This is a genomic window from Klebsiella sp. K4 (genome assembly GCF_014596785.2).
GTDB classification, from domain to species: Bacteria; Pseudomonadota; Gammaproteobacteria; order Enterobacterales; family Enterobacteriaceae; genus Klebsiella; species Klebsiella pneumoniae.
Genome location: NZ_CP115021.1, coordinates 5,029,046 through 5,086,716 on the forward strand (window position 1 = coordinate 5,029,046; position 57,671 = coordinate 5,086,716).

The 57,671-nt window shown below is 55.9% G+C and carries 46 protein-coding genes, 6 tRNA genes, 3 rRNA genes and 1 riboswitch (1 of these 56 cut by a window edge); of the genes, 17 read left to right on the forward strand and 38 right to left on the reverse strand.

Annotated features, from left to right (window positions below; translation table 11 throughout):
- The first annotated feature begins 447 nt into the window (after nt 1-447).
- On the forward strand, nt 448-2,037 hold the full coding sequence (gene purH / locus IB144_RS24755) for a bifunctional phosphoribosylaminoimidazolecarboxamide formyltransferase/IMP cyclohydrolase (RefSeq protein ID WP_004178254.1): 1,590 nt from the start codon (nt 448-450) through the stop codon (nt 2,035-2,037).
- 15 nt (nt 2,038-2,052) lie between these two features.
- On the forward strand, nt 2,053-3,348 hold the full coding sequence (purD, locus tag IB144_RS24760; protein ID WP_002884357.1) for a phosphoribosylamine--glycine ligase: 1,296 nt from the start codon (nt 2,053-2,055) through the stop codon (nt 3,346-3,348).
- On the opposite strand, the gene zraR is transcribed toward purD, so the two are convergent.
- Both zraR and zraS read right to left on the reverse strand, forming a co-directional pair.
- Nucleotides 3,338-4,669 carry a sigma-54-dependent response regulator transcription factor ZraR gene (gene zraR, locus IB144_RS24765; protein WP_004895015.1) on the reverse strand — a complete coding sequence of 444 codons (1,332 nt, stop codon included), beginning with the start codon at nt 4,667-4,669 and terminating at the stop codon, nt 3,338-3,340. The genes purD and zraR overlap by 11 nt on opposite strands.
- On the reverse strand, nt 4,656-6,050 hold the full coding sequence (zraS, locus tag IB144_RS24770; protein ID WP_004873300.1) for a two-component system sensor histidine kinase ZraS: 1,395 nt from the start codon (nt 6,048-6,050) through the stop codon (nt 4,656-4,658). Before zraS ends, zraR begins: the two co-directional genes overlap by 14 nt.
- Before the next feature lie 259 nt (nt 6,051-6,309).
- Between zraS and zraP the strand changes: the two genes are divergently transcribed.
- Nucleotides 6,310-6,747: a zinc resistance sensor/chaperone ZraP gene (zraP, locus tag IB144_RS24775; RefSeq protein ID WP_002884346.1), complete on the forward strand. Its 438-nt coding sequence runs from the start codon at nt 6,310-6,312 to the stop codon at nt 6,745-6,747.
- Between the two features lie 3 nt (nt 6,748-6,750).
- On the opposite strand, the gene IB144_RS24780 is transcribed toward zraP, so the two are convergent.
- The 6 genes from IB144_RS24780 to nudC form a co-directional block, all read right to left on the reverse strand.
- Nucleotides 6,751-7,446, reverse strand: coding sequence for a DUF1481 domain-containing protein (locus tag IB144_RS24780; RefSeq protein ID WP_004895020.1), 696 nt, complete (start codon nt 7,444-7,446; stop codon nt 6,751-6,753).
- Nucleotides 7,447-7,458: 12 nt separating this feature from the next.
- Complete coding sequence (hupA, locus tag IB144_RS24785) at nt 7,459-7,731, reverse strand: nucleoid-associated protein HU-alpha (protein ID WP_002884342.1); 273 nt, start codon at nt 7,729-7,731, stop codon at nt 7,459-7,461.
- Between the two features lie 186 nt (nt 7,732-7,917).
- Nucleotides 7,918-8,508, reverse strand: coding sequence for a YjaG family protein (locus IB144_RS24790; protein ID WP_002884331.1), 591 nt, complete (start codon nt 8,506-8,508; stop codon nt 7,918-7,920).
- Nucleotides 8,509-8,550: 42 nt separating this feature from the next.
- The gene (nfi, locus tag IB144_RS24795) at nt 8,551-9,222 is read right to left on the reverse strand and encodes a deoxyribonuclease V (protein ID WP_004152311.1); all 672 of its coding nucleotides are present in this window, start codon (nt 9,220-9,222) and stop codon (nt 8,551-8,553) included.
- Between the two features lie 12 nt (nt 9,223-9,234).
- The gene (gene hemE, locus IB144_RS24800) at nt 9,235-10,299 is read right to left on the reverse strand and encodes a uroporphyrinogen decarboxylase (protein WP_002884329.1); all 1,065 of its coding nucleotides are present in this window, start codon (nt 10,297-10,299) and stop codon (nt 9,235-9,237) included.
- Between the two features lie 40 nt (nt 10,300-10,339).
- Nucleotides 10,340-11,113: an NAD(+) diphosphatase gene (nudC, locus tag IB144_RS24805; protein WP_002884327.1), complete on the reverse strand. Its 774-nt coding sequence runs from the start codon at nt 11,111-11,113 to the stop codon at nt 10,340-10,342.
- Nucleotides 11,114-11,206: 93 nt separating this feature from the next.
- Here nudC and IB144_RS24810 point away from each other — a divergent pair, with 93 nt between their 5' ends.
- From IB144_RS24810 to IB144_RS24855, 10 genes are all read left to right on the forward strand, one after another.
- Entirely contained in the window at nt 11,207-11,704 is a 498-nt protein-coding gene (locus IB144_RS24810) for an Rsd/AlgQ family anti-sigma factor (RefSeq protein WP_002884324.1), read from the forward strand.
- A 52-nt stretch (nt 11,705-11,756) separates the two neighbouring features.
- Nucleotides 11,757-11,881, forward strand: a riboswitch (TPP riboswitch).
- Between the two features lie 85 nt (nt 11,882-11,966).
- Nucleotides 11,967-13,862 (forward strand): phosphomethylpyrimidine synthase ThiC, encoded by a 1,896-nt coding sequence (gene thiC, locus IB144_RS24815; protein ID WP_040214951.1) that lies wholly within the window; start codon nt 11,967-11,969, stop codon nt 13,860-13,862.
- Entirely contained in the window at nt 13,862-14,497 is a 636-nt protein-coding gene (gene thiE / locus IB144_RS24820) for a thiamine phosphate synthase (RefSeq protein WP_004152310.1), read from the forward strand. Before thiC ends, thiE begins: the two co-directional genes overlap by 1 nt.
- Complete coding sequence (gene thiF / locus IB144_RS24825) at nt 14,490-15,245, forward strand: thiazole biosynthesis adenylyltransferase ThiF (RefSeq protein WP_004177871.1); 756 nt, start codon at nt 14,490-14,492, stop codon at nt 15,243-15,245. The genes thiE and thiF overlap by 8 nt, the downstream gene beginning before the upstream one ends.
- A complete protein-coding gene (gene thiS / locus IB144_RS24830; protein WP_002884183.1) occupies nt 15,229-15,429 on the forward strand; it encodes a sulfur carrier protein ThiS in 201 nt (66 codons plus the stop codon). The genes thiF and thiS overlap by 17 nt, the downstream gene beginning before the upstream one ends.
- 1 nt (nt 15,430) lies before the next feature.
- A complete protein-coding gene (gene thiG / locus IB144_RS24835; RefSeq protein ID WP_004146302.1) occupies nt 15,431-16,201 on the forward strand; it encodes a thiazole synthase in 771 nt (256 codons plus the stop codon).
- The gene (thiH, locus tag IB144_RS24840; RefSeq protein ID WP_004212852.1) at nt 16,198-17,331 is read left to right on the forward strand and encodes a 2-iminoacetate synthase ThiH; all 1,134 of its coding nucleotides are present in this window, start codon (nt 16,198-16,200) and stop codon (nt 17,329-17,331) included. Before thiG ends, thiH begins: the two co-directional genes overlap by 4 nt.
- 316 nt (nt 17,332-17,647) lie before the next feature.
- Nucleotides 17,648-19,180, forward strand: coding sequence for a sensor domain-containing diguanylate cyclase (locus tag IB144_RS24845; RefSeq protein ID WP_004186411.1), 1,533 nt, complete (start codon nt 17,648-17,650; stop codon nt 19,178-19,180).
- A 172-nt stretch (nt 19,181-19,352) separates the two neighbouring features.
- Nucleotides 19,353-19,658 (forward strand): PTS sugar transporter subunit IIB, encoded by a 306-nt coding sequence (locus IB144_RS24850; RefSeq protein WP_002884150.1) that lies wholly within the window; start codon nt 19,353-19,355, stop codon nt 19,656-19,658.
- 3 nt (nt 19,659-19,661) lie between these two features.
- Nucleotides 19,662-19,979, forward strand: coding sequence for a PTS lactose/cellobiose transporter subunit IIA (locus tag IB144_RS24855; protein ID WP_008808002.1), 318 nt, complete (start codon nt 19,662-19,664; stop codon nt 19,977-19,979).
- 42 nt (nt 19,980-20,021) lie between these two features.
- Here the strand turns inward: IB144_RS24855 and dcuB are convergent, their stop codons facing one another.
- The 14 genes from dcuB to IB144_RS24925 form a co-directional block, all read right to left on the reverse strand.
- Nucleotides 20,022-21,362 (reverse strand): anaerobic C4-dicarboxylate transporter DcuB, encoded by a 1,341-nt coding sequence (dcuB, locus tag IB144_RS24860; protein ID WP_040214955.1) that lies wholly within the window; start codon nt 21,360-21,362, stop codon nt 20,022-20,024.
- A gap of 401 nt (nt 21,363-21,763) precedes the next feature.
- The gene (gene rpoC / locus IB144_RS24865; RefSeq protein WP_002884146.1) at nt 21,764-25,987 is read right to left on the reverse strand and encodes a DNA-directed RNA polymerase subunit beta'; all 4,224 of its coding nucleotides are present in this window, start codon (nt 25,985-25,987) and stop codon (nt 21,764-21,766) included.
- A gap of 76 nt (nt 25,988-26,063) precedes the next feature.
- Nucleotides 26,064-30,092 (reverse strand): DNA-directed RNA polymerase subunit beta, encoded by a 4,029-nt coding sequence (gene rpoB, locus IB144_RS24870; RefSeq protein ID WP_004152306.1) that lies wholly within the window; start codon nt 30,090-30,092, stop codon nt 26,064-26,066.
- A gap of 324 nt (nt 30,093-30,416) precedes the next feature.
- Nucleotides 30,417-30,782, reverse strand: coding sequence for a 50S ribosomal protein L7/L12 (rplL, locus tag IB144_RS24875; protein ID WP_002884142.1), 366 nt, complete (start codon nt 30,780-30,782; stop codon nt 30,417-30,419).
- Nucleotides 30,783-30,848: 66 nt separating this feature from the next.
- Nucleotides 30,849-31,346, reverse strand: coding sequence for a 50S ribosomal protein L10 (gene rplJ / locus IB144_RS24880; protein WP_001207203.1), 498 nt, complete (start codon nt 31,344-31,346; stop codon nt 30,849-30,851).
- A 347-nt stretch (nt 31,347-31,693) separates the two neighbouring features.
- Nucleotides 31,694-32,398 (reverse strand): 50S ribosomal protein L1, encoded by a 705-nt coding sequence (gene rplA / locus IB144_RS24885; protein ID WP_002884036.1) that lies wholly within the window; start codon nt 32,396-32,398, stop codon nt 31,694-31,696.
- Nucleotides 32,399-32,401: 3 nt separating this feature from the next.
- Nucleotides 32,402-32,830: a 50S ribosomal protein L11 gene (gene rplK, locus IB144_RS24890; RefSeq protein WP_002884034.1), complete on the reverse strand. Its 429-nt coding sequence runs from the start codon at nt 32,828-32,830 to the stop codon at nt 32,402-32,404.
- Between the two features lie 156 nt (nt 32,831-32,986).
- The gene (gene nusG, locus IB144_RS24895) at nt 32,987-33,532 is read right to left on the reverse strand and encodes a transcription termination/antitermination protein NusG (protein WP_001287521.1); all 546 of its coding nucleotides are present in this window, start codon (nt 33,530-33,532) and stop codon (nt 32,987-32,989) included.
- Nucleotide 33,533: 1 nt separating this feature from the next.
- On the reverse strand, nt 33,534-33,917 hold the full coding sequence (gene secE, locus IB144_RS24900) for a preprotein translocase subunit SecE (protein ID WP_002883772.1): 384 nt from the start codon (nt 33,915-33,917) through the stop codon (nt 33,534-33,536).
- Nucleotides 33,918-34,253: 336 nt separating this feature from the next.
- Nucleotides 34,254-35,438, reverse strand: coding sequence for an elongation factor Tu (gene tuf, locus IB144_RS24905; protein ID WP_004174069.1), 1,185 nt, complete (start codon nt 35,436-35,438; stop codon nt 34,254-34,256).
- A 115-nt stretch (nt 35,439-35,553) separates the two neighbouring features.
- Nucleotides 35,554-35,629 (reverse strand) — tRNA-Thr (locus IB144_RS24910).
- A gap of 5 nt (nt 35,630-35,634) precedes the next feature.
- A tRNA-Gly gene (locus IB144_RS24915) sits at nt 35,635-35,709 on the reverse strand.
- A gap of 115 nt (nt 35,710-35,824) precedes the next feature.
- A tRNA-Tyr gene (locus IB144_RS24920) sits at nt 35,825-35,909 on the reverse strand.
- Nucleotides 35,910-35,919: 10 nt separating this feature from the next.
- Nucleotides 35,920-35,995, reverse strand: a tRNA-Thr gene (locus tag IB144_RS24925).
- A 428-nt stretch (nt 35,996-36,423) separates the two neighbouring features.
- On the opposite strand from IB144_RS24925, the gene coaA reads away from it, so the two are divergent.
- On the forward strand, nt 36,424-37,374 hold the full coding sequence (coaA, locus tag IB144_RS24930) for a type I pantothenate kinase (protein ID WP_002883524.1): 951 nt from the start codon (nt 36,424-36,426) through the stop codon (nt 37,372-37,374).
- A gap of 25 nt (nt 37,375-37,399) precedes the next feature.
- Here coaA and birA read toward each other — a convergent pair whose 3' ends face one another.
- From birA to pepQ, 11 genes are all read right to left on the reverse strand, one after another.
- On the reverse strand, nt 37,400-38,362 hold the full coding sequence (birA, locus tag IB144_RS24935; RefSeq protein WP_002883521.1) for a bifunctional biotin--[acetyl-CoA-carboxylase] ligase/biotin operon repressor BirA: 963 nt from the start codon (nt 38,360-38,362) through the stop codon (nt 37,400-37,402).
- Complete coding sequence (gene murB / locus IB144_RS24940; RefSeq protein ID WP_032418214.1) at nt 38,359-39,387, reverse strand: UDP-N-acetylmuramate dehydrogenase; 1,029 nt, start codon at nt 39,385-39,387, stop codon at nt 38,359-38,361. Before murB ends, birA begins: the two co-directional genes overlap by 4 nt.
- Nucleotides 39,388-39,636: 249 nt before the next feature.
- A 5S ribosomal RNA gene (gene rrf, locus IB144_RS24945) occupies nt 39,637-39,752 on the reverse strand.
- Nucleotides 39,753-39,947: 195 nt separating this feature from the next.
- Nucleotides 39,948-42,849 (reverse strand): 23S ribosomal RNA (locus IB144_RS24950).
- Between the two features lie 169 nt (nt 42,850-43,018).
- A tRNA-Ala gene (locus tag IB144_RS24955) sits at nt 43,019-43,094 on the reverse strand.
- A 36-nt stretch (nt 43,095-43,130) separates the two neighbouring features.
- Nucleotides 43,131-43,207: transfer RNA gene (locus tag IB144_RS24960), tRNA-Ile, on the reverse strand.
- A gap of 69 nt (nt 43,208-43,276) precedes the next feature.
- Nucleotides 43,277-44,816, reverse strand: a 16S ribosomal RNA gene (locus tag IB144_RS24965).
- The 16S, 23S and 5S rRNA genes sit together here with 2 tRNA genes alongside, the layout of an rRNA operon.
- A gap of 387 nt (nt 44,817-45,203) precedes the next feature.
- The gene (gene hemG, locus IB144_RS24970) at nt 45,204-45,737 is read right to left on the reverse strand and encodes a menaquinone-dependent protoporphyrinogen IX dehydrogenase (protein WP_002883453.1); all 534 of its coding nucleotides are present in this window, start codon (nt 45,735-45,737) and stop codon (nt 45,204-45,206) included.
- Between the two features lie 11 nt (nt 45,738-45,748).
- A complete protein-coding gene (gene trkH / locus IB144_RS24975) occupies nt 45,749-47,200 on the reverse strand; it encodes a Trk system potassium transporter TrkH (RefSeq protein ID WP_002883450.1) in 1,452 nt (483 codons plus the stop codon).
- Between the two features lie 38 nt (nt 47,201-47,238).
- Nucleotides 47,239-47,853, reverse strand: a complete 615-nt coding sequence (locus IB144_RS24980) for an IMPACT family protein (RefSeq protein ID WP_032418215.1) — start codon at nt 47,851-47,853, stop codon at nt 47,239-47,241.
- Nucleotides 47,853-49,184, reverse strand: a complete 1,332-nt coding sequence (gene pepQ, locus IB144_RS24985) for a Xaa-Pro dipeptidase (RefSeq protein ID WP_004152060.1) — start codon at nt 49,182-49,184, stop codon at nt 47,853-47,855. The genes IB144_RS24980 and pepQ overlap by 1 nt, the downstream gene beginning before the upstream one ends.
- 191 nt (nt 49,185-49,375) lie before the next feature.
- Between pepQ and fadB the strand changes: the two genes are divergently transcribed.
- Both fadB and fadA read left to right on the forward strand, forming a co-directional pair.
- Nucleotides 49,376-51,565 (forward strand): fatty acid oxidation complex subunit alpha FadB, encoded by a 2,190-nt coding sequence (fadB, locus tag IB144_RS24990; protein WP_032418217.1) that lies wholly within the window; start codon nt 49,376-49,378, stop codon nt 51,563-51,565.
- 9 nt (nt 51,566-51,574) lie between these two features.
- Complete coding sequence (gene fadA, locus IB144_RS24995; RefSeq protein WP_004150456.1) at nt 51,575-52,738, forward strand: acetyl-CoA C-acyltransferase FadA; 1,164 nt, start codon at nt 51,575-51,577, stop codon at nt 52,736-52,738.
- Nucleotides 52,739-52,844: 106 nt separating this feature from the next.
- Here the strand turns inward: fadA and fre are convergent, their stop codons facing one another.
- Together fre and ubiD are read right to left on the reverse strand one after the other, a co-directional pair.
- Nucleotides 52,845-53,546 carry an NAD(P)H-flavin reductase gene (fre, locus tag IB144_RS25000; RefSeq protein WP_002883448.1) on the reverse strand — a complete coding sequence of 234 codons (702 nt, stop codon included), beginning with the start codon at nt 53,544-53,546 and terminating at the stop codon, nt 52,845-52,847.
- Between the two features lie 49 nt (nt 53,547-53,595).
- Nucleotides 53,596-55,071 carry a 4-hydroxy-3-polyprenylbenzoate decarboxylase gene (gene ubiD / locus IB144_RS25005; protein ID WP_009309755.1) on the reverse strand — a complete coding sequence of 492 codons (1,476 nt, stop codon included), beginning with the start codon at nt 55,069-55,071 and terminating at the stop codon, nt 53,596-53,598.
- A gap of 178 nt (nt 55,072-55,249) precedes the next feature.
- Between ubiD and rfaH the strand changes: the two genes are divergently transcribed.
- The gene (gene rfaH, locus IB144_RS25010; protein ID WP_002883430.1) at nt 55,250-55,738 is read left to right on the forward strand and encodes a transcription/translation regulatory transformer protein RfaH; all 489 of its coding nucleotides are present in this window, start codon (nt 55,250-55,252) and stop codon (nt 55,736-55,738) included.
- On the opposite strand, the gene tatD is transcribed toward rfaH, so the two are convergent.
- The 3 genes in view from tatD to tatB are tightly spaced (at most 32 nt apart) and all read right to left on the reverse strand, a layout consistent with a single transcriptional unit that may run on beyond the window.
- On the reverse strand, nt 55,735-56,538 hold the full coding sequence (gene tatD / locus IB144_RS25015; RefSeq protein ID WP_015959233.1) for a 3'-5' ssDNA/RNA exonuclease TatD: 804 nt from the start codon (nt 56,536-56,538) through the stop codon (nt 55,735-55,737). The genes rfaH and tatD overlap by 4 nt on opposite strands.
- Nucleotides 56,539-56,570: 32 nt before the next feature.
- Complete coding sequence (gene tatC, locus IB144_RS25020; RefSeq protein WP_002883427.1) at nt 56,571-57,350, reverse strand: Sec-independent protein translocase subunit TatC; 780 nt, start codon at nt 57,348-57,350, stop codon at nt 56,571-56,573.
- A 2-nt stretch (nt 57,351-57,352) separates the two neighbouring features.
- Nucleotides 57,353-57,671, reverse strand: the 3' portion of a protein-coding gene (tatB, locus tag IB144_RS25025) for a Sec-independent protein translocase protein TatB (RefSeq protein ID WP_040089689.1). It continues 218 nt past the right edge of the window; only the last 319 of its 537 coding nucleotides appear in the window; the start codon falls outside the window, past its right edge; the stop codon is at nt 57,353-57,355.

Here is a 57,671-nt window from a genome sequence, read left to right on the forward strand (position 1 = left end):
GTATATTACGCTTTCCTCTTTCAGAGTCAACCCGTTTTTCAGGATTTTTCTCTGCAACCGAACCGGCTGTTTGTGTGAAGTGATTCACATCCGCCGTGTCGATGGAGGCGCATTATAGGGAGTTCTCGAGCGTCCGCAATAGAAAAATGGCAGAAAAATGACTGACTGCTGCATTCCCCAGCAAAACCCCGCTTTATACCTCGTTACACACAGAATTATCCACAGGAGAGCGTAAAAACATGACCGCTAGCCCCGTGGATCGCCAGCTATATAGAAGGAGAATCACCGCCCTGGAGAGAAACATAAAAATTCGCGAGCGTTGCGCAAACGTTTTCGTTACAATGCCGCGCTATGACACGGATGCCCGGTTGGGTGCGTTAGGTGAGTTTTTAGGCAAAAACTCACCTAACGCTCTCTGTAATGTTCAAATCCTGGGGATTTAATACCATGCAACAACGTCGTCCAGTCCGCCGCGCTCTGCTCAGTGTTTCTGACAAGGCCGGTATCGTCGAATTCGCGCAGGCGCTTTCCGCTCGTGGTGTCGAGCTGCTGTCCACCGGCGGCACCGCTCGCCTGCTGGCAGATAAAGGCCTGCCGGTTACCGAAGTCTCTGACTACACCGGTTTCCCGGAAATGATGGATGGACGCGTGAAGACCCTGCATCCGAAAGTACACGGCGGCATCCTCGGTCGTCGTGGTCAGGATGACGGTATCATGCAGCAACACGGTATCGCGCCTATCGATATGGTTGTCGTGAACCTTTACCCGTTCGCCCAGACCGTCGCTCGTGAAGGGTGCTCGCTGGAAGACGCGGTGGAAAACATCGATATCGGCGGCCCGACTATGGTGCGCTCTGCGGCGAAGAACCATAAAGATGTCGCCATCGTGGTTAAGAGCAGCGACTACGACGCCATCATTAATGAGATGGACGCCAACGAAGGTTCCCTCACGCTGGCCACCCGCTTCGACCTCGCCATTAAAGCCTTCGAACACACCGCCGCTTACGACAGCATGATCGCCAACTACTTCGGCAGCATGGTTCCGGCCTATCACGGCGAAAGCAAAGAAGCCGCTGGCCGCTTCCCGCGTACCCTGAATCTGAACTTCATTAAGAAGCAGGATATGCGCTACGGCGAAAACAGCCACCAGCAGGCGGCTTTCTATATAGAAGAGAATGTAAAAGAGGCCTCCGTGGCGACCGCCACTCAGCTGCAGGGCAAAGCGCTCTCCTATAACAACATTGCCGATACCGATGCGGCGCTGGAGTGTGTAAAAGAGTTCAACGAGCCGGCCTGCGTTATCGTTAAGCACGCCAACCCGTGCGGCGTTGCCGTCAGCAACTCGATTCTTGACGCCTACGATCGCGCTTACAAAACCGACCCGACCTCCGCGTTCGGCGGCATCATTGCCTTTAACCGCGAGCTGGATGCTGAAACCGCGCAGGCGATCATCTCTCGCCAGTTCGTCGAAGTGATCATCGCGCCGTCCGCCAGCGAAGAAGCGCTGAAAATCACCGCCGCGAAGCAGAACGTCCGCGTACTGACCTGCGGCCAGTGGGATACTCGCGTTGCCGGCCTCGATTTCAAACGCGTTAACGGTGGTCTGCTGGTTCAGGACCGCGATCTCGGCATGGTCACCGCAGGTGAACTGCGCGTGGTCAGCAAACGTCAGCCAACCGAGCAGGAACTGCGCGATGCGCTGTTCTGCTGGAAAGTGGCGAAATTCGTCAAATCCAACGCCATTGTGTATGCCAAAGATAATATGACCATCGGCATAGGCGCCGGTCAGATGAGCCGCGTCTACTCGGCGAAAATCGCCGGAATTAAAGCCGGTGATGAAGGTCTGGAAGTGAAAGGTTCCGCCATGGCCTCTGACGCTTTCTTCCCGTTCCGCGACGGCATCGATGCCGCAGCCGCGGTAGGCATCACCTGCGTTATTCAGCCGGGCGGCTCTATCCGTGACGACGAAGTGATTGCCGCCGCTGACGAACACGGCATCGCCATGATCTTCACCGACATGCGCCACTTCCGCCATTAATTCATGGAGCAGCAGATGAAAGTATTAGTAATCGGCAACGGCGGGCGTGAGCACGCGCTGGCCTGGAAAGCGGCTCAGTCGCCGCTGGTTGATACCGTCTACGTCGCGCCGGGCAACGCCGGTACCGCCCTGGAGCCGTCGCTGCAAAACGTCGCCATCGGCGTCACCGATATTCCGGCGCTGCTTCGCTTCGCGCAGGATGAGAACATCGATCTGACCATCGTTGGCCCGGAAGCGCCGTTGGTCATTGGCGTGGTCGACGCGTTCCGTGCCGCCGGTCTGAACATTTTCGGGCCAACCGAAGGCGCCGCGCAGCTGGAAGGCTCAAAAGCCTTCACCAAAGATTTTCTCGCCCGTCATCATATTCCGACGGCGGAATACCAGAACTTCACCGAAGTGGAGCCTGCGCTGGCTTATCTGCGCGAGAAAGGCGCGCCGATCGTCATCAAAGCCGACGGTCTGGCGGCGGGTAAAGGCGTTATCGTGGCGATGACCCTCGAGGAAGCCGAAGCGGCGGTCAAAGATATGTTGGCCGGCAACGCCTTTGGCGACGCAGGCCACCGCATCGTGATTGAAGAGTTCCTCGATGGCGAAGAGGCTAGCTTTATTGTGATGGTCGACGGCGAGCACGTCCTGCCGATGGCCACCAGCCAGGATCACAAGCGCGTCGGCAACGGCGATACCGGCCCGAACACCGGCGGGATGGGGGCGTACTCCCCGGCGCCGGTGGTTACTGACGAAGTCCACCAGCGCACCATGGAGCGGATTATCTGGCCAACCGTGAAAGGCATGGCCGCTGAAGGCAACACCTATACCGGTTTCCTCTACGCCGGTCTGATGATCGACAAGCAGGGCAACCCGAAGGTGATTGAGTTCAACTGCCGCTTTGGCGACCCGGAAACCCAACCGATCATGCTGCGCATGAAGTCCGACCTGGTCGAGCTGTGCCTCGCCGCCTGCGCGGGCAAGCTGGACGAGAAAACCTCCGAGTGGGATGACCGCGCGTCGCTGGGCGTGGTGGTTGCCGCCGGCGGCTATCCGGGCAGCTACAATACGGGCGATGAGATCTACGGCCTGCCGCAGCAGGAAGTCGCAGACGGTAAGGTCTTCCACGCCGGCACCAAACTGTCTGACGACCAGCGCGTGGTCACCAACGGCGGGCGCGTGCTGTGCGTCACCGCGCTGGGTGACTCCGTGGCGCAGGCGCAGCAGCGCGCCTATCAGCTGCTGACCGACATTCGCTGGGACGGTAGCTTTAGCCGTAGCGATATCGGCTGGCGCGCCATCGAACGTGAAAAGGCTAACGGCTAAGTTTCGCCAGCAGCGTTTTGCGCGTAATGCCTAACTGACGGGCGGCTTCGGTTTTGTTGCCGCCCGTTTTTTCCAGCGCCGCCAGAATCACCTCTTTCTCCACTTCCACTAACGGCTGAATTCCCCCCTCCTCGCTCCCGCCTGATGGCAGCGGCGTACCGGCGATCGCCAGGGGCAGTTCTCGCTCAGAGATATAGTTTCCGGTCAGTAGCACCACCGCCCGCTCCACCGCGTTTTCCAGCTCGCGTATATTGCCCGGCCAGGGGTAGTGGATCAGCAGGTCCATCGCCTGTGGCGTGAACCCCTTTACCGTCTTACGATTGCGTTCGGTATAGCGTTTGAGAAAATGCTGCGCCAGCTGCGGAATATCTTCCCGTCGCCGGCGCAGCGGCGGTATCTCGATGGTCACGACGTTGAGTCGGTAATAGAGATCCTGGCGAAAGCGCCCGGCGCTCACCTCTTCCGCAAGGTTGCGATGGGTGGCGGCGATAAGCCGCACATCAACGGCAAGCGTCTGGTTGCTGCCGACCCGCTGCACCTCCCGCTCCTGAATCGCCCGCAGCAAGCGGACCTGCATCACTGGCGAGATATCGCCTATCTCATCAAGAAACAGCGTGCCGCCATCCGCTTCGACAAAGCGTCCTTCCCGCCGCCGATCCGCCCCGGTAAACGCCCCTTTTTCATGGCCGAAGAGTTCCGACTCCAGCAGTGACTCATTCAGCGCCGCGCAGTTGAGCGTGACCAACGGCTTGTCACGACGCTCGCTGCAGGCGTGGATGGCGTGCGCCACCAGCTCCTTACCGGTTCCCGACTCCCCATAAATCAGCACCGTCGCGTCCGAAGGGGCCACCAGCGTAATATCGTTAAGAAGCGCCTGCATCGCCGGGCTGTCGCCAATCATGCCCCACCGTGAATCCGTCGCAACGCTGGGGTCGCTCTCGCTCTGCCGGGTGTGCGCCAATGCCTGAACCAGCGTCTGCTGCAGGGTGTCAAAATCCAGCGGTTTAACCAGATAATCCAGCGCCCCGGACTTAATAGCTTCTACCGCCGTACCGACGCTGGAAAACGCCGTCATGATCAGCACCGGTATCGCCGGGTTATAGGCCTTAATCTCTTTTAACGTTGCGATACCGTCCATCTCCGCCATACGGATATCGCACAGCACCAGGTCGAAGACCTGCTGATGGATCTGCTCCAGCGCCTGCAGGCCGTTGTGAGCCAACCCCACCTGATAGCCCCAGCCGCGCAGCAGCGCCTGCAGGATCGTGCAGTGGCTGATGTCATCATCAACGACCAGAATCTGTACTTTATCGCTGCTCATCTTCCCTCCGTTGAGCATCCACCGGTAACCAAAGCGTAAATATCGCTCCAGCTCCCGGCTGACTTTCGGCGCGGATCGTCCCGCCATGTTGTTCGATAATATTCTGCACTACGGCCAGCCCCAGCCCGGTGCCGTCCGCCTTGGTGGTGAAATACGGCGTGAAGATAGCCTGTAACTCTTCATCGCTCATCCCCTTACCGCTATCCGTGACGACGATTTTCACCCGCTGACGATCGGCTTCGCTTGCTGTTACGCGAATGACGCCGTCACGGCCAATCGCCTGCATTGCATTCAGGTACAGATTCAACAGCACCTGATTCAGGCGATCGGGGTCGGCGCTGATCGTGGTTAACTCAGGTCGCGGAGTAAATTGCAGCGCGATCCCGCGGCTCTGCGCATCCTGGCTTACCAACTGCAATGAGTGGCGGATAAGCGCGTTGATATCGACTGTCTGGTAGTTTAGATGGGCGGGCCGGACCAGCTCCAGCAGCTCGCTGACCACCCGGTTCAGGCGATCAGCCTCTTTGGCCATCACCTGGGCTAACTGATGCGACTCGCCGCCAGGCGGCGTGCGCTCGGCAAAATATTTCGCCAGCCCTTTAATCGACGAGAGCGGGTTGCGGATCTCGTGCGCGACCCCCGCCGCCAGATGGCCAAGCGCCACCAGCTTTTCCTTGCGGGCCATCGCCTCCAGCAGCTGTTTCCGCGAGCGACGATAGCGGCGGAACCAGAACTGAGCGAGGATCGTCGCCGCTATCACCAGCGCGGCGGCACCCAGCATGATGGCCATATTCCGCTGCCCGCGGGCCTGCGCGGCATCCAGCTCGCGGCTATCAAAGGCGATAAAAATCACCTGCGGGACGGTGGCCTGAGCCAGGGCGCTATTGCCGCGGTTCATCATTCCCATATGGTGGCCGCGGGCCGGATTAAGCGGGCGAAAATGGCGATAGATCTCCAGCGCCGGCTGCGGTTCGCTAAGCCGGCGCCAGCGGGCCTGTTCGCCAACCGCTAACGCACGCATCTGCGCCGGGCTATACAGCGTTTTACCCACCTGCTGCGGATCGCTATGGGCGATAATTTTACCGTTTTCATCGGTCACCGCGAACCACAGGACGCCCGGTTGCCAGGCCATCTCTTCCAGCAGGGCCTGCAGCTGCGCATGATGCATACGCATCCCCATCCCGACGCGCGTGCCGGACTCCAGCGCGCGGATCAGCACGCTCCCTTTCTCTTCAATGGTTTGTCGGGCAGCGGTCGTCTCGCGACCGTAGTCGCGGACGATCATCGCGGAGAACAGCATGACCAGCAGCACAACCGTGCCGGTCAGCAGCCAGCTCAGCGCGCCAGCGGCGGCGTCCCGGGAGAGAGATTTGATCTTCATCGGCGAGTCCTTGTCATCTCTTTTTCACTATCTGCAGGCTCCTTCAGCAGAAATCATGCCATGTTTCCGCGCGGCCAATCCTGCTCTCAAACATATCGCCTGCGCTTAAGCGAGTAAAAATGACTCGCCTGACCCTGGCGGAACGGGTCATTTTTACTCGCTCTCCTCGGCAAAGGCTTCGGCAGGCCCACACAGACGGGCTTTTTCAGACTGGCATGGAAGATGCAATACCGAGGGAAACCACACAGGAGAAAATGCCATGAAACGGAACCGTACCTTACCTCTCGCCCTCGTTACCTTTGCCGCGCTGACCTTCGCCAGCAACGCGGCCTGGGCCAACCACCACTGGGGCAACAATAACGGGATGGGCAACCAGGGCTACAGTCAGCTGACCCAGGAGCAGCAGGCTACCGTGCAAAAGCTGCATAACGATTACTATGCGCAAACCAGCGCCCTGCGCCAGCAGCTGCAGTCCAAACGCTATGAGTACAATGCGCTGCTCACGGCGCAAAAGCCGGACAGCGGGAAGATTGAAGCTGTCGCTCAGGAGATGGAAGGCTTACGCCAGAAGCTGGATCAGCAGCGGGTGAAGTTTGATATCGCCCTGGCTGAGGCAGGCGTTCCCCGCGGCGCAGGAATGGGATATGGCGGCTGTCGCGGTAGCGCCGGCGGTCATATGGGCATGAACCATTGGTAAAGGTTAGAAGTTTTTTTCCGTCGGCTGCCAGGTGCAGAAGTTTTCATTGGCGACCAGCAGCAGTTGAGAGCCTTCCGGCGCCTCCAGCCAGGCAATGCTCACTGCGGCGGAAGCGTGGCTCTGGCGGCGTTCAATGTGCGCCAGGGCCCGGCTATCGAGGTCGGGCGTAACCGTCTGCCCTTCGCAGGTCAGCACGGTATGCGCGGCAGCGTTCCAGCGTCCCTGGCGCAGGACGACCCGCCCCTGGCGGAGGGCGTCGCTGGTCTGGCGGATCTGTTCGGCGCGATAACGATATAGCGCGACCTGGTCGCTGGAGAGCTGCTGCTTCTGCCCGTCCACTTCCCGTTGCATAAAGCTCAGATCGCCCTGCGCGTCGAAACGGGCGCGAATATGTTCCGGCGGTTTGCCATAGACATTGAGTTCGATAAGCGCCAGTTGATCGCCCTGCCAGCGATATTCGCTGGTCGAGGTGTCCCCGTGACGCCACGGGCTGAAGGCGGCGAGAAGATGGACTTCATCGCCAGAATCTTTACGCCAGATGCGCATCGCTCCCTGATTGTCCGCATATCCGCTGGCGGTAAACGGCGGTAGCGACGTGTCGTGGCTGCAGGCAGTCAGCAACAGGATGCCCGCCAGCGCCAGAGGCCGGCGCCAGACAGACAAAAGGGGCTTAATAGCCCCTTCGATAAAACTGTTCACTGCCACGCGGTCTTACTTAACTGCGTCTTTCAGTGCTTTGCCAGAAACAAATGCCGGCACGTTAGCTGCAGCGATTTTGATCTCTTTACCGGTCTGCGGGTTGCGGCCAGTACGCTCAGCGCGGTGGTTCACTTTGAAGGTACCGAAACCAACCAGTTGAACAGCATCACCTTCTTTCAGAGACTCAGTAATTGCAGCCAGGGTAGATTCCAGGGCAGCTTTAGCCTGTGCTTTGGACAGGTCAGCTTTGTCCGCAATTACATCAATCAGTTGAGTCTTGTTCATAAGTTATCCTTACAATGTGTTTATCGCTTGCTAAGCATCGAGTGCGACGGAAATGCCAAAAAAGCACCCTCCTGCATACACGCACCGATAGCCACTTTTTTTCGCCCTCCAAATGTAGACCAGACGGGGGGCGGAATGGAAGCCTTCAGACGCTACAATTCAGGCGGTAAATCACGTTTTCTGGTCTCACTGCTGAAAATTTATACCAATATTGCTCTCGCCAGCCTCGCGCAGGTCCGCGCGCAGGCCTTTTATCAGCTCAAGATCACGCTCTTCACAGTCGGCCAGCAGGCGGAAAATTTCCCACTGAATATCCCATTCCTGCTCTACCGCCGGATTCGCTTTCAACTCTTCGTCGGTCATTTCGCGACCTTCCTGGGTCATTTCCAGCATCGCCACGGTGGTGATGGAGGTCTTGCTCACCTCGATCGCGTGCTCGAGCGTTTCGCCGCTCAGACGAGAATGAATCAGTTCACTCAACGCCACGCAAGCGTCTATGGCCGGATAGACACCGTACATGTCGAAATCATCTGCCGCCGGGATCGCCTCTTCCAGCTTCTCCAGCTGGCTGTCGAAATTCACCTTCGCATCTTTAACCGTCAGCGTTTCCCAGATCAGGTCCAGGATACGACGATAAAGCAGGCCGTCGCCAAACTCGGTTTGCTTGCAGAACATCGCGTAGTTGGGATACATACGTTCGCACAGGCAGGCCATAAAAGTGACATGCTGCCAGCTTTCCAGCTTCTCCAGGCGCAGGTGAATCGGGTTTTGTAACATGATGAATTCTCGAAGTCAGAAATTAGGCGCAGTGTACCTGAATCAGCTGTGATTTGCTTGCCAACGCACAAACGACGGACGACGGGACGCCACCGCATCGGCCCAGCGCGTCGGCTCGGGCAGACGGTAGCCTCGCATGCAGCGCTCAACCCACATTAAAGCGCTGTCCATGCCTACCCGGTGGCCGGTGCTAATAAACAGCGGGTTGCAGCGCACTTTGCTGCGCCAGACCCAGGCCAGTTGCTCATTTTTATCCATCAGCGGGGCCAGCGCGCCAGGCTCATCACCCAGGTCGCCGATTTTGCCGCACAGGCGTTTTTTCGCCACTCCGATAGTCGGCACATCAATCATCAGGCCAAAATGGCTGGCGACGCCCAATCTCCGGGGATGAGAAATGCCGTGTCCGTCAACGAAGAGCAGGTCCGGTTTTTGCGAAAGCTGCTCCCACGCCGCCAGCAGCGCAGGCGTTTCGCGAAACGAGAGAAAGCCGGGAATATAGGGCATAGAGGTGGCGACCCGCGCCACCTGATACTCCACCAGCTCAAGCTCAGGCCAGGTCAGCAGCACCATCGCAGCCCGGGTGATCTCCCCTTCCTGCTCAAACCCGACGTCCGCGCCGCCGATCAACGCCGGCGGGTCGCGATCCAGTCGATCCGCACGCTCTACCGACGCGGCTAACTGTTGCTGTTGGGTACGTAGTGCGGCTAAATCCATAGGGCTTATCTCCTACTGGTGATAGGGTGCGGACAGACGGTGCACAGCCTCAACAAAGACGCCCGCATGCTCGGGGTCAACGTCCTGATGAATACCGTGTCCAAGGTTAAAGACGTGGCCTTCCCCCTGGCCAAAGCCGGCAAGAATGGTCGCCACTTCTTCTTCAATACGCGGGGCGGACGCATAGAGCATCGACGGATCCATATTGCCCTGCAGCGCTACTTTGTTACCCACGCGACGGCGGGCATCGGCAATATCGGTGGTCCAGTCGAGACCCAACGCATCGCAGCCGGTCTCCGCCATCGCTTCCAGCCACTGACCACCGCCTTTGGTGAACAAGGTCACCGGCACGCGACGGCCTTCGTTTTCCCGCAGCAGGCCATCGACGATCTTATGCATGTAGTAGAGGGAAAACTGCTGATAGTCGCGGCCGGTCAGCACCCCGCCCCAGGTGTCAAAAATCATCACCGACTGCGCGCCGGCTTTGATCTGCGCGTTGAGATACAGGGTAACGCTCTTCGCCAGCTTATCCAGCAGCGCATGCAGCGCCTGCGGCTCGGCGTACATCATCTTTTTAATCACGGTGAAAGCCTTGCTGCTGCCGCCCTCCACCATGTACGTAGCCAGCGTCCATGGACTACCGGAAAAACCGATCAGCGGCACTTCGCCTTTCAGTTCGCGGCGAATGGTGCGCACGGCGTTCATTACATAGCCCAGCTCCTGCTCCGGATCCGGGATCGGCAGCTTGTCGACGTCGGCTTTACTTTTTACCGGCGAGGTGAAGCGCGGACCTTCGCCAGCTTCAAAGTACAGCCCCAGCCCCATGGCGTCCGGGATGGTCAGGATGTCCGAAAAGAGGATCGCCGCGTCCAGCGGGTAACGGCGCAGCGGCTGGAGCGTCACTTCGCAGGCCAGCTCGGCATTTTTACACAGCGACATAAAGTCGCCCGCTTGCGCACGGGTGGCTTTGTACTCCGGTAAATAGCGGCCCGCCTGGCGCATCATCCACACCGGGGTGACATCAACCGGCTGACGCAGCAGCGCGCGCAGGTAACGATCGTTCTTCAGTTCGGTCATTTTTACATTCCTTTAGCGTTGATACGCCCAGTGTAACATGTCACTCGAACTCTGCCCGACACATCGCGACGGTATCTTCGATAAGCCGCCGCGCCACTGTCCCCGGCGGCGGCAGAAGCGGCAGGTCGTCATAGCGATACCAGTCCGCGGTCAGTAACTCTTTTTTGTCGACCACGATCTCGCCATCAGCGTAATCCGCCATAAAGGCGGTCATCAGCGACTGCGGGAACGGCCATGGCTGAGAGGTCACGTAACGCAGATTTTTTACCCGAATACCGCTCTCCTCCATCACCTCGCGAGCCACCGCCTGCTCAAGGGTTTCGCCGACCTCGACAAAGCCGGCCAGCACGGTGTGCACGCCGTTGCGATGGCGCGTATGTTGCGCCAGCAGGATCGCATCGTCGCGACGGATTGCCACGATAATGCAGGGGGCAATTTGCGGGTAGTAACGTTCACGGCAGTGGCTGCACAGCATCGCCCATTCGCTTTTGCTGGCATGCATCGGGTGGCCGCAGTAACCGCAAAATTTATGCGAGCGATAAAATTCGGCGAGCTGGATCCCCCGCCCAGCCAGCTGGAAGAGTCCCGGATCCTGATCCAGCACCTGGCGCAACGATCCCATGTCATGGCGACGATCCTGGCGCACCATCCACACGGACTCGCCCTGCCACTCGCCAATATGCAGCGCATGCTGGCCGACAAGATCGAAATTAACCGCTTCGCCATGTGGTAATTCTCCACCAGGCAACCATAATTTTTGTTCGTGACTGACAACCCACCAGCCGCGATCTAATTTTTCAATAATACGATCCATATCTATTGCACTACCTTTGCTTCACTGGCATGTTGTTAACATTATATTTACATTTTGGTGAGCAGATTTAAATCAAAACTAGCGGAGTCAATCATGCTAAACCAGCTGGAAAATCTGACGGAGCGCGTTGGCGGTAGTAATGAACTGGTCGATCGCTGGCTACAAGTGCGTAAGCATCTGCTCGTGGCTTACTACAACCTGGTTGGCCTGAAACCGGGCAAAGAGTCGTTTATGCGGCTAAACGAAAAGGCGCTGGATGACTTTTGCCAAAGTCTGGTGGATTACCTCTCATCCGGTCATTTTAGTATTTATGAACGCATTATTGGCGAAATGGAAGGCGATACCCCTCTTTTAGCCGCCACCCGGCTTTACCCGCAGCTGGAAGCCAATACCCAGCAGATGATGGACTACTACGATACCTGCCTCGAAAACGCCATCGATCACGATAACTATCTTGAATTTCAGCAGGCGCTGTCGGATATCGGCGAGTCGCTGGAGGCGCGTTTCGCGCTGGAAGATAAACTGATCGCCCTGGCTGTCGCCCATAACCTGAGCAATGACGTGCGCGATAATATTGCGCCGACCGCTTGAGTTGTGAACCGTTAACGCGTAATTTACGTACATTATCCCTCTGCGGAGGGATTTCATCTTGTCGGAGTGCCTATTTTCCATGCGCAGGCTAACGTGGAAAAGGCTGAGACCGTTAATTCGGGATCCGCGGAACCTGATCAGGCTAATACCTGCGAAGGGAACAAGAGTAAACTGCTGTTCGCGTCAGTCCGTCAGGGCCGATCGCATCTGTTACTCCATCCGTCGTCTGACAAGCCATGTCCTTTTTTAACTGGAATGCGCTATGTCTACTACCAAACTAACCCGTCGGGAACAACGCAAGCACGCGCAGCGATTCATTGATACGCTGGCGGGTACCGCTTTTCCTAATTCACGCCGCATCTATGTTCACGGCTCACAAGCGGATATCCGCGTCCCGATGCGTGAAATTCAGCTCAGCCCAACGCTCGTCGGCGGCGATAAAGATAACCCCCGGTACGAAACCAACGAACCGATCCCGGTGTATGACACCTCCGGGCCGTATGGCGACCCGGATATTAGCATTGATGTCCGCCAGGGGCTGGCAAAGCTGCGCCAGCCGTGGATCGACGCGCGTAACGACTGCGCGCCGCTCAGCGAACGCAGCTCGGCCTATACCAAAGCGCGGCTGGCCGACGACGGTCTCGATGAGCTGCGCTTCAGCGGCCTGCTGACGCCCAAACGCGCCGTCGCTGGCAAATGCGTTACCCAGCTGCACTACGCCCGCCAGGGGATAGTCACCCCGGAGATGGAGTTCATCGCCATTCGCGAAAACATGGGTCGCGAACGTATCCGCAGCGAGGTTCTGCGCCAGCAGCACGCAGGTGAAGGCTTCGGCGCCCACCTACCGGAAAACATTACCCCCGAGTTTGTTCGCGATGAAGTGGCCGCCGGACGCGCCATCATCCCCGCCAACATCAACCACCCGGAGTCTGAACCGATGATTATCGGCCGCAACTTCCTGGTGAAAGTGAATGCCAATATCGGCAACTCGGCGGTGACCTCTTCCATCGAAGAAGAGGTCGAGAAACTGGTCTGGTCAACCCGCTGGGGCGCCGACACGGTGATGGACCTCTCCACCGGCCGCTATATCCACGAAACCCGCGAGTGGATCCTGCGCAACAGCCCGGTGCCGATTGGTACCGTGCCGATTTACCAGGCGCTGGAGAAGGTCAACGGCATCGCCGAGAATCTCACCTGGCAAGTCTTCCGCGATACCCTGCTGGAACAGGCCGAGCAAGGCGTCGACTACTTCACGATTCACGCCGGCGTACTGTTGCGCTACGTCCCGATGACGGCGAAGCGCCTGACCGGTATCGTCTCGCGCGGCGGCTCAATCATGGCTAAGTGGTGCCTGTCGCATCATCAGGAAAACTTCCTCTACCAGCATTTCCGCGAAATCTGCGAAATCTGCGCCGCCTATGACGTGTCGCTGTCGCTGGGCGATGGCCTGCGCCCCGGCTCCATTCAGGATGCCAACGACGAGGCGCAGTTTTCCGAGCTGCGCACCCTCGGCGAACTGACGAAAATCGCCTGGGAATATAACGTGCAGGTGATGATTGAAGGCCCTGGCCACGTGCCGATGCAGATGATCCGCCGCAATATGACCGAACAGCTGGAGCACTGCCACGAAGCGCCATTCTACACCCTGGGGCCGCTCACCACTGATATCGCGCCGGGCTACGACCATTTCACCTCCGGTATCGGCGCGGCAATGATCGGCTGGTTCGGCTGCGCCATGCTGTGCTATGTCACGCCGAAAGAGCATCTCGGCCTGCCCAACAAAGAGGATGTCAAACAGGGGCTGATTACCTACAAAATCGCCGCCCACGCCGCCGACCTCGCGAAAGGCCATCCCGGGGCGCAGATCCGCGACAACGCGATGTCAAAAGCGCGTTTTGAATTCCGCTGGGAAGACCAGTTCAACCTCGCGCTCGACCCGTTCACCGCGCGGGCCTATCACGATGAAACCCTGCCGCAGGAGTCCGGCAAAGTCGCCCACTTCTGCTCCATGTGCGGGCCGAAATTCTGTTCGATGAAAATCACTCAGGAGGTCCGCGACTACGCCGCGAAGCAAAGTATCGAAGCCGGCATGGCCGATATGTCGAATAACTTCCGCGCCCGCGGCGGCGAAATCTACCTGAAACAGGAGGAAGCCTGATGTATCAACCTGATTTTCCACCCGTCCCGTTTCGTCTCGGACTCTACCCGGTGGTGGACAGCGTGGCGTGGATTGAGCGCCTGCTCGAAGCTGGGGTACGTACCCTTCAGTTACGCATTAAAGACCGGCGCGACAGCGAAGTTGAGGATGACGTGATCGCCGCCATCGCCCTTGGTCGCCGCTATCACGCCCGACTGTTCATTAACGATTACTGGCAACTGGCGATTAAGCACCAGGCCTATGGCGTGCATCTCGGACAAGAAGATCTGGAAACCACCGATCTGAGCGCTATCCGCCAGGCCGGGCTGCGTCTTGGCGTCTCTACTCACGATGATATGGAAATTGATGTCGCCCTTGCGGCGCGCCCCTCTTACATCGCGCTAGGTCACGTCTTCCCGACGCAAACCAAACAGATGCCTTCCGCGCCGCAGGGCCTCGAGCAGCTTGCCAGACATATTCAACGCCTGGCGGATTACCCCACCGTGGCGATCGGCGGAATTAGCCTGGAAAAGGCGCCGGGGGTACTGGCGACCGGCGTCGGCAGCATCGCGGTGGTCAGCGCCATCACCCAGGCGGCGGACTGGCGGGCAGCGACCGACCAACTGCTGGCGCTGGCGGGAGCGGGCGATGAATGATCACGACTTTATGCGCTATAGCCGCCAGCTGCTGCTGGAGGATATTGCCATCGAAGGGCAGCAGAAGCTGTTAGCCAGTCGAGTGCTGATTATCGGCCTTGGCGGGCTGGGCTCCCCGGCGGCGCTCTATCTGGCCGGGGCTGGCGTCGGGACGCTGACCCTGGCCGATGACGACGCGGTGCATCTCAGCAACCTGCAACGGCAGATCTTGTTCACCAGCGCGGATATCGATCGGCCAAAAGCCGCAGCGGCACAGACCCGGCTCAGCCAGCTAAACCCGCAGATCAAACTGGTAGCGCTCCAGCAGCGCTTAAGCGGCGAGGCGCTCCGCGCCGAAGTGGCGAAAGCGGACGTGGTGCTGGACTGTACCGATAATATGGTCACCCGCCAGGCGATCAATGCCGCCTGTGTGGCCCTCGATACCCCGTTAGTGACCGCCAGCGCCGTGGGCTTCGGCGGTCAGCTGATGGTGCTCACCCCGCCCTGGACGCAGGGCTGCTATCGCTGCCTGTGGCCGGAAAGCGATGAACCGCAGCGCAACTGCCGCACCGCGGGGATCGTCGGCCCGGTGGTCGGCATGATGGGCACCCTGCAGGCGCTGGAGACGATTAAGCTGCTCAGCGGCATGGCGACGCCGCGCAACACCCTGCGGCTGTTCGACGCCCGCACCAGCAACTGGCGCGCCCTTGCGCTACAGCGTTCCCGGAGCTGCCCGGTGTGCGGAGGGCGGCATGCAGATCTGGTTTAACGACGAGCCGCTGGCGTGCGCCGACAATCTCAGCGTCAGCGCCCTGCTGACCCAGCTCGAACAGCAGCAGCCTGGCGTTGCGCTGGCGCTCAATCAACACATCCTGCCGCGCGACCGGTGGGAAGATCATCTCTTGCAGGAAGGCGATCGGGTCCTGCTTTTTCAGGTTATCGCTGGAGGCTGACATGTTACGTATTGCAGACAAAACGTTTGAATCCCATCTTTTCACCGGTACCGGCAAATTCGCCGCCCCGGAGGTGATGGTCGAGGCGATTCGCGCCTCGGGCAGCCAGCTGGTAACCCTGGCGATGAAGCGCGTCGATTTACGCCAGCGCAATGACGCCATCCTCGCCCCGCTGCTGGCGGCGGGAGTCAGCCTGCTGCCGAATACCTCAGGCGCCAAGACGGCGGAAGAGGCGGTGTTTGCCGCCCGCCTGGCGCGGGAAGCCCTGGGTACCCATTGGCTGAAGCTGGAGATCCACCCGGACGCCCGCTGGCTGCTGCCCGACCCGATTGAAACCCTGAAAGCGGCGGAGCTGCTGGTCCGCGAAGGGTTCGTGGTGCTGCCCTACTGCGGCGCCGATCCGGTGCTGTGTAAACGACTGGAAGAGGTGGGCTGCGCGGCGGTGATGCCGCTGGGTGCGCCGATCGGCTCCAATCAGGGGCTGGAAACCAAAGCCATGCTGGAGATTATTATCGAGCAGGCGACGGTCCCGGTGGTGGTCGACGCCGGGATCGGCGTCCCGAGCCATGCGGCGCAGGCGCTGGAGATGGGCGCGGACGCGGTGCTGGTCAATACCGCCATTGCCGTCGCCGACGACCCCGTGGCCATGGCCCGCGCCTTCCGTATGGCGATCGATGCCGGATTACTGGCGCGTCAGGCCGGACCGGGGGCACGCAGTACGCAGGCGCAGGCCACCAGCCCGCTCACCGGATTCCTGGAGGCGCTGGCATGAAAACCTTTAGCGATCGCTGGCGGCAGCTGGAGTGGGACGATATCCGCCTGCGTATCAACAGCAAAACCGCCGCCGACGTCGAACGGGCGCTGGCGGCCAAACAGCTCACCCGCGACGATATGATGGCCCTGCTCTCGCCTGCCGCGGCCAATTACCTTGAACCGCTGGCCCAGCGCGCGCAGCGCCTCACCCGCCAGCGCTTCGGCAATACCGTCAGCTTCTACGTGCCGCTGTATCTCTCCAACCTGTGCGCTAACGACTGCACCTACTGCGGCTTCTCGATGAGCAACCGCATTAAGCGCAAGACGCTGGATGCCGCCGAGATTGCCCGCGAGTGCGCCGCGATCCGCAACCTGGGCTTTGAGCATCTGCTGCTGGTGACCGGCGAACATCAGGGTAAGGTGGGAATGGATTATTTCCGTCGGCACCTACCGGCTATCCGCAGCCAGTTTGCCTCGCTGCATATGGAGGTGCAGCCGCTGGCGACTGAAGAGTATGCCGAGCTGAAAACCCTGGGGCTCGACGGGGTGATGGTCTATCAGGAGACCTATCATGAAAGCATGTACGCCCAACACCATCTGAAAGGAAAAAAGCAGGATTTCTTCTGGCGGCTGGATACGCCGGATCGCTTAGGCGCGGCGGGGATCGATAAGATCGGCCTTGGCGCGCTCATCGGCCTTTCCGACAGCTGGCGAGTGGACTGCTTTATAGTCGCTGAGCACCTGCTGTGGCTGCAGCAGCGCTACTGGCGCAGCCGCTATTCGGTCTCCTTTCCGCGCCTGCGTCCCTGCGCCGGCGGTATTGAACCGGCTTCGCTGATGGATGAGCGCCAGCTGGTGCAAACTATCTGCGCCTTCCGCCTGCTGGCGCCAGAGGTTGAGCTGTCGCTATCCACCCGCGAATCACCCTGGTTCCGCGACCGGGTGATCCCGCTGGCGATCAATAACGTCAGCGCCTTCTCTAAAACCCAGCCCGGCGGCTACGCCGACGATCATCCGGAGCTCGAGCAATTTGCCCCGCACGACGATCGCCGCCCTGAAGAGGTCGCCAGCGCGCTGGCCGCCCGCGGCCTGCAGCCGGTATGGAAAGACTGGGATAGCTGGCTGGGACGCGCTTCGCAAACCTCATGATGTACAGTGTAAACGCCTGATAATTTTGCGCGCCTGCACGAGAGATGAAAAACGGAGGCTGGCCCGCCCGACGCCGTTTTTCTATTCTGCCCGGGTCAGCAGCGGACGCTGACCAGGGCGAACCTTTTCTTCCTCATTTTCGCCCTGCCTCTCCGCGCTGAGCAGAGGCCTGCACATTATCGCCGAATATAAATCACGATACATGAAGGCCTCAGAGTTATAATTGAGCAATAGTGAACTGATTCGATCGGCAGGCGTCCCAGACACAACCTGCGTTCGGACCCATGGTTTATACATCCGGGACGATTAACGATTCATGGCTCTACACAACAGAAAGCTCTCTTTTACGACGCCGATCGTCGTGGGGTTTGCCGGTATTTTGCTCAGCTTTATGCTGATCGCTATTTTTGTGACTCTGGCGCAACAGAAAGATTTTCTCGAAGATTATCACGATATTAACCGCAATTTTACCCATAACCTGGCGATCAACTATACGGAAACCCTGCTGCGGGAAAATGATTTTATCCTCGGGCGCGCAGCCGCCTTCTTTGCCCGCAATGACGAACTGAATCGCGCAGTCAATGTGGAGCCGGAGAAAGGGTTAACCACGCTGATGCAGTTACAGAACATGATGCCAAGCGTCTCATCCATCTCGCTGGCGGATACCGAGGGCCACTATCTGCGCGCCCCGGAGGTGCTGGAAAACGAAGACAGCCGGGCTTTCGATCCCAGAACGCGGCCCTGGTTTATCAAACAGGCGGAAGCCAGCACCTTCAGCCACTACACCAGTCCGTATATGGATTATTTCACCCACCATCCGACGATTACCATTTTCAAACCCATCATTACCCCGGAAGGGAAACTCAAGGGCAGCCTGGCCTTTCATCTCGATCTCACCTCCATGGGGTTCGCGCTGCGCCAGATGGTGGCGCCCGTACAGGGGGAATTTTTTGTGGTGCAACGGGATGGCAAAGTGGTCCTGCACTCCGACCCGGGCGCGCTGTTTAAACCCTTCGTCAGGGACGAGCTGATGGATAAAATGACCAGCGGAGAGGGGCAGCTTTACGATCCCGGGAGCGACACCTGGTATTACTATTACTCCTTTACCAATCCCGACTGGTTTGTGATTTTCCGTGTCGATAACGCCACCCTGGTCAATCTGACACGTCATGAGACCAATTTAGTGATCGGCGGTTTCACTCTCGCAGCGATCATTATTATCCTGTTCGGTCTTTATCTGCGTCATGCTTCCCGTACCGTGCTGATGAATATCATCAATGCGATTAAAACCGGTGACGTCAAACGCGCCCCGCGCCTTGAGGCGATGCTGAGTAAAGCGATTGAAACCAATAAACAGCGCGAACTGTCCTACGTCCGCCAGGCGACCATCGACGCTCTCACCGGCTGCAAAAACCGCCGCGCCTTCGACAGCGATATTGCCGCCCTGATGAACGATCACCAGCCATTCGCCCTCGCGCTGGTCGATATCGATAATTTTAAATCGATCAACGACACCTGGGGCCACCTCAATGGCGATATCGTCCTGCGTAACGTCGCTCGCGAAGGGCTGCAGGTCCTCCAGCCGCTGGAGATATCCCTCTATCGCTACGGCGGTGAAGAGTTCGCGGTGGTCTTTCCTGCCGAACATATCGATAACGCCCGCACGCTGTTGGAAACATGGCGGATAAACGTCGAACGACGCACCTGGCGCGAAGATGGCCTGACGGTCACCTTCAGCGCCGGCCTCGGGGAATGGAATATGGAGCCACTGGATAAGCTGGTGGTGAGCGTCGATGAAGCGCTGTACAAAGCCAAACAGCAGGGTAAAAACCGTATCCTGCGCGCGTAAGACTTCAGCGCCGCCACCGCCCACTTCGGTGGGCTTTTTTATTTTTTCCGGAAAAAATGAAACCGGTTTCAATTATTGTGTGATGCCTTACACACAATCACGGTAAAGCGGTTGTCGCATCGCCAGGGCCGCGATAAAGATAAGACATCACGGAACACAAGGGCCACTGACTATGAAGAATATCGTTTTGTGCTGTGCCGCCGGTATGTCTACCAGCATGCTGGTTCAGCGTATGCAAGATGCCGCGCAGAAGAAGGGTGTTGAGGTCTCTATCAAGGCCGTACCGGTCGCTGAGTTTAAAGATAATCTGGCCGCCGCCGACATTATTTTGCTCGGCCCACAGGTGAAATATGAGCAGGCGAAGCTGCAGGCGCTGGCCGACCCGTTCGGCAAGAAGGTCGCCGTGATCGATATGATGGACTACGGCATGATGAAAGGTGATGCCGTTCTGGATAAAGCCCTTAAGATGCTGGAGTAATCGATGGAAGATTTAGAAACGATCATCATGGAGCTGCTGGTTAACGCGGGTTCCGCACGTAGCGCGGCGCTCACTGCTCTCCAGTTAGCACGGAAAGGTGACTTTGCGGCAGCCGAGCAGGCCATGGCCGAGTCCCATGAGTTCGTCAAACATGCGCATAAAATCCAGACCCAGCTCATCGGCCTGGATGAAGGCACCGGTAAGCTGCCGGTCAACTTGATCACCGTTCACTCTCAGGACCACCTGATGAACGCCATGGTCATTCAGGATCTGGCGACCGATATGATTGAACTCTATCGTCGTCTGCCGCTCGCGCAGTAATCTCGCGGATTTAACGGGCGTCGCTGCCGGCGCCCGTCCTTCTTACAGAAAGCCGTACATCGCCGCGAATATCCAGCCAAACACGCAGGAGACGCCGACGCCGATGAGCCCGGGCAGGATAAAGCTGTGGTTAATCACAAAGCGGCCGATATGGGTGGTCCCTGAGCGGTCGAACTGGATCGCCGCCAGATCGCTTGGGTAGGTCGGCAGAATATAGTAGCCATAGCAGGCCGGCGCGGAAGCCACGATATAGGCCGGGTCGACGCCGATGGCCAGCGCCACCGGAACAATCGCCGCCAGCGCTGCCGCCTGAGAGTTCACAAACTTCGAAACCAGCAGCAGTACGATGGCGTAAGCCCACGGGTACTCCTTCACCATCTCCCCGAGCACACCTTTAATCTCGGTCATATGCGCGCCAAACATGGTCTCCGCCATCCACGCGATGCCGTACACCGCGACGATAGCGATCATTCCCGAACGAAAGACCTCATTTTTGGAAATCGATGCCGGGTTAGTTTTTGTAATGATGATGATCAGCGCTCCGGAGAGCAGCATAAACATCTGGATAACCAGCACCATCGACAGTGGTTTACCGTCAAAGGCCGGGCGCAGTTCAGAAAAAGCGCCAAGCAGCGCCACCACGGCGATAGAGGCCAGAAAAATCCACATTGCTATCCAGTTGCTGGTCGGCAGCTTTTTGTCCAGCAGCGTCGCCGTATCGCCATAGACGTAATGGCGGTTCTCCGGTAGCGCAATAAACGCCTGGAAGGCTTCGTCCTGCTCCAGGTCTTTGCCACGGAACCAGCTGAAGATACCGATGGCTAAAATACCCAGCAGCGTGGACGGAATGGTTATCGCCAGCAGATCGAGAAACTCCAGGTGTTTCCCGTTAAAGGTAAAATTTCCCAGCATCGCCACCAGCGATACCACCGCCACCGAGACCGGGCTGGCGATGATCCCCATCTGAGCGCCAATGGAGCTGGCGGCCATCGGACGCTCCGGACGAATGTTATTCTTAATCGCCACATCGTAGATAATCGGCAGGATGGTATACACCACGTGGCCGGTACCGCAGAGGATGGTCAGCGTGCAGGTGACGAAAGGCGCCACGATAGAAACATATTTCGGGTTACGCCGCAGCAGCTTCTCGGCAATCTGCAGCATCACGTCTAACCCGCCGGACGCCTGCAGAGTCGCCGAGGCGGCTACCACTGCAATAATCACCAGCATCACATCAACCGGCGGTTTGCCCGGCTGGAGATGAAAAACAAAGACGAGGATCACCAAACCGATGCCGCCCAGCAGCCCCAGCGCAATACCCCCTTTTCGGGCACCATAAAACAGACAAATTAATATAATAATGAGTTGTATCGCGAATTCCATGCAGCCCCCAGAGCCTGTCCGCTCAGACCTAAAGTAATGATCCATACCTGTCTGCCGGGGTTATTTCTGCGCCTTGTTGGGGAAGCATGAGATGCAGCGATCCCTCTCCAGCGCCGTCGCGCCGAAGATACAGCAACAGAAGTAATCCCATGATTCATCAGGTATTTTGAATATATACCCTTTGAATTGATTATTTTTTGATATGAGTAGAAGTTTTACCCATACATAAAGAAAGGTTTTAGGGAAAGGCTTCTAATAGATATTTTGCATGAATTAATTGCTAAGAAAATGAAGATTTAATATGTCGTAAATGTAATTAAGGGCCGGGAAAGCGGCGGAAAATAGACAATAAAAAAAGCCGGTCAGGAAACCTGACCGGCTTTTTAGCAGTGCATCAACGATTAATCGTTGTCAGAACCGCCCAGACCTGCGTTCAGCAGCTCTGCCAGGTTGGCAGACGCTTCTTCCACGCTCACCTGCGGTGCCGCCGGCAGCTCGCCAGCAGCGCGACGGCGCATACGATCCTGGTGATACGCATAACCGGTACCGGCCGGGATCAGACGACCCACGATGACGTTCTCTTTCAGACCGCGCAGTTCGTCGCGTTTGCCCGCAACGGCTGCTTCGGTCAGCACGCGAGTGGTCTCCTGGAACGATGCCGCGGAGATGAAGGACTCGGTGGCCAGAGACGCTTTGGTGATACCCAGCAGATCGCGGGAGAACGTTGCGCCCACTTTGCCGTTCGCTTCCAGTTCGCGGTTCGCGATCTTGACGCGGGAGTATTCCACCTGCTCGCCTTCGAGGAAGTCGGAGCTGCCTGCGCTTTCGATGGTGGCTTTACGCAGCATCTGACGAACGATAACTTCGATGTGCTTATCGTTAATCTTAACGCCCTGCAGACGGTATACGTCCTGGACTTCGTTAACAATGTAACGGGTCACAGCATGTACGCCACGCAGACGCAGAATGTCGTGCGGTGCTTCCGGACCGTCGGAAACCACATCACCACGTTCCACACGTTCACCTTCGAACACGTTGAGCTGACGCCATTTCGGGATCATCTCTTCGTACGGCTCGCTACCGTCTACCGGGGTGATAACCAGGCGACGTTTCCCTTTGGTTTCTTTACCGAAGGAAATGATACCGCTGATTTCAGCCAGGATAGCCGGCTCTTTCGGACGACGTGCTTCGAACAGGTCCGCAACGCGCGGCAGACCACCGGTGATATCCTTGGTACCGCCGGATTCCTGCGGAATACGCGCCAGGGTGTCACCCGAGCTGATCTGTACGCCATCTTCCAGCTGAACAATCGCTTTACCCGGCAGGAAGTACTGAGCAGGCATATCAGTGCCTGGGATCAGAACGTCGTTGCCCTGAGCATCAACGATTTTCAGTGCTGGACGCAGATCTTTACCACCTGCGGTACGTTCTGCAGAGTCCAGAACCACCAGCGAAGACAGACCGGTCAGCTCGTCAGTCTGACGAGTAATGGTCTGGCCGTCGATCATGTCAGTGAAACGGATGAAACCGCTAACTTCGGTGATAACCGGCATGGTGTGCGGATCCCAGTTTGCGACGGTTTCACCGCCGGCAACCTGCTCACCGTCGCCTTTCGCCATAACCGCACCGTAAGGTACTTTATAGCTCTCTTTGGTACGACCGAATTCGTCGATCAGCTTCAGCTCGGTATTACGGGAAGTGATAACCAGCTTACCACTGGAGTTCACAACCGACTTCGCGTTGCTGAGCTTGATGCTACCTTTGTTTTTCACCTGGATGCTGGATTCAGCAGCCGCACGAGATGCCGCACCACCGATGTGGAACGTACGCATCGTCAGCTGTGTACCCGGCTCACCGATGGACTGTGCCGCGATAACACCGATAGCCTCACCTTTGTTGATGAGGTGGCCACGCGCCAGGTCACGACCATAGCAGTGCGCGCAGACGCCAAAGTCGGTGTCACAGGATACAACGGAACGCACTTTGACGGAGTCAACGGAGTTCGCTTCCAGCAGGTCACACCAGTGCTCATGCAGCAGCGTGTTGCGTGGAACCAAAATATCCGCGGTACCCGGCTTCAGAACATCTTCCGCAGTCACACGACCCAGTACGCGATCGCGCAGCGGCTCTTTAACGTCGCCACCTTCGATAACCGGCGTCATGGTGATGCCTTCCAGGGTGCCGCAGTCGTCTTCAGTGACGACCAGGTCCTGTGCAACGTCAACCAGACGGCGAGTCAGGTAACCGGAGTTCGCTGTTTTCAGTGCGGTATCCGCCAGACCTTTACGAGCACCGTGGGTAGAGATGAAGTACTGGAGTACGTTCAGACCTTCACGGAAGTTCGCGGTGATCGGCGTTTCGATGATGGAGCCATCCGGCTTCGCCATCAGACCACGCATACCAGCCAGCTGACGAATCTGTGCCGCAGAACCACGCGCACCGGAGTCGGCCATCATGTAGATGCTGTTGAAGGAAACCTGCTGCTCTTCCTGACCGTCACGGTTAATCACGGTTTCGGTTTGCAGGTTATCCATCATCGCTTTGGATACACGATCGTTCGCCGCAGCCCAGATATCGATAACTTTGTTGTAGCGTTCGCCCGCGGTCACCAGACCGGACTGGAACTGTTCCTGAATCTCAGCAACTTCCGCTTCCGCTTCGCTGATGATTTCGTATTTTTTCTCCGGGATGACCATGTCATCGATACCAACGGATGCACCTGAACGCGCTGCGTAAGCAAAGCCGGTGTACATCGTCTGGTCCGCAAAAATAACGGTCGGTTTCAGACCCAGAATACGGTAACAGGTGTTCAGCATCTTGGAGATCGCTTTCTTACCAAGCGCCTGGTTCACGATAGAGAACGGCAGACCTTTCGGTACGATCATCCACAGAATGGCACGGCCAACGGTCGTGTCTTTCAGGCTGGTTTTCGCGACAAACTCACCATTGTCGTCTTTTTCGTATTCAGTGATACGCACTTTAACGCGCGCATGCAGAGAGGCCAGGCCGGCGCGATAAATACGCTCAGCTTCTTTCGGGCCAGTCAGCACCATGCCTTCGCCTTTGGCGTTAACACTGTCACGGGTCATGTAGTACAGACCCAGTACAACGTCCTGAGACGGAACGATGATTGGTTCGCCGTTCGCCGGGGACAGGATGTTGTTGGTAGACATCATCAGCGCACGCGCTTCCAGCTGGGCTTCCAGCGTCAGCGGTACGTGAACAGCCATCTGGTCACCATCGAAGTCGGCGTTGTATGCCGCACAAACCAGCGGGTGCAGCTGGATGGCTTTACCTTCGATCAGAACCGGTTCGAATGCCTGAATACCCAGACGGTGCAGGGTTGGCGCACGGTTCAGCAGGACCGGGTGTTCGCGGATAACTTCGTCCAGGATATCCCAAACGACAGCTTCTTCGCGCTCAACCATCTTCTTAGCGGCTTTGATGGTGGTGGCCAGGCCACGCAGTTCCAGCTTGCCGTAGATGAACGGTTTGAACAGCTCCAGCGCCATTTTCTTCGGCAGACCGCACTGATGCAGACGCAGGTATGGACCTACGGTGATAACAGAACGACCGGAGTAGTCAACGCGTTTACCGAGCAGGTTCTGGCGGAAACGACCCTGTTTACCTTTGATCATATCGGCCAAAGATTTCAGAGGACGTTTGTTAGAACCGGTGATCGCACGACCGCGACGACCGTTATCCAGCAGGGCGTCAACCGCTTCCTGCAGCATACGTTTTTCGTTGCGTACGATGATATCCGGCGCAGCCAGATCCAGCAGACGTTTCAGACGGTTGTTACGGTTGATCACGCGACGATACAGATCGTTGAGGTCAGACGTCGCGAAACGACCACCGTCCAGCGGAACCAGCGGACGCAGATCTGGCGGCAGTACCGGCAGAACGGTCAGGATCATCCACTCCGGCTTGTTGCCAGACTGAACGAAAGCTTCCAGCAGCTTAATGCGCTTGGTCAGCTTTTTACGCTTGGTTTCGGAGTTGGTTTCGTTCAGCTCTTCACGCAGCTGCTCGCATTCCTGCTCCAGATCCATATTGCGCAGCAGCGCCTGGATCGCTTCCGCGCCCATTTTCGCGTCGAACTCGTCACCGAACTCTTCCAGCGCGTCCAGGTACTGTTCTTCCGTCAGAATCTGGTTGCGTTCGAGGTTGGTCATGCCACCTTCGATAACCACATAGGATTCAAAGTACAGTACACGTTCGATATCGCGCAGCGGCATATCCAGCAGCAGACCGATACGGGACGGCAGGGATTTCAGGAACCAGATGTGCGCAGTCGGACATGCCAGCTCGATGTGGCCCATGCGCTCACGACGCACTTTAGTCTGGGTCACTTCAACGCCGCACTTCTCACAGATCACACCGCGGTGTTTCAGGCGCTTGTACTTACCGCACAGGCACTCATAATCTTTTACCGGCCCAAAGATACGGGCGCAGAAAAGGCCGTCACGCTCAGGTTTGAACGTACGGTAGTTAATGGTTTCCGGCTTTTTAACTTCACCGAAAGACCATGAACGGATCATGTCTGGCGAAGCCAGAGCAATTTTGATCGCATCAAACTCTTCGGTTTTAGTTTGCGCTTTCAGAAACTTTAATAAGTCTTTCACGGATTTGCTCCCGTCGGAGTTAGCACATTCCGCTGCCGGGCGTTAACCCGGCAGCAGTGACCTGTTTGAGCGAGAATTACTCGTCTTCCAGTTCGATGTTGATGCCCAGCGAGCGAATTTCTTTCAACAGTACGTTGAAGGATTCCGGCATGCCCGGTTCCATCTGGTGATTGCCGTCCACGATGTTTTTATACATCTTGGTACGACCGTTCACGTCATCAGACTTAACGGTGAGCATTTCCTGCAGGGTGTAGGCCGCGCCGTATGCTTCCAGCGCCCACACTTCCATCTCACCGAAGCGCTGACCACCGAACTGTGCCTTACCACCCAGCGGCTGCTGAGTAACCAGGCTGTAAGAACCGGTGGAACGAGCGTGCATTTTGTCGTCGACCAGGTGGTTCAGTTTCAGCATGTACATGTAACCCACGGTTACCGGACGTTCGAACTGTTCACCGGTGCGGCCATCAAACAGGGTGATCTGACCGGAAGTCGGCAGGTCGCCCAGCTGCAGCAGCTCTTTGATTTCAGCTTCTTTCGCACCGTCGAATACCGGCGTTGCGATCGGCATGCCTTTACGCAGGTTTTCAGCCAGACGCAGAACTTCTTCATCGCTGAAGGTATTCAGGTCAACTTTCTGGCGAACGTCAGCGCCCAGATCGTAAGCACGCTGGATGAATTCGCGCAGTTTCGCGACTTCCTGCTGCTGCTTCAGCATGGCGTTGATCTTATCGCCGATGCCTTTTGCAGCCATACCCAGGTGAGTTTCAAGGATCTGACCGATGTTCATACGAGACGGTACGCCCAGCGGGTTCAGTACGATATCTACCGGCGTACCGTTAGCATCGTGCGGCATATCTTCGATCGGGTTGATCTTAGAGATAACACCCTTGTTACCGTGACGACCTGCCATCTTATCACCAGGCTGGATACGGCGTTTAACGGCCAGATATACCTTAACAATCTTCAGCACGCCCGGTGCCAGATCGTCGCCTTGGGTGATTTTACGGCGTTTCGCTTCGAGTTTTTTCTCGAACTCGTGTTTCAGTTCGTCATACTGCTCAGCCAGCTGTTCCAGCTGATTTTGTTTCTCTTCGTCGGTCAGGCCCAGTTCCAGCCAGCGATCGCGAGGCAGCTTGTCGAGCTTCTCAGCTTCAACGCCACCGGAGACCAGCACCGCGTAGATACGACTGAACAGACCGGCTTCGAGGATCTGCAGTTCTTCAGACAGGTCTTTTTTGGCCTGCTTCAGCTGCATCTCTTCGATTTCCAGAGCACGTTTGTCTTTTTCTACGCCGTCACGGGTAAAGACCTGAACGTCGATAACGGTACCAGAGACACCGTTCGGTACGCGCAGAGAAGAGTCTTTAACGTCAGACGCTTTCTCACCGAAGATCGCGCGCAGCAGTTTCTCTTCCGGCGTCAGCTGGGTTTCACCTTTCGGCGTTACCTTACCAACCAGAATGTCGCCGCCGGTCACTTCCGCACCGATATAAACGATACCGGATTCATCCAGTTTAGAGAGCGCAGCTTCACCCACGTTCGGGATGTCAGCGGTGATCTCTTCCGGCCCCAGCTTGGTGTCACGGGACACGCACGCCAGTTCCTGAATGTGGATAGTGGTGAAACGGTCTTCCTGGACAACACGCTCGGAAACGAGGATGGAGTCTTCGAAGTTGTAACCGTTCCACGGCATGAACGCTACACGCATGTTCTGACCCAGCGCCAGCTCACCGAGGTCGGTGGACGGGCCGTCTGCCAGCACGTCGCCGCGCTCAATAGGTTCGCCCAGGGACACGCAAGGCATCTGGTTGATGCAGGTGTTCTGGTTAGAACGGGTGTACTTGGTCAGGTTATAGATGTCGATACCTGCTTCGCCCGGGTACATCTCGTCTTCGTTAACTTTGATAACGATACGGGAAGCATCCACGTACTGAACGGTACCGCCACGTTTAGCCACGGCAGTAACACCGGAGTCAACGGCAACAGCACGTTCCATACCGGTACCAACCAGCGGCTTATCAGCGCGCAGAGTCGGAACCGCCTGACGTTGCATGTTCGCACCCATCAATGCACGGTTGGCGTCATCGTGTTCCAGGAACGGGATCAGGGACGCACCGACGGATACCACCTGCTGGGTGGATACGTCCATGTAGTCAACCTGGTCGCGGCTGAACAAGCTGGATTCGCCTTTGCTACGGCAGGTAACCAGATCTTCTACGAAGTGGCCGTTTTCATCCAGGTTGGAGTTCGCCTGAGCGATAACGTAGTTGCCTTCTTCGATAGCAGACAGGTAGTGAATTTCGTCAGTAACCACACCGTTGGTCACTTTACGATACGGCGTCTCAAGGAAGCCATATTCGTTGGTCTGCGCGTACACGGACAGGGAGTTAATCAGACCGATGTTCGGACCTTCAGGCGTTTCGATCGGACATACGCGACCGTAGTGGGTCGGGTGTACGTCTCGAACTTCGAAGCCTGCGCGCTCACGGGTCAGACCGCCTGGGCCGAGTGCGGAGATACGACGTTTGTGCGTAATCTCAGACAGCGGGTTGTTCTGGTCCATAAACTGAGACAGCTGGCTGGAACCAAAGAACTCTTTCACTGCTGCGGAAATCGGCTTGGCGTTGATCATATCCTGAGGCATCAGGGTATCCAGATCGCCAAGAGACAGACGCTCTTTCACCGCACGCTCTACACGTACCAGGCCAACGCGGAACTGGTTTTCCGCCATTTCGCCAACGGAACGGATACGACGGTTGCCGAGGTGGTCGATATCGTCCACTTCGCCTTTACCGTTACGGATATCAATGAGCTTCTTCATCACTTCGATGATGTCGTCTTTGCTCAGGATACCGGAACCTTCGATTTCGTCGCGCAGCAGAGAACGGTTGAACTTCATACGACCAACCGCGGACAGATCGTAGCGGTCTTCAGAGAAGAACAGGTTCTCAAACAGACTTTCAGCGGCTTCACGAGTCGGCGGCTCGCCAGGGCGCATCATGCGGTAGATTTCTACCAGCGCGCTCAGACGATCGTTAGTCGGGTCGACGCGTACCGTTTCAGAGATGTACGGGCCGTGGTCCAGATCGTTGGTGAACAGCGTTTCGATACGCTTGTGGCCAGACTGGCTCAGCTTAGCCAGCAGATCCAGGCTCAACTCCATGTTCGCCGGGCAGATCAGTTCGCCAGTCGCTTCATCGATATAGTCTTTAGCCGCCACTTTGCCCGCGATATATTCAACCGGCACTTCGATATGCTTGATATCGTCTTTTTCCAGCTGACGGATATGACGAGCCGTGATGCGACGGCCTTTCTCAACGTACACTTTGCCGTTGGCTTCGATATCGAAGGAGGCAGTTTCACCGCGCAGACGCTCCGGAATCAGCTCCATCTGCAGCTTGTTGTCGCGAATTTCAAAGACCACTTTTTCGAAGAACAGGTCAAGGATCTGCTCAGTGGTGTAATTCAGCGCGCGCAGGATGATGGTAGCCGGCAGCTTACGACGACGGTCGATACGAACGAACAGGTTGTCTTTCGGGTCGAATTCGAAGTCCAGCCAGGAACCGCGGTAAGGGATGATACGTGCGTTATACAGAACCTTACCGGAGGAGTGGGTCTTACCTTTGTCACTGTCAAAGAAGACGCCCGGGCTACGGTGCAGCTGAGAAACGATAACACGCTCGGTACCGTTGATAACAAAGGTACCGTTGTCGGTCATGAGCGGAATTTCGCCCATGTAGACTTCTTGTTCTTTAATGTCTTTGACGGTACCTTCTGGCGCTTCGCGCTCGTAGATCACCAGACGCAGTTTTACGCGCAGCGGTGCAGAATAAGTCACGCCACGGATCTGACATTCTTTAACGTCAAAAACCGGTTCGCCCAGACGGTAGCTGACGTATTGCAGCTCGGAATTACCGCTGTAGCTCTGAATCGGGAATACGGAACGGAAAGCAGCTTCCAGACCATACTGCCCTTCAGGATCTTGCTCGATAAACTTCTGGAACGAGTCAAGCTGGATAGAAAGGAGATATGGCACATCCAGAACTTGTGGACGTTTACCAAAATCCTTACGAATACGTTTTTTCTCGGTATAGGAGTAAACCATAGGGTTCCTCAGCTCGCTGACAAGTCGACCCATCTGCCCGCAGAGGGCAGTTTTTTATGCAACACTATTTTGTTGACCGGAAAATGGAACACTTTCCGCAATGCCTGTTGCTATCACGCTTAAACCATTTCATTGCGATTTACACAGCCCAGGAACCCTAACCTGTCGCAGTATATTAAGTCGTCGATAGAAACAAGCATTGAGAGGCAAACCAGTAGTCAAACAGCGTGAAACGCTACTGGCGCCTTACAGCGCAAAAAGGCTGGTGACCAAAAAGTCACCAGCCTCAGCCTGATTTCTCAGGCTGCAACCGGAAGGGTTGGCTTATTTAACTTCAACTTCAGCGCCAGCTTCTTCCAGAGATTTTTTCAGAGCTTCAGCGTCGTCTTTGCTGATGCCTTCTTTCAGTGCAGCCGGAGCAGATTCTACCAGGTCTTTAGCTTCTTTCAGACCCAGGCCAGTTGCGCCACGTACTGCTTTGATAACAGCAACTTTGTTAGCGCCAGCAGCTTTCAGAATTACGTCGAATTCAGTTTTTTCTTCAGCAGCTTCAACCGGGCCAGCAGCTACAGCTACAGCAGCAGCAGCGGAAACACCGAATTTTTCTTCCATTGCAGAGATCAGCTCAACAACGTCCATTACGGACATAGCGGATACTGCTTCAATGATTTGATCTTTAGTGATAGACATTTAAATTGTTCCTGAATATCAGAATAAGTTTATACGTAAGCGAATGCTTTACAAAGATAACTGCGATTAAGCAGCTTCTTTCGCATCGCGTACAGCAGCCAGAGTACGAACCAGTTTGCCAGCCGAAGCTTCTTTCATGGTTGCCATCAGGCGTGCAATTGCTTCTTCGTAGGTCGGCAGAGTTGCCAGGCGGTCGATCTGCGACGCCGGGATCAGCTCACCTTCAAAGGCAGCGGCTTTGACCTCAAATTTTGCATTCGCTTTCGCGAACTCTTTGAACAGACGAGCAGCAGCGCCCGGGTGTTCCATAGAGTATGCAATCAGGGTCGGACCAACAAACGTGTCTTTCAGGCACTCGAACTGAGTACCTTCAACGACGCGGCGCAGCAGGGTGTTACGAACAACACGCATGTATACGCCAGCTTCACGACCTGCTTTACGCAGTTCAGTCATTTTATCTACAGTTACGCCACGGGAATCCGCAACTACTGCAGACAGCGCGCCTTTGGCTACTTCGCTGACTTCAGCAACAATCGCTTGTTTGTCTTGAAGATTTAAAGCCATTAGCTTTGCTCCTGGATGTTTGCCAGAGCCTATGCTCTGGAACTCACTTCACTCAATTCAACGAAAAGAGCGTCTAAATACGGTGAGCAGAAACAAGCCAGAATATCCAAAAATAATCTTAGCGTTCTGTCACCGTCTACGCAGGGGATTAAGTTTCTTGCGAAACACCTGCGGTCTTCGACGGAGGCCTGGAAAGGCCAGGCTCCAACGAACAAATTCTTCCTATGACTTCGTCCTTCGAACCGCAGCGGCGTTAGCTGCAATTCAAATGACTCGCATAGCGTCTGTCTTATTGACAGAATCGTGGGGGTAAGATTGTAGACAAAATCACCGCCCACGTAAAGGCATTAGTTTGCAGAAGCGTTCAGGCCAGCCTGATCTACTGCAACACCTGCACCCATAGTGGTGGAGATGCTAACTTTCTTGATGTACACGCCTTTCGCCTGAGTCGGTTTTGCTTTTTTCAGCGCAACCAGCAGAGCTTCCAGGTTTTCTTTCAGTTTGTCAGCGTCAAAGTCCACTTTACCGATGGTGGTGTGGATGATGCCGTTTTTGTCGTTACGGTAACGAACCTGGCCTGCTTTCGCGTTTTTAACCGCTTCAGCAACGTTCGGAGTTACGGTACCTACTTTCGGGTTCGGCATCAGGCCACGCGGACCCAGAACCTGGCCCAGCTGGCCAACAACGCGCATTGCATCCGGGGAAGCAATAACAACGTCAAAGTTCATTTCGCCTTTTTTGATCTGCTCAGCCAGATCTTCCATACCTACCAGCTCAGCGCCTGCAGCTTTAGCAGCTTCAGCGTTTGCGCCCTGGGTAAATACGGCTACGCGAACGGAACGGCCAGTACCGTGCGGCAGTACAGTTGCGCCACGGACGTTCTGGTCAGATTTACGAGCGTCGATGCCGAGGTTAACGGCAACGTCTACGCTTTCGGTAAATTTAGCGGTGGCCAGCTCTTTCAGCAGAGCAATGGCTTCGTTGATGTCGTACTGTTTAGTTGCATCAACTTTCTCACGGATCACGCGCATGCGCTTGGTCAGTTTAGCCATTTCTTAGTCCTCCACTACCAGGCCCATGGAACGTGCAGTACCTTCGATGGAGCGAGTCATCGCTTCAATGTCGGCACCAGTCATGTCGGCAGCTTTGGTCTGCGCGATTTCCTGCAGCTGAGCGCGGGAGATTTTACCCACTTTATCTTTGTTCGGCTTACCGGAACCAGACTTGATGCCTGCAGCTTTCTTCAGCAGAACAGCAGCCGGCGGAGTCTTGGTAACAAAGGTAAAGGAACGGTCAGCGTAAACGGTGATAACAACCGGGATCGGCAGACCTTTCTCCAGGGAATCAGTTTTGGCGTTGAACGCTTTGCAGAATTCCATGATGTTCACGCCCTGCTGACCCAGTGCTGGGCCGACCGGCGGGCTCGGGTTCGCCATACCAGCTGCAACCTGCAGCTTGACGTAGGCTTGGACTTTCTTAGCCATTCTTAAATCCTCAAATTGGGTATTAACGCTTCAGAGAAGCTCCCCGTGATTAAACATCGTTTTACGGGCCGGGCCCATAAAAACAAAAGGCGCGAAATTGTATGCCAATTTCGCGCCCTATGCAACGATTAAATCGCTGCTTTTTTGATCGCCGGCTTACGCCTTCTCAACCTGGCTGAAGTCCAGTTCTACCGGGGTCGCACGACCGAAGATAGAAACGGAAACTTTCAGGCGGGACTTCTCATAGTCCACTTCTTCCACCACGCCGTTAAAGTCAGCGAACGGACCGTCGTTAACGCGAACCATTTCACCCGGTTCAAACAGCGTTTTCGGACGCGGCTTATCGCCAACCTGCTGCAGACGATTCATGATGGCGTCGACTTCTTTGTCGCTGATCGGCGCCGGACGGTCAGAGGTGCCGCCGATGAAGCCCATCACGCGCGGTACGCTGCGCACCAGGTGCCAGCTTGCGTCGTTCATGACCATCTGAACCAGGACATAGCCCGGGAAGAATTTACGTTCGCTTTTACGACGCTGGCCGCCACGGATCTCAACCACTTCTTCGGTCGGGACCATGACTTCGCCAAATAACTCTTCCATGTTGTGTAATTTGATATGTTCACGCAGCGACGTGGCTACGCGACCTTCAAAACCGGAAAACGCCTGAACGACGTACCAGCGCTTTTTAGGAGCTTCAGACATCTCAGAACCTCAGGCCAGTGATAAAGGAGACCAGGCGAACCAGAATACCATCCAGTCCCCACAGGATCAGTGACATTACTGCAGTCACGGCAGCAACAATCAGCGTAGTATGCAGCGTTTCCTGGCGAGTCGGCCAAATCACTTTACGAACTTCGGTTCTCGCTTCGCGAGCAAAAGCAACGGTCGCCTTACCTTTCGTCGTCAACAGCGCGACGCCACCGGCAGCAGCAATAAGAATAACCACGGCCAGCGCACGCACCGCCAGCATAATGTCACGATAAAGGAAGTTGCCCACGATCGCCACGATCAGCAGCACGGCAACGATAATCCACTTCATCGCTTCCAGGCCGCGCCCGCTCCCTTGAGCTTCGGTATTCGCACTCATAAACCAACCTGTCAGAAGTATTCTACAAACAATTTCACCCCGCGGGGGCGAGGCGATCCAAACCGAAATTAAGTTTCGGATTATACACTTAACTATTCAAATTGCTTCAATGTTGACGGTGGTGTCACCCCTGCCCTGCTGTTGCAAAGAAGGAGTTGATTAGCCGTCGCCCTGAGGCTCGAATGGTTTGGTGTATAAACGCCCTCTTCAGAGCCTGTCTCAGCAATGATTATGACAAATAAAATCACTGATGAGCCAGGTTCTGGTGTGAAAGCGTGCAAAAAGGGCATCAAATGATGCCCTTTTATTGCGCATTGCGTCAAATGTTATCAGCGATTAGCCGAGAACTTTAGCAACCACGCCCGCGCCAACGGTACGACCGCCTTCACGGATTGCGAAACGCAGACCGTCGTCCATCGCGATCGGGTGGATCAGGGTAACAACCATTTTGATGTTGTCGCCCGGCATTACCATCTCTACGCCTTCCGGCAGTTCGATGGTGCCAGTCACGTCAGTAGTACGGAAGTAGAACTGCGGACGGTAGCCTTTGAAGAACGGAGTATGACGGCCGCCTTCATCTTTGGACAGGATGTACACTTCAGATTCGAACTTGGTGTGCGGGTTGATGGTGCCCGGCTTAGCCAGTACCTGACCACGTTCGATTTCTTCACGTTTGATACCACGCAGCAGAACACCTACGTTCTCACCAGCACGGCCTTCGTCCAGCAGTTTGCGGAACATTTCAACGCCAGTACAGGTGGTTTTCGCGGTTTCTTTGATACCAACGATTTCAACTTCTTCACCTACTTTGATGATACCGCGCTCTACACGACCGGTAACAACGGTACCACGACCGGAGATGGAGAATACGTCTTCGATCGGCAGCAGGAACGGCTTGTCAATCGCACGCTCTGGTTCCGGGATATAGGTATCCAGGTGGCCAGCCAGTTCGATGATTTTCGCTTCCCACTCTGCGTCGCCTTCCAGCGCTTTCAGAGCAGAACCACGAACGATCGGGGTGTCGTCGCCCGGGAAATCGTACTGAGACAGCAGTTCACGAACTTCCATCTCAACCAGTTCCAGCAGCTCTTCGTCATCAACCATGTCGCATTTGTTCAGGAACACGATGATGTACGGAACGCCTACCTGACGACCCAGCAGGATGTGCTCACGAGTCTGCGGCATCGGGCCGTCAGTCGCAGCAACAACCAGGATCGCGCCGTCCATCTGCGCAGCACCGGTGATCATGTTTTTAACATAGTCGGCGTGGCCCGGGCAGTCTACGTGCGCGTAGTGGCGAGTCGGGGTGTCATATTCAACGTGAGAGGTGTTGATGGTGATACCACGAGCTTTTTCTTCCGGCGCGTTATCGATCTGGTCGAATGCGCGAGCGGAACCACCGTAGGTTTTAGCCAGTACGGTAGTGATGGCAGCGGTCAGCGTTGTTTTACCATGGTCAACGTGGCCGATAGTACCGACGTTAACGTGCGGTTTTGTACGTTCAAACTTTTCTTTAGACATCGATTGTCCCTCTAAGACACGGATAAATCGGTGATATCACCACATCAACCAGGCAACATGCCCGACTTGTTGAATGAACATAACAGAAGAGAAACAGGGAAGGAGAGAAAAGAAGTGGTGCTGATACCCAGAGTCGAACTGGGGACCTCACCCTTACCAAGGGTGCGCTCTACCAACTGAGCCATATCAGCACGTCTGGAGCGGGCAGCGGGAATCGAACCCGCATCATCAGCTTGGAAGGCTGAGGTAATAGCCATTATACGATGCCCGCATCCTGAAACTCGGCTACCCAGTTCTTTCTGTAATACTAAAGAGACTGCTCTCTTTAGTATTGAGCTGATTAGTTTACCCAACCAACTCCGGCTCCGCAAAGCGTCGCCAGAAAGTGGTGGTGGGGGAAGGATTCGAACCTTCGAAGTCGATGACGGCAGATTTACAGTCTGCTCCCTTTGGCCGCTCGGGAACCCCACCCAAATTGTTATGGTGCCGACTACCGGAATCGAACTGGTGACCTACTGATTACAAGTCAGTTGCTCTACCTACTGAGCTAAGTCGGCATCAAGTAGCGCGCATTCTAGGGAGAGGAGCGAGTTCATGCAACTAAAAATTTGCATAAAACGTTCTCTTGCTCACATTTTGTGCTCTCACGCGAAAAAACGGTGTAATTTCAAGCAGCGGAGTGCAAATATTCGCCAACAATTCGGCTCTTCAGGCGCTGTCCGATCATCTCCGGTTACCTCTATCGCATGCTGACCGCTGACGGAAAGGATTCAGGCCGCTAGCCTAGCCTGTTAGCAAAGGCCATGCTTTGCAAAGAATAAGAAACTTATTCTTCTCTTGTGATGCTGGCGCGAGAAAGCAGCATTCAATGAGTTTTTTTCTTATTATTCCCGGCAATCTGGTGTTACCCTCCTGCCCATTGTCCTGATTAACTCGTGTGAAGCATCACCGTTTCAAGGTATTCGGTGATAGTAAGAACATGCTTATGAGCCAAAAAGAGCAGACGTTAATGACACCGTACCTACAATTTAACCGCCACCAATGGGCTGCACTTCGTGATTCTGTCCCGATGACGTTAACCGAGGAAGAAATCACGCGGTTAAAAGGCATCAACGAAGATCTCTCTCTGGAAGAGGTTGCCGAGATCTATTTGCCGCTGTCGCGTTTGCTCAACTTCTATATCAGTTCTAACCTGCGTCGCCAGGCTGTTCTCGAACAATTTCTTGGCACCAATGGTCAGCGAATTCCCTATATTATCAGTATCGCTGGCAGCGTTGCGGTAGGAAAAAGCACCACCGCCCGCGTTCTGCAAGCTTTGCTTAGTCGTTGGCCGGAGCATCGCCATGTCGAACTCATTACCACCGACGGTTTTTTGCACCCTAACTCGGTTTTAAAAGAACGTGGGTTAATGAAGAAAAAAGGCTTTCCGCAGTCCTATGATATGCATCGCCTGGTGAAGTTTGTCTCCGATCTCAAATCAGGGGTACCGCAGGCAACCGCGCCGGTTTATTCCCATCTGATTTATGATGTTATTCCCAATGGTGACAAAACCGTCGCGCAACCGGATATTTTAATTCTTGAAGGGCTGAATGTTCTGCAAAGTGGAATGGATTATCCGCACGATCCCCATCATGTATTCGTTTCCGATTTTGTCGACTTTTCTATTTATGTCGATGCCCCGGAAGAATTATTGAAAAGCTGGTATATCAACCGCTTTCTTAAATTCCGGGAAGGGGCGTTTACCGATCCGGATTCCTATTTCCATAATTACGCTAAGCTCTCGAAGGAAGAAGCGGTAGATATTGCCACTTCGCTATGGAATGAAATCAACCTAATGAATCTTAAAGAAAATATCCTTCCAACTCGCGAGCGCGCCAGCCTGATCATGACTAAGAGCGCCAATCACTCAGTGAATCAGGTACGCTTACGTAAATAAAATAAGGGAGCCGAAGCTCCCTTTTTTATTCTGCACTGCGCAATGATATTTCACCACCCACCCAGGCTTTTATTACACCATCCTGCTCCAGCAATAGTGCGCCCTGGGCGTCAATGCCACGCGAAATGCCGTAAATTTCTTTATCACCGATAATCAGTTTCACCGGGCGATGAATAAAGTTATCCAGTTTTTCCCAGCGCGGTAGATAGGGAGCCAATCCTTCCTGCTCGAACAGCTCCAGTCCCAGGCGCAGCTCTTTAATCAGGCGCGCGGCGAGGAGGTTACGGTCGATGACCACCCCCGCTTCCTGAAGGCTGATCCACCCCTGATTGACGACATCAGACTCCACGCGACGCATCACAAGGTTGATACCCGCGCCGCTGACGATTTGTGCGGCATCGCCCGTTTTCCCCGTCAGTTCCACGAGGATCCCTGACAGCTTACGATCCTGCAGGTAAATATCGTTTGGCCATTTCACGCGAACCTGTTCGGCCCCGAGCTGCTGCAGAACTTCAGCGATCACAATACCGATCACCAGGCTTAGGCCAATAGCCGCTGCCGGGCCCTGCTCCAGACGCCAGTACATCGAGAGATAGAGATTCGCGCCAAAGGGCGAAAACCATTTTCTGCCTCGCCGGCCTCGCCCTGCTTGCTGATATTCAGCCACACAGGCATCTCCGGACGTCAGCTCATCAAGCCTGTCCAGCAAATACTGGTTAGTAGAGTCGATGACGGGAAGGACTGTCACTCGGCCATGGTCTATCTCTTGAGAAATCTTTTTCTCATCTAATAGATGAATAGGCTCCGGCAGGCTGTAACCCTTGCCCGGCACAGTAAACACATCGACGCCCCAGTCACGTAAGGTCTGGATGTGCTTATTAATCGCCGCCCGGCTCATGCCTAACTGCTCACCAAGCTGTTCGCCAGAGTGAAACTCGCCATCAGCAAGGATAGAAATTAGCGTTAAAGGGATAGTATGGTCTTTCACGCAATGCTCTCCTCTGCGTTGACTTCACCATGCGTGCCAATGAAGCGCACCTCGGGCTGAAGCCATACATCGAATTTCGCACCCACCCGCTGGCGAACATAATGAGCAAGTTTTACCACATCCTCGCTGGTCGCTCGATCTTCATTAATCAGTACCAGCGCCTGCTGTCGATGGACGGCCGCGCCGCCGATGCGTTGTCCTTTGAGCTCACATTGATCGATTAGCCAGCCAGCGGCCAGCTTGACGCTGCCATTTGCCTGCGGATAGTGCGGTGCATGAGGGAACTGCGCCAGCAGCGCTTCCGCAACCTGAGCGCTGACGATCGGGTTCTTAAAAAAGCTGCCGGCATTACCGCTAATCTTTGGATCCGGCAATTTAGTCATTCGCATATGACAGACCGCATCAAATACCTGCTGCGGCGTGACGGTCTGCGGATCGAGACGCGTTAAATCACCGTAACTCAGTACAGGCTGCCATGTTTTCGCTAACGATAAGCCAATCGCGACGATGGCATAGCGGTCCTGATATTCATGTTTGAAGATACTGTCGCGATAGCCAAAACGGCATTCCGCGGCTGAAAGACGTTGCTTACGCCCGGTTTCCAGCTCAATGCAGTCAACATATTCGCAAACCCGCTGTAGCTCAACGCCGTAGGCGCCAATATTCTGGATCGGAGAAGATCCTGCGCAGCCAGGGATTAACGCCAGATTTTCCAGACCTGGCATCGCATGCTGTAGCGTGAACTGCACCAACTGATGCCAGTTTTCGCCGGCGCCGACGTGCAAGCGCCAGGCTTCCGGCGTTTCGCTCACCTCGATCCCCATAATCCGGTTGAGGATCACCGTACCGGCATAGTCGTTCAGAAACAGGACATTACTGCCTTCCCCAAGGATCAGCGAGGGTTCGCCTGCCGCGGCAGCGGTTTGCCAGGCGCTTAGCAACTGTTGCTCAGTTTCGGCGCGTACTATCGTCTTGGCGAAGCGTTCAATGCCAAAGGTATTCCAGGGTTTGAGGGAGTGGTTCATAGTAGCTTCCTGATGCAAAATCGGCGTTAGTTTATCGTATCTGGCGGGGGAAGGCTTGTCTGATTACAGGGGCAATGATATTGCGGGGCGTTACCGGTGGTGATGTGGTGTACCGGTGCGGGCTACAGAACGCGACAGGCCCGTAGCCCCGGTAAGCGCAGCGCCACCGGGGAGACATACCGGCACGCTGGCCGGACGACAGAAACGCAAAAAGCCCATCCGACAGGATGGGCTCTTCACTTATTTGATGCCTGGCAGTTCCCTACTCTCACATGGGGAGACCCCACACTACCATCGGCGCTACGGCGTTTCACTTCTGAGTTCGGCATGGGGTCAGGTGGGACCACCGCGCTAGTGCCGCCAGGCAAATTCTTTGTGCTCAGTACGCAATTCTTTATCGCATCAGCTGCGTTGCCTGCGCTCGTAAAGTCAGTCACATACTTCAGTATGCTCCTTCCTTTCCGTCGCTTGTCGCCTTGCTGCTGCGCAAATTATTGCGTACTCAACTCTGAATCTAAGCTGAAAATTCTCTCAAATCGCCAAAACATCTTCGGCGTTGTAAGGTTAAGCCTCACGGTTCATTAGTACCGGTTAGCTCAACGCATCGCTGCGCTTACACACCCGGCCTATCAACGTCGTCGTCTTCAACGTTCCTTCAGGAGACTTAAAGTCTCAGGGAGAACTCATCTCGGGGCAAGTTTCGTGCTTAGATGCTTTCAGCACTTATCTCTTCCGCATTTAGCTACCGGGCAGTGCCATTGGCATGACAACCCGAACACCAGTGATGCGTCCACTCCGGTCCTCTCGTACTAGGAGCAGCCCCCCTCAATTCTCCAGCGCCCACGGCAGATAGGGACCGAACTGTCTCACGACGTTCTAAACCCAGCTCGCGTACCACTTTAAATGGCGAACAGCCATACCCTTGGGACCTACTTCAGCCCCAGGATGTGATGAGCCGACATCGAGGTGCCAAACACCGCCGTCGATATGAACTCTTGGGCGGTATCAGCCTGTTATCCCCGGAGTACCTTTTATCCGTTGAGCGATGGCCCTTCCATTCAGAACCACCGGATCACTATGACCTGCTTTCGCACCTGCTCGCGCCGTCACGCTCGCAGTCAAGCTAGCTTATGCCATTGCACTAACCTCCTGATGTCCGACCAGGATTAGCTAACCTTCGTGCTCCTCCGTTACGCTTTGGGAGGAGACCGCCCCAGTCAAACTACCCACCAGACACTGTCCGCAACCCCGGTCAGGGGCCAACGTTAGAACATCAAACATTAAAGGGTGGTATTTCAAGGTTGGCTCCACGCAGACTGGCGTCCACGCTTCAAAGCCTCCCACCTATCCTACACATCAAGGCTCAATGTTCAGTGTCAAGCTATAGTAAAGGTTCACGGGGTCTTTCCGTCTTGCCGCGGGTACACTGCATCTTCACAGCGAGTTCAATTTCACTGAGTCTCGGGTGGAGACAGCCTGGCCATCATTACGCCATTCGTGCAGGTCGGAACTTACCCGACAAGGAATTTCGCTACCTTAGGACCGTTATAGTTACGGCCGCCGTTTACCGGGGCTTCGATCAAGAGCTTCTCCTTACGGATAACCCCATCAATTAACCTTCCGGCACCGGGCAGGCGTCACACCGTATACGTCCACTTTCGTGTTTGCACAGTGCTGTGTTTTTAATAAACAGTTGCAGCCAGCTGGTATCTTCGACTGGTCTCAGCTCCATCCGCAGGGACTTCACCTACACACCAGCGTGCCTTCTCCCGAAGTTACGGCACCATTTTGCCTAGTTCCTTCACCCGAGTTCTCTCAAGCGCCTTGGTATTCTCTACCTGACCACCTGTGTCGGTTTGGGGTACGATTTGATGTTACCTGATGCTTAGAGGCTTTTCCTGGAAGCAGGGCATTTGTTACTTCAGCACCGTAGTGCCTCGTCATCACACCTCAGCCTTGATTATCCGGATTTGCCTGGATAACCAGCCTACATGCTTAAACCGGGACAACCGTCGCCCGGCTAACATAGCCTTCTCCGTCCCCCCTTCGCAGTAACACCAAGTACAGGAATATTAACCTGTTTCCCATCGACTACGCCTTTCGGCCTCGCCTTAGGGGTCGACTCACCCTGCCCCGATTAACGTTGGACAGGAACCCTTGGTCTTCCGGCGAGCGGGCTTTTCACCCGCTTTATCGTTACTTATGTCAGCATTCGCACTTCTGATACCTCCAGCATGCCTCACAGCACACCTTCGCAGGCTTACAGAACGCTCCCCTACCCAACAACACATCGTGTCGCTGCCGCAGCTTCGGTGCATGGTTTAGCCCCGTTACATCTTCCGCGCAGGCCGACTCGACCAGTGAGCTATTACGCTTTCTTTAAATGATGGCTGCTTCTAAGCCAACATCCTGGCTGTCTGTGCCTTCCCACATCGTTTCCCACTTAACCATGACTTTGGGACCTTAGCTGGCGGTCTGGGTTGTTTCCCTCTTCACGACGGACGTTAGCACCCGCCGTGTGTCTCCCGTGATAACATTCTTCGGTATTCGTAGTTTGCATCGGGTTGGTAAGTCGGGATGACCCCCTAGCCGAAACAGTGCTCTACCCCCGAAGATGAATTCACGAGGCGCTACCTAAATAGCTTTCGGGGAGAACCAGCTATCTCCCGGTTTGATTGGCCTTTCACCCCCAGCCACAAGTCATCCGCTAATTTTTCAACATTAGTCGGTTCGGTCCTCCAGTTAGTGTTACCCAACCTTCAACCTGCCCATGGCTAGATCACCGGGTTTCGGGTCTATACCCTGCAACTTAACGCCCAGTTAAGACTCGGTTTCCCTGCGGCTCCCCTATACGGTTAACCTTGCTACAGAATATAAGTCGCTGACCCATTATACAAAAGGTACGCAGTCACACCCGAAGGTGCTCCCACTGCTTGTACGTACACGGTTTCAGGTTCTTTTTCACTCCCCTCGCCGGGGTTCTTTTCGCCTTTCCCTCACGGTACTGGTTCACTATCGGTCAGTCAGGAGTATTTAGCCTTGGAGGATGGTCCCCCCATATTCAGACAGGATACCACGTGTCCCGCCCTACTCTTCGAGTTCACAACCTGTGCATTTTGGTGTACGGGACTATCACCCTGTACCGTCGGACTTTCCAGACCGTTCCACTAACACACAAGCTGATTCAGACTCTGGGCTGCTCCCCGTTCGCTCGCCGCTACTGGGGGAATCTCGGTTGATTTCTTTTCCTCGGGGTACTTAGATGTTTCAGTTCCCCCGGTTCGCCTCGTTAACCTATGTATTCAGTTAACGATAGTGTGACGAATCACACTGGGTTTCCCCATTCGGACATCGCCGGTTATAACGGTTCATATCACCTTACCGACGCTTTTCGCAGATTAGCACGTCCTTCATCGCCTCTGACTGCCAGGGCATCCACCGTGTACGCTTAGTCGCTTAACCTCACAACCCGAAGATGTTTCACTTCTGATTGCGAAAATTTGAGAGACTCGAACACACATTAACTGTGTGTCGTTTCAATTTTCAGCTTGATCCAGATTTTTAAAGAGCAAAACTTCGCAGTGCACCTTTTCAGGTTCACTCTGAAGTTTTCTTGTGTTCGCAGTAAAGATGGTGGAGCTATGCGGGATCGAACCGCAGACCTCCTGCGTGCAAAGCAGGCGCTCTCCCAGCTGAGCTATAGCCCCATCGTTTGAAACCTCTTCAAATTTGCTTCGCAAATTTGGTAGGCCTGAGTGGACTTGAACCACCGACCTCACCCTTATCAGGGGTGCGCTCTAACCACCTGAGCTACAAGCCTGTAGAGGTTTTTACTGCTGTTTTTCATCAGACAATCTGTGTGAGCACTGCAAAGGCAGGTTCTTTAAGGTAAGGAGGTGATCCAACCGCAGGTTCCCCTACGGTTACCTTGTTACGACTTCACCCCAGTCATGAATCACAAAGTGGTAAGCGCCCTCCCGAAGGTTAAGCTACCTACTTCTTTTGCAACCCACTCCCATGGTGTGACGGGCGGTGTGTACAAGGCCCGGGAACGTATTCACCGTAGCATTCTGATCTACGATTACTAGCGATTCCGACTTCATGGAGTCGAGTTGCAGACTCCAATCCGGACTACGACATACTTTATGAGGTCCGCTTGCTCTCGCGAGGTCGCTTCTCTTTGTATATGCCATTGTAGCACGTGTGTAGCCCTGGTCGTAAGGGCCATGATGACTTGACGTCATCCCCACCTTCCTCCAGTTTATCACTGGCAGTCTCCTTTGAGTTCCCGGCCGAACCGCTGGCAACAAAGGATAAGGGTTGCGCTCGTTGCGGGACTTAACCCAACATTTCACAACACGAGCTGACGACAGCCATGCAGCACCTGTCTCACAGTTCCCGAAGGCACCAATCCATCTCTGGAAAGTTCTGTGGATGTCAAGACCAGGTAAGGTTCTTCGCGTTGCATCGAATTAAACCACATGCTCCACCGCTTGTGCGGGCCCCCGTCAATTCATTTGAGTTTTAACCTTGCGGCCGTACTCCCCAGGCGGTCGATTTAACGCGTTAGCTCCGGAAGCCACGCCTCAAGGGCACAACCTCCAAATCGACATCGTTTACGGCGTGGACTACCAGGGTATCTAATCCTGTTTGCTCCCCACGCTTTCGCACCTGAGCGTCAGTCTTTGTCCAGGGGGCCGCCTTCGCCACCGGTATTCCTCCAGATCTCTACGCATTTCACCGCTACACCTGGAATTCTACCCCCCTCTACAAGACTCTAGCCTGCCAGTTTCGAATGCAGTTCCCAGGTTGAGCCCGGGGATTTCACATCCGACTTGACAGACCGCCTGCGTGCGCTTTACGCCCAGTAATTCCGATTAACGCTTGCACCCTCCGTATTACCGCGGCTGCTGGCACGGAGTTAGCCGGTGCTTCTTCTGCGGGTAACGTCAATCGACAAGGTTATTAACCTTATCGCCTTCCTCCCCGCTGAAAGTGCTTTACAACCCGAAGGCCTTCTTCACACACGCGGCATGGCTGCATCAGGCTTGCGCCCATTGTGCAATATTCCCCACTGCTGCCTCCCGTAGGAGTCTGGACCGTGTCTCAGTTCCAGTGTGGCTGGTCATCCTCTCAGACCAGCTAGGGATCGTCGCCTAGGTGAGCCGTTACCCCACCTACTAGCTAATCCCATCTGGGCACATCTGATGGCATGAGGCCCGAAGGTCCCCCACTTTGGTCTTGCGACGTTATGCGGTATTAGCTACCGTTTCCAGTAGTTATCCCCCTCCATCAGGCAGTTTCCCAGACATTACTCACCCGTCCGCCGCTCGTCACCCGAGAGCAAGCTCTCTGTGCTACCGCTCGACTTGCATGTGTTAGGCCTGCCGCCAGCGTTCAATCTGAGCCATGATCAAACTCTTCAATTTAAGTTTGATGCTCAAAGAATTAAACTTCGTAATGAATTACGTGTTCACTCTTGAGACTTGGTATTCATTTTTCGTCCGAGGACGTTAAGAATCCATGTCACTTTGAGTGCCCACACAGATTGTCTGATAAATTGTTAAAGAGCAGTGCCGCTTCGTTTTCGCTGCGGCGCGGGGTGTGCATATTACGCCTTCCCGCTGCAGAGTCAAGCATTTATTTTTGCTTTTCTCTGCGAGGTTCTCACCGGAACCCCGCTGACCCGGCGGCTTGTTTGCCGTTGTTCCGTGTCAGTGGAGGCGCATTATAGGGAGTAATTCTGAGGTGACAAGGGGAAATGCAAAAAAACTTTTCGTTCGCTCGATTTTCCATCACAACGCGAGTTTTACGCGCTATTTGCGCGCCATTTGTGCGATTTCCCGAGCAAACCGGGATACCTGTTGCCAGTCGGTATAGACCACTTCTTTGCGGGTATCCGTTTCACCCCCGGTCATTTTCATAATCAGGCGGATCATAAACCGATCGTACCAGCTGTAGCGCGGGTAGCGCAGCGCGCCGGCAAATACCGCGCAGCTCTGCGGCTGCCACGGCGAGTTCAGCAGAAACTTACGCGTATAGCTGTTGGTCTGCGGCGTGCGCTTCTCGGGTTTACGCGCCACCAGGTTAACCGAAAAGAATGCCCCCGGCAGCGCCTGCAATGCTGCCAGATGCTTTTTCACAAAGCGGTCCACCGCCGGATGAAAGTGCCCGTAGCGAATCGACGCGCCAATGACCACCCGATCGTAGTGATGCCATTCGACGACATCGGTACGGTTCAGGTTCAGGGTGTCCGCATCGATGCCCAGCTCTTTAAGCTCAGAGGCGAGAAACGAAGCGATTTCACGGGTCTGCCCGTCGCGGGTGGAGAAGAGAATTAAAGTTTTCACGAGCACTCCTGTTATTCGCGCCAGAAAGTGGGGGTAAAGAGCACCAGTAAGGTGAACACTTCCAGACGACCAAACAGCATATTAGCAATCAGGATCCATTTCGCGACCGGGTTCATGGTGGCAAAGTTATCCGCGACGACGCCGAGCCCAGGCCCGAGGTTGTTCAATGTCGCCACCACGGAGGCGAAAGCAGAGAAGTCATCCACCCCGGTGGCGATAATCGCCAGCATACTAATGATAAAGACCAGCGCATAGGCGGAGAAGAATCCCCATACCGCTTCCAGAATACGTTCCGGCAGCGCGCGGTTACCTAATTTAATGCTATACACAGCATTCGGGTGCACCAGCCGCTTCAGCTCACGGTTGCCCTGCTTGAACAGCAACAAGATACGGATCACTTTTAATCCACCGCCCGTGGAGCCAGCGCAGCCGCCGATAAATGCGGAGCACAGCAACAGCACCGGAAGGAACAGCGGCCAGCGTGCAATGCTATCGGTGGTGAACCCCGCGGTGGTCGCCATCGACACCACCTGGAAAAACGCCTGGTTCAGCGTCGTCAACACCGAGCCGTACACGTTATGAAGCCATAGCACCAGCGTACAGACGATGACCAGCGTCAACTGGACGCCAATGAACATCCTAAATTCGGGGTCGCGCCAGTACACCTTCAGGCTGCGTCCGCTCAACAACGAAAAATGCAGACCGTAATTACAGCCGGAGATCAGCAGGAAGATGGCAATGATGGAGTTGATCATCGGGCTGTTGAAATAGCCGACGCTGGCATCGTGAGTCGAGAAACCGCCGATGGCGATGGTGGCGAAACTGTGCCCGATCGCATCGAACGCCGGCATACCGGCAAACCAGAGCGCCAATGCGCAGGCGATCGTGAGTAACACATAGATGAGCCACAATGTCTTCGCCGTCTCGGCAATACGCGGACGCATCTTGTTATCCTTCAGCGGGCCGGGCATTTCCGCGCGGTAGAGCTGCATCCCCCCGACGCCGAGGATAGGCAGAATCGCTACCGCCAGCACAATGATCCCCATGCCGCCGAACCACTGCAGCATCTGGCGATAAAAGAGGATAGCGTGCGGAAGCGAGTCCAGCCCCACCAGAGTGGTCGCCCCGGTCGTCGTCAGGCCGGAAAATGACTCGAAGAAGGCATCCGTCACCGTCAGGTTCGGCTGTTCGGAGAAGATAAAGGGCAAGGCCCCCACGCTCCCCAGCACGGTCCAGAACAGCACCACGATCAGAAACCCTTCACGAGATTTCAGTTCGCCTTTTTGCTTACGGTTCGGCCACCACAGCATGGAGCCGATCGCCAGAGCGACAAAGAAGGTTTGAGTGAAGGCCCGTCCCGCGCCATCGCGATATATCAGGGCCACTAATCCCGGGACGATCATCGTCCCCGAAAACAAGATGACCAGCAGTCCAACGATTCGGGTTATGGCGCGAAAATGCATCTCTGGCGCTTCCTTTGATAGGCAAAAAACAGAGGGGATTATTCGTTAATCTTCAGTAATTGCAATGAACCACGACTAAAATCAGCCAGTCTTGCTGAAAAAGCCGCCACTTCGGCCTGGGGAAGCGCCACGCGCAGCCGAACTGACGCCAGATATTCGCTTTCAACGACGTTTCCGGAGAATTGGGTGAGCAGCGCTTCGACGCCGGCCAGTTGCCCATACTCACACTGCAAAGTATATGCCGTTAACGGCGTCTTGCGCAGCGTCGTCAGCTGCGCCAGCGCCTGATGCACCCCGCCGCCATAGGCCTTAACCAGACCGCCGGTGCCCAGCAGGATACCACCGTAGTAACGCACGACGACAGCGGTTATCTCGCCGACGCCGCTTCCCATCAGCTGCGCCAGCATCGGTTTACCCGCCGTTCCCGCCGGTTCGCCATCGTCTGAAAACCCCAGCTGTTGCGAATCATCAGGCGGCCCCGCGACCCACGCCACGCAGTGGTGGCGGGCATCAGGGTGATCCGTTCTGACGGACTCGACAAAAGCTTTTGCCGCCGCCACGCCGTCGGTATGCGCCAACAGCGTGATAAAACGGCTTTTTTTAATCTCCTCAACGACGGTAACCGGCGCCGCCGGGATTAACCAGCTCTCCATCAGGCCAGCTTCAGATCGCGCGTCATATTTTCGATACTGTTTTCGTGAATCACCACGTTATCTTCGATACGGATCCCACCGAACGGCTTCATGGCGTCAATTTTTTGCCAGTTAAAGTGCTTGCTGAACGGGCCTTCACGCCACGGCGCCAGTAACGACTCGATGAAGTAGATGCCGGGTTCAATAGTTAACACCATCCGCGGCTCGATAATACGGGTGCAGCGCAGATACGGGTATTTCGACGGCGCCGCCAGATGCGTACCGGTGTCATCCTGCATAAAGCCAGCGACATCATGCACCTGCAGACCCAGCGGATGGCCAATCCCGTGCGGCATAAACGGCCCGGTCAGGTCATTCTCCACCATCGCCTCTTCGCTCATGTCGGTAACCAACTGGTGTTTACGCAACAGCTTCGCGATACGCTGATGGAACTGGATATGGTAATCAATGTAACTGGTACCGGCCTTCATGGTACTAATCAGCGCCTGCTGCTCATCGTTAACGTCTTTGATCAGATGGGCAAAGTCGTTATCGCCGTGCGCCGCCCAGGTGCGCGTCAGATCTGCGGCATAGCCGTTATATTCCGCACCGGCGTCGAGCAGGAAACTGCGCATCTCCGCCGGGGCACGATGGTCCAGTTTGGTGTAGTGCAGGACGGAGGCATGCTCATTCAGAGCGACAATATTGCTGTAAGGCACGTCGGTATCACGATGGCCGGTGGCGGTGAGATAGGCCTGGTTGATATCGAATTCGCTCATCCCCGACTGGAAAGCTTCGTAGGCCGCACGATGACCATTCACCGCCGACTTCTGCGCTTCACGCATGCAGGCCAGCTCGTAATCGGTTTTGTAAGCCCGGTAGTAATGCAGGTAGTCGATAACCCCTTTCGGGTTGATCTTATCCGCGGCGATACCCAGGCCCAGCGCGCGCTCAGGCACCGGGCCGATATAGCCAATATTACCGCGAGCGGCAGGCAGCTGGCTGCCGATGCCATCGGCCTTCGGTAGCGCGATCACGTCTATCTCTTCGGTCCAGAAAGAGGTTGGCAACGGCTCAACGTTATGCCAGTAATCTACCGGCAGATAGAACCACAGCTTCGGTTTATTCACACCGTCCACCAGCAGCCAGCAGTTAGGCACCTGAGTCACAGGCACCCAGGCTTTGAACTGCGGATTGACCTTGAACGGGTACGGATGGTCATCAAGGAAGACGTTAACCAGCTCGCCGGAGTGAATCAGCAGAGCATCCATTTGAAAACGGGCCAGGACGTCGCGGGTACGTTCTTGTAGGGTAACAATATGATTTTTATAGAGCGCGGCCAGGGATTCCATCTTTTATCCTTTGCTTTTATGGGATCGTGATACACCGCATCTTAGCACATCGACCTGCGTGCGGGTGATTTCCGCCGGATGTGATCCGACCAGCAATTATTTAAAGACTAATTTGCAATTCTTTAACATAAATTCCACACTCCGTTTCATCTGGTATGACCAGATCATATTGCTGGATTCAGGAGACTGACATGCTCTACAAAGGCGACACCCTGTACCTCGACTGGCTGGAAGATGGCATCGCCGAACTGGTGTTCGATGCCCCAGGTTCGGTCAACAAGCTTGATACCGCAACCGTAGCCAGCCTTGGTCATGCGCTGGACGTACTGGAAAAACAAAGCGATCTCAAAGGTCTGCTGCTGCGCTCTGAAAAAGCGGCATTTATCGTCGGCGCGGATATCACCGAATTCCTCTCGCTGTTCCTGGTCCCTGAGGAGCAGTTAAGCCAGTGGCTGCATTTTGCTAACAGCGTCTTCAATCGTCTGGAAGATCTCCCCGTCCCCACTATCTCTGCCGTCAATGGCTATGCGCTGGGCGGCGGTTGCGAATGTGTGCTGGCGACCGATTACCGCCTGGCGACGCCGGACCTGCGCATTGGGCTGCCAGAAACCAAGCTCGGCATTATGCCGGGCTTCGGCGGTTCCGTGCGTCTGCCGCGCCTGCTCGGCGCCGATAGCGCGCTGGAAATTATTGCCGCCGGGAAAGACGTCGGCGCCGATCAAGCACTGAAAATCGGCCTGGTGGATGGCGTGGTCGCTGCGGAAAAACTACGCGACGGCGCGCTGGCGATCCTACGTCAGGCCATGAATGGCGACCTGGACTGGAAAGCGAAACGTCAGCCGAAGCTGGAGCCGCTGAAGCTCAGCAAAATTGAAGCCGCTATGAGCTTCACGATTGCCAAAGGCATGGTCGCGCAAACCGCCGGGAAGCATTACCCGGCGCCGATCACCGCGGTCAAAACCATTGAAGCCGCCGCGCGTCTTGGTCGTGAAGAAGCCCTGGTGCTGGAAAATAAAAGCTTTGTCCCGCTGGCCCATACCAATGAGGCCCGCGCGCTGGTTGGTATCTTCCTGAACGACCAGTACGTCAAAGCGAAAGCGAAAAAGCTGACCAAAGATGTCGAGACGCCGAAGCATGCTGCCGTCCTGGGCGCTGGCATTATGGGCGGCGGTATCGCTTACCAGTCGGCCTGGAAGGGCGTGCCGGTGGTGATGAAAGACATCAGCGACAAATCGCTGACCCTGGGCATGACCGAAGCGGCGAAACTGCTGAATAAACAGCTGGAACGCGGCAAAATCGACGGTCTGAAGCTGGCCGGAGTGATTAGCACCATTCAGCCAAGCCTGGAATACAGCGGTTTTGATCGCGTCGACGTGGTTGTGGAAGCGGTGGTCGAAAACCCGAAAGTGAAGAAAGCCGTACTAGCGGAAACCGAGACAAAAGTGCGCCCGGATACCGTGCTGGCTTCCAACACTTCAACGATCCCTATCAGCGAGCTGGCCAGCGTTCTGCAGCGCCCGGAAAACTTCTGCGGTATGCACTTCTTTAACCCGGTGCATCGCATGCCGCTGGTTGAAGTGATCCGCGGCGAAAAAACCTCGGATAATACCATTGCCAAAGTGGTGGCCTGGGCCAGCAAAATGGGCAAAACGCCGATTGTGGTGAATGATTGTCCCGGCTTCTTCGTCAACCGGGTACTGTTCCCCTACTTCGCCGGCTTCAGCCAGCTGCTGCGCGACGGGGCGGACTTCCGCAAAGTCGACAAAGTGATGGAGAAACAGTTTGGCTGGCCGATGGGCCCGGCTTATCTGCTGGACGTGGTCGGCATCGATACCGCGCACCATGCTCAGGCGGTCATGGCGGCGGGCTTCCCGCAGCGGATGCAGAAAGATTATCGCGACGCCATCGACGCCCTGTTTGACGCCAACCGTTTCGGCCAGAAGAACGGCCTCGGCTTCTGGCGCTATAAAGACGACAGCAAAGGTAAGCCGAAGAAAGAAGAAGATGCTGCCGTCGACAGCCTGCTGGCCGACGTCAGCCAGCCGAAGCGCGATTTCAGCGATGAAGAGATTATCGCCCGCATGATGATCCCCATGGTTAACGAAGTTGTCCGCTGCCTGGAAGAAGGCATTATCGCCAGCCCGGCGGAAGCGGATATGGCGCTGGTATACGGCCTGGGCTTCCCTCCGTTCCACGGCGGCGCATTCCGCTGGCTGGACACCATCGGCAGCGCGAAGTATCTCGATATGGCGCAGCAATACCAGCACCTTGGCCCGCTGTATGAAGTGCCAGCCGGTCTGCGTGACAAAGCGCGCCATAACGAAGCGTATTATCCCCAGGTAGAGCCAGCCCGTCCGGTTGGCGCTCTGAAAACGGCTTAAGGAGTCACAATGGAACAGGTTGTCATTGTCGATGCAATTCGCACCCCGATGGGCCGTTCGAAGGGCGGCGCATTTCGCCACGTGCGCGCGGAAGACCTCTCCGCGCACCTGATGCGTAGCCTGCTGTCGCGCAATCCGTCGCTTGAGGCAAGCGCGATAGACGATATCTACTGGGGTTGCGTGCAGCAAACCCTCGAGCAGGGTTTTAACATCGCCCGAAACGCGGCGCTGCTGGCGGAGATCCCGCATTCGGTACCAGCAAATACGGTCAACCGTCTGTGCGGTTCTTCCATGCAGGCGCTGCACGATGCGGCCCGTATGATCATGACCGGCGATGCCAGCGTCTGCCTGATTGGCGGCGTCGAGCACATGGGCCATGTGCCAATGAGCCACGGCGTCGATTTCCATCCGGGCCTCAGCCGCAACGTGGCAAAGGCGGCAGGGATGATGGGGCTGACTGCGGAGATGCTGGCGCGTCTGCACGGTATTAGCCGCGAGATGCAGGATCAGTTCGCCGCGCGCTCTCACGCTCGTGCCTGGGCCGCAACCCAGTCCGGCGCATTCAAAGCGGAGATTATCCCCACCGGCGGCCACGATGCCGATGGCGTACTCAAGTCCTTTAACTATGACGAGGTGATCCGCCCGGAAACCACCGTCGAGACGCTGTCCACGCTTAAACCGGCGTTTGACCCGGTGACCGGTACGGTAACGGCGGGTACCTCTTCCGCCCTTTCCGATGGCGCAGCGGCGATGCTGCTGATGAGCGAAAGCCGCGCTCGCGAGCTGGGGCTGAAGCCGCGCGCTCGCGTCCGTTCAATGGCGGTGGTCGGCTGCGACCCGTCCATTATGGGTTATGGCCCGGTTCCGGCCTCAAAGCTGGCGCTGAAAAAAGCGGGCTTATCCACCAGTGATATCGACGTTTTTGAAATGAATGAAGCATTTGCCGCGCAGATCCTACCGTGTATTAAAGATCTGGGCTTAATGGAGCAGATCGATGAGAAGATCAACCTCAACGGCGGGGCGATCGCGCTCGGTCATCCGCTGGGCTGCTCCGGGGCGCGCATTAGCACCACGTTGATCAACCAGATGGAGCGCAAAGACGCTCAGTTCGGCCTCGCCACCATGTGTATCGGCCTGGGACAAGGGATCGCTACCGTGTTTGAGCGGGTTTAAGCGAAAGGGTATCTCAACGCCATTGCCACCAGAACCTGGCGGCTATGGCGAAGAGAGCAGGTTTAGTTGCCGTTCTTCCCGCCTGTCAGGGGCGGGTTTTTTATTTTCAGATAAACGCAAACGCATCGCCAAACAGGCGATCTTCACGCGCGCCGCGCTCATTACAGAACAGGTCGCGAGCGATCTTGGCCATCTCAAAACGACCGGCAATGTAGATGTCATGCTCGGCCAGCGTACCGTAATCCTGCAGCACGGCGGTGAGTACCGTACCGGAGCGACCACGCCACCCTTCTTCCGGCTGTTCAACCACCGGCTCGATGCGCAGATTCGGATGCTTGATGCTTAACGCTTCCAGCTCGGCCAGATCGTACAGATGCTTAGCCTCGCGGCCGCCCCAATAAATGGCAATATCGCGATCCGGGTTACGCGCCAGCGCGCTTAACAGAATAGAACGCACATAAGAGAATCCGGTACCGCCGGCGATCAGAATCAGCGGGCGATCTTCGTCATCGCGCAGCCACGCTTCGCCATGCGGAATATCAACCTCAATTTCACGCTCTTTCAGAATGCGATCCATGACCGCCATCGCGTACAGATTGAGCTCCGAGGCGCCGATATGCAGCTCGATAAATTCCTGTTCCGCCGGCGTGGAAGCCATGGAGAACGGGCGCTTGTCGCGCTCATCCATTACCACCATCAGATACTGGCCGGCACGGAAGGAAAATGCCGCTTCCGGCACTAATCGAACACGATATACGGTATCGGTAATCGCCTCCACCGAGGTCACTTTACAGCTTAAGGTTGTCATGCGTCCCCTCTGTCGGGTCAATAGAGCAAAACAGCGGCGTTAGCCCCGCTTACTGTTGTTTAAAGATGGCCAGTTCATCCCAGATGGCGTCAATACGCGCCGTAACGGCAGGATCTTTTTTGATTGGGCGACCCCATTCACGCTGGGTTTCGCCAGGCCATTTATTGGTGGCATCCAGCCCCATTTTTGAACCCAGGCCGGAAACCGGCGAGGCAAAATCCAGATAATCAATTGGCGTATTCTCTACCAGTACCGTATCACGAGCCGGGTCCATACGGGTAGTGATCGCCCAAATCACATCGTTCCAGTCGCGTGCATTGACGTCGTCATCGCAGACAATCACGAACTTGGTGTACATAAACTGGCGCAGGAACGACCAGACGCCCATCATTACGCGCTTGGCATGTCCCGCGTACTGTTTTTTCATGGTCACCACCGCCAGGCGATAGGAGCACCCTTCCGGCGGCAGATAGAAATCAACGATTTCCGGGAACTGCTTTTGCAGGATCGGGACGAAGACTTCATTCAGCGCCACGCCCAGCACCGCTGGCTCATCGGGCGGTCGGCCGGTATAGGTAGAATGATAAATCGCGTCTTCACGCTGGGTAATATGGGTTACCGTAAACACCGGGAACTGGTCTACTTCATTGTAGTAACCGGTGTGGTCGCCATACGGGCCTTCCGGCGCCATTTCACCGGCCTCAATGTAGCCTTCTAGCACAATTTCCGCGCTGGCCGGCACTTCAAGGTCATTGGAGACGCACTTAACCACTTCGGTCTTGGTGCCGCGCAGCAGGCCTGCAAAGGCATATTCCGACAGGGTATCGGGCACCGGCGTCACCGCGCCAAGAATGGTTGCCGGATCGGCGCCAAGCGCCACGGAAACCGGGAAGCGTTCGCCCGGACGCGCCGCGCACCACTCCTGGAAATCCAGCGCGCCGCCGCGATGAGACAGCCAGCGCATAATCAGTTTGTTTTTGCCGATCAGCTGCTGGCGATAAATTCCCAGGTTCTGCCGCTCTTTGTGCGGCCCGCGGGTTACCGTCAACCCCCAGGTGATCAGCGGCGCGGCATCTTCCGGCCAGCAGGTCATAATCGGGATTTTATTCAGGTCGACATCATCGCCCTGGATGATTTTTTGCTGACAGGGGGCGCCGCGCAGGCGTTTGGTCGGCATATTCAGCACTTGCTTGAACTGCGGCAGCTTATCAAACAGGTCGCGGAAGCCTTTTGGCGGCTCAGGTTCTTTCAGAAAGGCCAACAGTTTACCCACCTCGCGCAGCGAACTGACATCCTCCTGCCCCATCCCCAACGCCACGCGACGCGGCGTGCCGAACAGATTGCACAGCACCGGCATGGTGTAGCCTTTCGGATTCTCAAACAGCAGCGCCGGGCCGCCGGCGCGCAGAGTCCGGTCGGCAATTTCGGTGATTTCCAGGTGAGGATCGACCGGCAGAGTGATACGTTTTAGTTCGCCCTGTTGTTCCAGGAGTGTCAGAAAGTCGCGAAGATCGTGATATTTCATGGAAGTGTTATTGACCTCTCTACAGGCGGCTAATTATACGGTGTTCGACGGCGCGATGCTGTAATTTTGTTAAATTAGCGTGAAAGAACGCTGAAATTTGGATTTCAATTATAATGGCTTTCGCGATTACACCAGCCATTTGTTATGCTTGCCGTTATTAGAAGTGGAATGAGTCATTATGCAAGCCTGGTACTTACTGTATTGCAAACGTGGGCAGCTACAACGAGCCCAGGAACATCTGGAACGTCAGTCAGTTAACTGCCTGATGCCGACGATTGCGCTGGAAAAAATCATTCGCGGTAAACGCACCATGGTCAGCGAACCGTTGTTCCCGAACTACCTGTTTATTGAGTTCGATCCAGAGGTGATTCATACCACCACCATCAGCGCCACTCGCGGGGTTAACAACTTCGTGCGCTTTGGCGCCCTACCCGCTATCGTCCCCTCGGCGGTCATCCATCAGCTTTCTATCTACAAACCGGAAGGGATTACCGACCCGGAAACGCCGCATGAGGGCGATAGCGTGCTAATCACCGACGGCGCGTTTGAAGGCCTGGAGGCGATCTTCACCGAGCCCGACGGCGAAGCGCGCTCTATGTTGCTGTTAAACCTGCTGAATAAGCAAGTCCTGCAGAGCGTTAAAAATACCGACTTCCAGAAAATCTAAACGCCGTTAATGTCGACGCCAAACAGCGCCCTGACGTTTGCGTCCGTTTGCGCCTCCAGCCATTGCGCCTCCTCGCCGCGCCAGGCCGCGACGCTGGCCAGGATATGCGGCAAATACGCGGGCTCGTTACGCCGCGAGGCCGGTTTCGGCTTGAGATCGCGCGGCAGCAGATAAGGCGCATCGGTCTCCAGCAGCAGACGTTCCGCCGGGATCGCCGGCAGCAGCTCGCGCAGCTCCAGTCCCCGCCGCTCATCGCAAACCCAACCGGTAATACCGATAAACAGGCCCAGATCCAGGCATTCCTGCACCTCGCTGCGGCTGCCGGTAAAGCAGTGCAGCACCGCGCCCGGGAGCTTCTCAAGCCAGGGTTTAAGCAGCGTCAGAAACCGATCGTGGGCGTCGCGGCAGTGCAAAAACACCGGCATCGACAGCTCAGCGGCCAGCGCCAACTGGGCGCTGAACGCTACCTCCTGCTCGTGCGGCGTGGAAAAATTCCGGTTAAAATCCAGACCGCACTCGCCTATCGCCACCACCTGCGGCTCGCCGGCGAGGGTATAAATCGCCTCGGCGACCGCTGGCGTCCAGCTGCTACCGTCATGGGGATGAACCCCCGCCGTGGACCAGCAGCCGGAATAGCGGCTCGCCAGTTTCTGCGCCTGCTGGCTCTCCGCCAAATTTGTGCCGGTCAGCAGCATGCCGTTAACCCCCGCCGCCAGGGCGCGCGCCACTACCTCATCATGATCGCGGGAAAACTGCGAACTGGTCAGATTAACGCCGATATCAAACATGATCGCTCCCATATGCCAACCGCCCTGACGGGCGGTTGGCGGTATTACTCTTCTCTGTGCTCTGCGGCTTCAGCTTCGGCCGCGGCGTCGTCATCGCGCGTCAGGCGCTTCCCGGTGTAGAAGCGGGCGAAGAACACCCCGACTTCAAACAGACAGTACATCGGAATGGCCAGCAGTGTCTGCGAGAATACGTCCGGCGGCGTCAGCAGCATGCCCACCACGAAGGCACCCACCAGCACATACGGCCTTTTTTTACGCAAGTCTTCCGGCGTGGTAACGCCCATCCAGCAGAGCAACACAATGGCGACCGGCACCTCAAAGGAGACCCCGAATGCCATAAACAGCGCCATCACGAAGTCGAGATAGCTGCGAATATCGGTCGAGACCAGCACCCCTTCCGGCGCCGCATGGGTCAGGAAGCCGAACGCCAGCGGAAACACGACAAAATAGGCGAAAGCCATGCCGATATAGAACAGCAGGGTACTGGATACCAGTAAAGGCACCACCAGCCGGCGTTCGTGCTTATACAACGCCGGCGCGACGAAGGCCCATACCTGGTAAAGAATAATCGGCACCGACAGGATCACCGACACCATGAAGGTCAACTTTATCGGCGTAAAGAAAGGTGAAGCGACATCGGTGGCGATCATCGTCGCGCCCACAGGCATCTTACTGATAAGCGGGGCCGAGACCAGCTGGTAGATATCATTGGCGAAATAGACCAGCGCCAGGAAGATCACCAGAATAGCAATGATGCTGTTGAGCAGACGCTTGCGCAGCTCAATCAGATGCGAAATTAGCGGTTGTGTATCGTCTACGCCCATGTTTACGGTTTATCACTCGATGCGGGGGAAGAATGGGGAACTGCCGCCGTAGCGGACGTTTTCTCTGCCTGAAGGTCAGCCGGTGAAGCAGATTGCTCGTTGGCAACGGGATCTGGCGCATGAGCCGGAGCGCTGGCCTGATGTTCTGCCGTCGCCGGCGTGACGTCCTGGCGCTGCGCTTCGCTGCCTTTGACCACCGGATTAAGGATGGTATTGGCTTCGTCGCTGGCTTTTTCGGGATCGTGGGCGCTATAGGAGCGCTTCATCGACTCCGCGGCCTCGCGCAGTTCATCCATCGAGGCTTTCAGCTCCGGCGTCAGG

Bases quoted from the DNA above. Each gene is read 5' to 3' on its own strand.
- purH (WP_004178254.1), top strand. From the start codon at position 448: ATGCAACAACGTCGTCCAGTCCGCCGCGCTCTGCTCAGTGTTTCTGAC.
- purD (WP_002884357.1), top strand. From the start codon at position 2,053: ATGAAAGTATTAGTAATCGGCAACGGCGGGCGTGAGCACGCGCTGGCC.
- zraR (WP_004895015.1), bottom strand. From the start codon at position 4,669: ATGAGCAGCGATAAAGTACAGATTCTGGTCGTTGATGATGACATCAGC.
- zraS (WP_004873300.1), bottom strand. From the start codon at position 6,050: ATGAAGATCAAATCTCTCTCCCGGGACGCCGCCGCTGGCGCGCTGAGC.
- zraP (WP_002884346.1), top strand. From the start codon at position 6,310: ATGAAACGGAACCGTACCTTACCTCTCGCCCTCGTTACCTTTGCCGCG.
- hupA (WP_002884342.1), bottom strand. From the start codon at position 7,731: ATGAACAAGACTCAACTGATTGATGTAATTGCGGACAAAGCTGACCTG.
- IB144_RS24790 (WP_002884331.1), bottom strand. From the start codon at position 8,508: ATGTTACAAAACCCGATTCACCTGCGCCTGGAGAAGCTGGAAAGCTGG.
- nfi (WP_004152311.1), bottom strand. From the start codon at position 9,222: ATGGATTTAGCCGCACTACGTACCCAACAGCAACAGTTAGCCGCGTCG.
- hemE (WP_002884329.1), bottom strand. From the start codon at position 10,299: ATGACCGAACTGAAGAACGATCGTTACCTGCGCGCGCTGCTGCGTCAG.
- nudC (WP_002884327.1), bottom strand. From the start codon at position 11,113: ATGGATCGTATTATTGAAAAATTAGATCGCGGCTGGTGGGTTGTCAGT.
- IB144_RS24810 (WP_002884324.1), top strand. From the start codon at position 11,207: ATGCTAAACCAGCTGGAAAATCTGACGGAGCGCGTTGGCGGTAGTAAT.
- thiC (WP_040214951.1), top strand. From the start codon at position 11,967: ATGTCTACTACCAAACTAACCCGTCGGGAACAACGCAAGCACGCGCAG.
- thiE (WP_004152310.1), top strand. From the start codon at position 13,862: ATGTATCAACCTGATTTTCCACCCGTCCCGTTTCGTCTCGGACTCTAC.
- thiF (WP_004177871.1), top strand. From the start codon at position 14,490: ATGAATGATCACGACTTTATGCGCTATAGCCGCCAGCTGCTGCTGGAG.
- thiS (WP_002884183.1), top strand. From the start codon at position 15,229: ATGCAGATCTGGTTTAACGACGAGCCGCTGGCGTGCGCCGACAATCTC.
- thiG (WP_004146302.1), top strand. From the start codon at position 15,431: ATGTTACGTATTGCAGACAAAACGTTTGAATCCCATCTTTTCACCGGT.
- thiH (WP_004212852.1), top strand. From the start codon at position 16,198: ATGAAAACCTTTAGCGATCGCTGGCGGCAGCTGGAGTGGGACGATATC.
- IB144_RS24845 (WP_004186411.1), top strand. From the start codon at position 17,648: ATGGCTCTACACAACAGAAAGCTCTCTTTTACGACGCCGATCGTCGTG.
- IB144_RS24850 (WP_002884150.1), top strand. From the start codon at position 19,353: ATGAAGAATATCGTTTTGTGCTGTGCCGCCGGTATGTCTACCAGCATG.
- IB144_RS24855 (WP_008808002.1), top strand. From the start codon at position 19,662: ATGGAAGATTTAGAAACGATCATCATGGAGCTGCTGGTTAACGCGGGT.
- dcuB (WP_040214955.1), bottom strand. From the start codon at position 21,362: ATGGAATTCGCGATACAACTCATTATTATATTAATTTGTCTGTTTTAT.
- rpoB (WP_004152306.1), bottom strand. From the start codon at position 30,092: ATGGTTTACTCCTATACCGAGAAAAAACGTATTCGTAAGGATTTTGGT.
- rplL (WP_002884142.1), bottom strand. From the start codon at position 30,782: ATGTCTATCACTAAAGATCAAATCATTGAAGCAGTATCCGCTATGTCC.
- rplJ (WP_001207203.1), bottom strand. From the start codon at position 31,346: ATGGCTTTAAATCTTCAAGACAAACAAGCGATTGTTGCTGAAGTCAGC.
- rplA (WP_002884036.1), bottom strand. From the start codon at position 32,398: ATGGCTAAACTGACCAAGCGCATGCGCGTGATCCGTGAGAAAGTTGAT.
- rplK (WP_002884034.1), bottom strand. From the start codon at position 32,830: ATGGCTAAGAAAGTCCAAGCCTACGTCAAGCTGCAGGTTGCAGCTGGT.
- nusG (WP_001287521.1), bottom strand. From the start codon at position 33,532: ATGTCTGAAGCTCCTAAAAAGCGCTGGTACGTCGTTCAGGCGTTTTCC.
- secE (WP_002883772.1), bottom strand. From the start codon at position 33,917: ATGAGTGCGAATACCGAAGCTCAAGGGAGCGGGCGCGGCCTGGAAGCG.
- tuf (WP_004174069.1), bottom strand. From the start codon at position 35,438: ATGTCTAAAGAAAAGTTTGAACGTACAAAACCGCACGTTAACGTCGGT.
- coaA (WP_002883524.1), top strand. From the start codon at position 36,424: ATGAGCCAAAAAGAGCAGACGTTAATGACACCGTACCTACAATTTAAC.
- murB (WP_032418214.1), bottom strand. From the start codon at position 39,387: ATGAACCACTCCCTCAAACCCTGGAATACCTTTGGCATTGAACGCTTC.
- trkH (WP_002883450.1), bottom strand. From the start codon at position 47,200: ATGCATTTTCGCGCCATAACCCGAATCGTTGGACTGCTGGTCATCTTG.
- IB144_RS24980 (WP_032418215.1), bottom strand. From the start codon at position 47,853: ATGGAGAGCTGGTTAATCCCGGCGGCGCCGGTTACCGTCGTTGAGGAG.
- pepQ (WP_004152060.1), bottom strand. From the start codon at position 49,184: ATGGAATCCCTGGCCGCGCTCTATAAAAATCATATTGTTACCCTACAA.
- fadB (WP_032418217.1), top strand. From the start codon at position 49,376: ATGCTCTACAAAGGCGACACCCTGTACCTCGACTGGCTGGAAGATGGC.
- fadA (WP_004150456.1), top strand. From the start codon at position 51,575: ATGGAACAGGTTGTCATTGTCGATGCAATTCGCACCCCGATGGGCCGT.
- fre (WP_002883448.1), bottom strand. From the start codon at position 53,546: ATGACAACCTTAAGCTGTAAAGTGACCTCGGTGGAGGCGATTACCGAT.
- ubiD (WP_009309755.1), bottom strand. From the start codon at position 55,071: ATGAAATATCACGATCTTCGCGACTTTCTGACACTCCTGGAACAACAG.
- rfaH (WP_002883430.1), top strand. From the start codon at position 55,250: ATGCAAGCCTGGTACTTACTGTATTGCAAACGTGGGCAGCTACAACGA.
- tatD (WP_015959233.1), bottom strand. From the start codon at position 56,538: ATGGGAGCGATCATGTTTGATATCGGCGTTAATCTGACCAGTTCGCAG.
- tatC (WP_002883427.1), bottom strand. From the start codon at position 57,350: ATGGGCGTAGACGATACACAACCGCTAATTTCGCATCTGATTGAGCTG.